At 43.4% G+C, this 57,671-nt stretch carries 55 protein-coding genes and 1 riboswitch (2 of these 56 cut by a window edge); of the genes, 20 read left to right on the top strand and 35 right to left on the bottom strand.

The window, feature by feature from the left end; genetic code table 11:
- The 5 genes from thiE to thiC all read right to left on the bottom strand — a co-directional run.
- On the bottom strand, positions 1–1,271 hold the 5' portion of the coding sequence (thiE, locus tag B3V56_RS13355; RefSeq protein WP_289282273.1) for a thiamine phosphate synthase. It extends 181 nt beyond the left edge of the window; 1,271 of the gene's 1,452 nt are visible here — the first part of the coding sequence; the start codon lies at positions 1,269–1,271; its stop codon lies beyond the left edge, outside the window.
- Between the two features lie 87 nt (positions 1,272–1,358).
- A complete protein-coding gene (locus B3V56_RS13350; RefSeq protein WP_286304434.1) occupies positions 1,359–2,156 on the bottom strand; it encodes a thiazole synthase in 798 nt (265 codons plus the stop codon).
- A gap of 1 nt (position 2,157) precedes the next feature.
- A complete protein-coding gene (gene thiS / locus B3V56_RS13345) occupies positions 2,158–2,373 on the bottom strand; it encodes a sulfur carrier protein ThiS (protein WP_286304433.1) in 216 nt (71 codons plus the stop codon).
- Positions 2,363–3,442, bottom strand: a complete 1,080-nt coding sequence (locus tag B3V56_RS13340; RefSeq protein WP_289282272.1) for an FAD-dependent oxidoreductase — start codon at positions 3,440–3,442, stop codon at positions 2,363–2,365. Before B3V56_RS13340 ends, thiS begins: the two co-directional genes overlap by 11 nt.
- A complete protein-coding gene (gene thiC / locus B3V56_RS13335) occupies positions 3,442–5,253 on the bottom strand; it encodes a phosphomethylpyrimidine synthase ThiC (protein ID WP_289284406.1) in 1,812 nt (603 codons plus the stop codon). The genes B3V56_RS13340 and thiC overlap by 1 nt, the downstream gene beginning before the upstream one ends.
- A 101-nt stretch (positions 5,254–5,354) precedes the next feature.
- Positions 5,355–5,460: riboswitch (TPP riboswitch) on the bottom strand.
- 93 nt (positions 5,461–5,553) lie between these two features.
- Between thiC and B3V56_RS13330 the strand changes: the two genes are divergently transcribed.
- Positions 5,554–6,108: a Smr/MutS family protein gene (locus tag B3V56_RS13330; RefSeq protein ID WP_289283323.1), complete on the top strand. Its 555-nt coding sequence runs from the start codon at positions 5,554–5,556 to the stop codon at positions 6,106–6,108.
- Positions 6,109–6,145: 37 nt separating this feature from the next.
- Entirely contained in the window at positions 6,146–6,745 is a 600-nt protein-coding gene (locus B3V56_RS13325; RefSeq protein WP_289283324.1) for a hypothetical protein, read from the top strand.
- Between the two features lie 11 nt (positions 6,746–6,756).
- Here the strand turns inward: B3V56_RS13325 and B3V56_RS13320 are convergent, their stop codons facing one another.
- The gene (locus tag B3V56_RS13320) at positions 6,757–7,887 is read right to left on the bottom strand and encodes an SPOR domain-containing protein (RefSeq protein WP_289283325.1); all 1,131 of its coding nucleotides are present in this window, start codon (positions 7,885–7,887) and stop codon (positions 6,757–6,759) included.
- Between the two features lie 110 nt (positions 7,888–7,997).
- Between B3V56_RS13320 and B3V56_RS13315 the strand changes: the two genes are divergently transcribed.
- Positions 7,998–8,441: a YiiD C-terminal domain-containing protein gene (locus B3V56_RS13315; protein WP_289283326.1), complete on the top strand. Its 444-nt coding sequence runs from the start codon at positions 7,998–8,000 to the stop codon at positions 8,439–8,441.
- A gap of 73 nt (positions 8,442–8,514) precedes the next feature.
- Entirely contained in the window at positions 8,515–9,300 is a 786-nt protein-coding gene (murI, locus tag B3V56_RS13310; RefSeq protein ID WP_289283327.1) for a glutamate racemase, read from the top strand.
- Between the two features lie 10 nt (positions 9,301–9,310).
- On the opposite strand, the gene B3V56_RS13305 is transcribed toward murI, so the two are convergent.
- On the bottom strand, positions 9,311–9,787 hold the full coding sequence (locus B3V56_RS13305; RefSeq protein WP_289283328.1) for a hypothetical protein: 477 nt from the start codon (positions 9,785–9,787) through the stop codon (positions 9,311–9,313).
- A gap of 119 nt (positions 9,788–9,906) precedes the next feature.
- Positions 9,907–10,989: an AI-2E family transporter gene (locus B3V56_RS13300; protein ID WP_289283329.1), complete on the bottom strand. Its 1,083-nt coding sequence runs from the start codon at positions 10,987–10,989 to the stop codon at positions 9,907–9,909.
- 124 nt (positions 10,990–11,113) lie between these two features.
- On the opposite strand from B3V56_RS13300, the gene B3V56_RS13295 reads away from it, so the two are divergent.
- Complete coding sequence (locus B3V56_RS13295) at positions 11,114–11,818, top strand: DUF4336 domain-containing protein (RefSeq protein WP_289284405.1); 705 nt, start codon at positions 11,114–11,116, stop codon at positions 11,816–11,818.
- Positions 11,819–11,823: 5 nt separating this feature from the next.
- Positions 11,824–12,444 carry a LysE family translocator gene (locus B3V56_RS13290; protein WP_289284404.1) on the top strand — a complete coding sequence of 207 codons (621 nt, stop codon included), beginning with the start codon at positions 11,824–11,826 and terminating at the stop codon, positions 12,442–12,444.
- On the opposite strand, the gene B3V56_RS13285 is transcribed toward B3V56_RS13290, so the two are convergent.
- Positions 12,435–12,791, bottom strand: coding sequence for a FlxA-like family protein (locus B3V56_RS13285; RefSeq protein ID WP_289282916.1), 357 nt, complete (start codon positions 12,789–12,791; stop codon positions 12,435–12,437). The genes B3V56_RS13290 and B3V56_RS13285 overlap by 10 nt on opposite strands.
- A gap of 462 nt (positions 12,792–13,253) precedes the next feature.
- Here B3V56_RS13285 and B3V56_RS13280 point away from each other — a divergent pair, with 462 nt between their 5' ends.
- From B3V56_RS13280 to B3V56_RS13265, 4 genes are all read left to right on the top strand, one after another.
- Positions 13,254–15,428 (top strand): glutamine synthetase III, encoded by a 2,175-nt coding sequence (locus tag B3V56_RS13280; protein ID WP_289284403.1) that lies wholly within the window; start codon positions 13,254–13,256, stop codon positions 15,426–15,428.
- A gap of 89 nt (positions 15,429–15,517) precedes the next feature.
- Complete coding sequence (locus B3V56_RS13275) at positions 15,518–15,865, top strand: 5-carboxymethyl-2-hydroxymuconate Delta-isomerase (RefSeq protein WP_289282914.1); 348 nt, start codon at positions 15,518–15,520, stop codon at positions 15,863–15,865.
- Positions 15,866–16,029: 164 nt separating this feature from the next.
- A complete protein-coding gene (locus B3V56_RS13270; protein WP_286304418.1) occupies positions 16,030–16,248 on the top strand; it encodes a VF530 family protein in 219 nt (72 codons plus the stop codon).
- Between the two features lie 4 nt (positions 16,249–16,252).
- Positions 16,253–16,585, top strand: a complete 333-nt coding sequence (locus B3V56_RS13265) for a DMT family transporter (protein ID WP_289244737.1) — start codon at positions 16,253–16,255, stop codon at positions 16,583–16,585.
- Between the two features lie 5 nt (positions 16,586–16,590).
- On the opposite strand, the gene B3V56_RS13260 is transcribed toward B3V56_RS13265, so the two are convergent.
- Positions 16,591–16,830, bottom strand: coding sequence for an SDR family oxidoreductase (locus B3V56_RS13260; RefSeq protein WP_289282913.1), 240 nt, complete (start codon positions 16,828–16,830; stop codon positions 16,591–16,593).
- An 11-nt stretch (positions 16,831–16,841) separates the two neighbouring features.
- Between B3V56_RS13260 and B3V56_RS13255 the strand changes: the two genes are divergently transcribed.
- From B3V56_RS13255 to bla, 4 genes are all read left to right on the top strand, one after another.
- On the top strand, positions 16,842–17,141 hold the full coding sequence (locus tag B3V56_RS13255) for a LysR substrate-binding domain-containing protein (protein WP_349676210.1): 300 nt from the start codon (positions 16,842–16,844) through the stop codon (positions 17,139–17,141).
- Positions 17,142–17,335: 194 nt separating this feature from the next.
- Positions 17,336–18,970, top strand: coding sequence for a GGDEF domain-containing protein (locus tag B3V56_RS13250; RefSeq protein ID WP_289284402.1), 1,635 nt, complete (start codon positions 17,336–17,338; stop codon positions 18,968–18,970).
- Positions 18,967–19,677 (top strand): putative bifunctional diguanylate cyclase/phosphodiesterase, encoded by a 711-nt coding sequence (locus B3V56_RS13245; RefSeq protein ID WP_289282910.1) that lies wholly within the window; start codon positions 18,967–18,969, stop codon positions 19,675–19,677. The genes B3V56_RS13250 and B3V56_RS13245 overlap by 4 nt, the downstream gene beginning before the upstream one ends.
- A 190-nt stretch (positions 19,678–19,867) precedes the next feature.
- On the top strand, positions 19,868–20,749 hold the full coding sequence (bla, locus tag B3V56_RS13240) for a class A beta-lactamase (RefSeq protein ID WP_289284401.1): 882 nt from the start codon (positions 19,868–19,870) through the stop codon (positions 20,747–20,749).
- Positions 20,750–20,768: 19 nt separating this feature from the next.
- Here bla and B3V56_RS13235 read toward each other — a convergent pair whose 3' ends face one another.
- The 3 genes from B3V56_RS13235 to B3V56_RS13225 form a co-directional block, all read right to left on the bottom strand.
- Positions 20,769–21,851, bottom strand: a complete 1,083-nt coding sequence (locus tag B3V56_RS13235) for a mechanosensitive ion channel family protein (RefSeq protein WP_289282908.1) — start codon at positions 21,849–21,851, stop codon at positions 20,769–20,771.
- Positions 21,852–21,947: 96 nt separating this feature from the next.
- A complete protein-coding gene (locus B3V56_RS13230) occupies positions 21,948–22,373 on the bottom strand; it encodes a plastocyanin/azurin family copper-binding protein (RefSeq protein ID WP_289282907.1) in 426 nt (141 codons plus the stop codon).
- Positions 22,374–22,481: 108 nt separating this feature from the next.
- Positions 22,482–24,647, bottom strand: a complete 2,166-nt coding sequence (locus B3V56_RS13225) for a sensor domain-containing diguanylate cyclase (RefSeq protein WP_289282906.1) — start codon at positions 24,645–24,647, stop codon at positions 22,482–22,484.
- Between the two features lie 314 nt (positions 24,648–24,961).
- On the opposite strand from B3V56_RS13225, the gene B3V56_RS13220 reads away from it, so the two are divergent.
- Positions 24,962–26,974: a methyl-accepting chemotaxis protein gene (locus B3V56_RS13220; protein WP_289284400.1), complete on the top strand. Its 2,013-nt coding sequence runs from the start codon at positions 24,962–24,964 to the stop codon at positions 26,972–26,974.
- Between the two features lie 56 nt (positions 26,975–27,030).
- On the opposite strand, the gene purL is transcribed toward B3V56_RS13220, so the two are convergent.
- Positions 27,031–30,915: a phosphoribosylformylglycinamidine synthase gene (gene purL, locus B3V56_RS13215; RefSeq protein ID WP_289284399.1), complete on the bottom strand. Its 3,885-nt coding sequence runs from the start codon at positions 30,913–30,915 to the stop codon at positions 27,031–27,033.
- A gap of 86 nt (positions 30,916–31,001) precedes the next feature.
- On the opposite strand from purL, the gene B3V56_RS13210 reads away from it, so the two are divergent.
- From B3V56_RS13210 to B3V56_RS13195, 4 genes are all read left to right on the top strand, one after another.
- On the top strand, positions 31,002–31,427 hold the full coding sequence (locus B3V56_RS13210) for an RDD family protein (protein ID WP_289282903.1): 426 nt from the start codon (positions 31,002–31,004) through the stop codon (positions 31,425–31,427).
- Positions 31,428–31,515: 88 nt separating this feature from the next.
- A complete protein-coding gene (locus tag B3V56_RS13205) occupies positions 31,516–31,944 on the top strand; it encodes a hypothetical protein (RefSeq protein ID WP_286304406.1) in 429 nt (142 codons plus the stop codon).
- Complete coding sequence (locus B3V56_RS13200) at positions 31,941–33,185, top strand: hypothetical protein (protein ID WP_289282902.1); 1,245 nt, start codon at positions 31,941–31,943, stop codon at positions 33,183–33,185. Before B3V56_RS13205 ends, B3V56_RS13200 begins: the two co-directional genes overlap by 4 nt.
- An 8-nt stretch (positions 33,186–33,193) precedes the next feature.
- A complete protein-coding gene (locus tag B3V56_RS13195; RefSeq protein ID WP_289284398.1) occupies positions 33,194–36,022 on the top strand; it encodes a bifunctional diguanylate cyclase/phosphodiesterase in 2,829 nt (942 codons plus the stop codon).
- Here B3V56_RS13195 and B3V56_RS13190 read toward each other — a convergent pair.
- The 21 genes from B3V56_RS13190 to B3V56_RS13090 form a co-directional block, all read right to left on the bottom strand.
- Positions 36,019–36,243: a DUF2835 domain-containing protein gene (locus B3V56_RS13190; protein WP_289282899.1), complete on the bottom strand. Its 225-nt coding sequence runs from the start codon at positions 36,241–36,243 to the stop codon at positions 36,019–36,021. The genes B3V56_RS13195 and B3V56_RS13190 overlap by 4 nt on opposite strands.
- Before the next feature lie 11 nt (positions 36,244–36,254).
- Positions 36,255–36,668, bottom strand: coding sequence for an HIT domain-containing protein (locus B3V56_RS13185; protein WP_289282898.1), 414 nt, complete (start codon positions 36,666–36,668; stop codon positions 36,255–36,257).
- Entirely contained in the window at positions 36,668–39,328 is a 2,661-nt protein-coding gene (gene pepN, locus B3V56_RS13180) for an aminopeptidase N (protein WP_289284450.1), read from the bottom strand. Before pepN ends, B3V56_RS13185 begins: the two co-directional genes overlap by 1 nt.
- A 9-nt stretch (positions 39,329–39,337) precedes the next feature.
- Positions 39,338–39,673, bottom strand: a complete 336-nt coding sequence (locus B3V56_RS13175) for a YqfO family protein (RefSeq protein WP_289284397.1) — start codon at positions 39,671–39,673, stop codon at positions 39,338–39,340.
- Positions 39,674–39,676: 3 nt separating this feature from the next.
- Positions 39,677–40,726: a WD40 repeat domain-containing protein gene (locus tag B3V56_RS13170; protein WP_289284396.1), complete on the bottom strand. Its 1,050-nt coding sequence runs from the start codon at positions 40,724–40,726 to the stop codon at positions 39,677–39,679.
- Positions 40,727–40,731: 5 nt separating this feature from the next.
- Positions 40,732–41,295 carry a dCTP deaminase gene (gene dcd / locus B3V56_RS13165; protein ID WP_286306127.1) on the bottom strand — a complete coding sequence of 188 codons (564 nt, stop codon included), beginning with the start codon at positions 41,293–41,295 and terminating at the stop codon, positions 40,732–40,734.
- 86 nt (positions 41,296–41,381) lie between these two features.
- Positions 41,382–42,464: an iron-sulfur cluster carrier protein ApbC gene (gene apbC / locus B3V56_RS13160; protein ID WP_289284395.1), complete on the bottom strand. Its 1,083-nt coding sequence runs from the start codon at positions 42,462–42,464 to the stop codon at positions 41,382–41,384.
- 137 nt (positions 42,465–42,601) lie between these two features.
- Positions 42,602–43,483, bottom strand: a complete 882-nt coding sequence (locus B3V56_RS13155) for a carbon-nitrogen hydrolase family protein (RefSeq protein WP_289282894.1) — start codon at positions 43,481–43,483, stop codon at positions 42,602–42,604.
- Between the two features lie 65 nt (positions 43,484–43,548).
- Positions 43,549–44,136 (bottom strand): GNAT family N-acetyltransferase, encoded by a 588-nt coding sequence (locus tag B3V56_RS13150; RefSeq protein ID WP_286304396.1) that lies wholly within the window; start codon positions 44,134–44,136, stop codon positions 43,549–43,551.
- Positions 44,137–44,146: 10 nt separating this feature from the next.
- Entirely contained in the window at positions 44,147–44,554 is a 408-nt protein-coding gene (locus B3V56_RS13145; protein WP_286304395.1) for a ketosteroid isomerase-related protein, read from the bottom strand.
- A gap of 151 nt (positions 44,555–44,705) precedes the next feature.
- Positions 44,706–45,572, bottom strand: a complete 867-nt coding sequence (gene speB, locus B3V56_RS13140) for an agmatinase (RefSeq protein ID WP_289284394.1) — start codon at positions 45,570–45,572, stop codon at positions 44,706–44,708.
- 10 nt (positions 45,573–45,582) lie between these two features.
- Entirely contained in the window at positions 45,583–46,749 is a 1,167-nt protein-coding gene (gene nspC / locus B3V56_RS13135; RefSeq protein ID WP_289284393.1) for a carboxynorspermidine decarboxylase, read from the bottom strand.
- Positions 46,750–46,754: 5 nt separating this feature from the next.
- Positions 46,755–47,954, bottom strand: a complete 1,200-nt coding sequence (locus B3V56_RS13130) for a saccharopine dehydrogenase family protein (protein ID WP_289282891.1) — start codon at positions 47,952–47,954, stop codon at positions 46,755–46,757.
- A gap of 26 nt (positions 47,955–47,980) precedes the next feature.
- Entirely contained in the window at positions 47,981–49,927 is a 1,947-nt protein-coding gene (speA, locus tag B3V56_RS13125; RefSeq protein WP_289282890.1) for a biosynthetic arginine decarboxylase, read from the bottom strand.
- 117 nt (positions 49,928–50,044) lie between these two features.
- On the bottom strand, positions 50,045–51,097 hold the full coding sequence (locus tag B3V56_RS13120; protein WP_289244714.1) for a succinylglutamate desuccinylase/aspartoacylase family protein: 1,053 nt from the start codon (positions 51,095–51,097) through the stop codon (positions 50,045–50,047).
- Positions 51,098–51,101: 4 nt separating this feature from the next.
- A complete protein-coding gene (gene rimK / locus B3V56_RS13115; RefSeq protein ID WP_286304388.1) occupies positions 51,102–52,007 on the bottom strand; it encodes a 30S ribosomal protein S6--L-glutamate ligase in 906 nt (301 codons plus the stop codon).
- Positions 52,007–52,519, bottom strand: coding sequence for an ATP-dependent zinc protease (locus B3V56_RS13110; RefSeq protein ID WP_286304387.1), 513 nt, complete (start codon positions 52,517–52,519; stop codon positions 52,007–52,009). The genes rimK and B3V56_RS13110 overlap by 1 nt, the downstream gene beginning before the upstream one ends.
- Before the next feature lie 54 nt (positions 52,520–52,573).
- Positions 52,574–53,302, bottom strand: a complete 729-nt coding sequence (locus B3V56_RS13105) for a succinate dehydrogenase/fumarate reductase iron-sulfur subunit (protein ID WP_289282124.1) — start codon at positions 53,300–53,302, stop codon at positions 52,574–52,576.
- On the bottom strand, positions 53,299–55,239 hold the full coding sequence (locus B3V56_RS13100) for a fumarate reductase/succinate dehydrogenase flavoprotein subunit (RefSeq protein ID WP_289284392.1): 1,941 nt from the start codon (positions 55,237–55,239) through the stop codon (positions 53,299–53,301). The genes B3V56_RS13105 and B3V56_RS13100 overlap by 4 nt, the downstream gene beginning before the upstream one ends.
- Positions 55,239–55,823 (bottom strand): succinate dehydrogenase, encoded by a 585-nt coding sequence (locus tag B3V56_RS13095; protein WP_289282122.1) that lies wholly within the window; start codon positions 55,821–55,823, stop codon positions 55,239–55,241. Before B3V56_RS13095 ends, B3V56_RS13100 begins: the two co-directional genes overlap by 1 nt.
- Before the next feature lie 2 nt (positions 55,824–55,825).
- A complete protein-coding gene (locus tag B3V56_RS13090; protein ID WP_286304383.1) occupies positions 55,826–56,329 on the bottom strand; it encodes a hypothetical protein in 504 nt (167 codons plus the stop codon).
- Between the two features lie 176 nt (positions 56,330–56,505).
- Between B3V56_RS13090 and metG the strand changes: the two genes are divergently transcribed.
- Positions 56,506–57,671 carry the 5' portion of a methionine--tRNA ligase gene (gene metG / locus B3V56_RS13085; RefSeq protein WP_289282121.1) on the top strand. Its footprint extends 862 nt past the window's final position, so the window shows 1,166 of its 2,028 coding nt (coding positions 1–1,166); the start codon lies at positions 56,506–56,508; its stop codon lies off the right edge, out of view.

The following is a 57,671-nucleotide window of genomic DNA, read 5'->3' as shown; positions in this document are numbered from 1 at the left end:
AGACGCTCAATACCCTGTGGCGAGAATGGCATTTGTTTGCTGGTCGTTTCATAGATGGGACCTAAAGCAATATAACTTGGATTCACCGCCAGCGCTCTGGCAAGCTCCCAATATGAATGGGTAGAGACACCTAATCTCAAACCAGCCTCTGATATCTGCTTTATATTCGCATCATGCAGGTCTTCCTGACCAAGGTGAACACCATAAGCGCCAGCTTCAATCGCCATTTCCCAATGATCGTTGACGAAAAAATGTACAGGTTTGTTTGCTACCGTACTCATGGCTGAGTGCAGATGCTGCTGTATTAAGTCTTGATCAGCCTCTTTCACTCTTAACTGTATCGTTTTGATACCTTCATCAACCAGCTTTTTAACCCAATCAGCACTCTCCACGACCGGATAAATACCAAGTTCAGGACAAGTTGGAAATTCCAATGTTTGACCAATCAACTCAGGCTGATAACACAATTTGGGAAAATCAACTAACGCGATATCTTGCTGGCTATGATGAATAAGCTGATATGGCCCCGCCTTGTGTGAAAGCCTTATGCCACGTGTGACATAGGCTTTAGCTAATACCATAGCATCTCGTATATCTTGTCCTGATGCCAAATGTGAAGCCAGTGATGATGCTAAAACGCATCCTGTTCCTCTTACCTGAACAGTTGTTTTTTCGTTATAGAGATAAAAATCAGCTAATGTAGAAGAAACGAAATCTATGGCCAAAGCATTGTCGCTATGCCCACCTTTAACTAAACAGACACCAACACCTTGTTGACGCAGTAGTTGTGCCCCCGTCTCCACAGTGATATCAGGCTTTGTGAGCGCATAGAGCTCAGGTAAGTTGGGGGTCACCACCGTCACCAGAGGCAAAATCTCTTTATAGATGTAATTTTTGACATCCTCCGGTACAGTCATGCCACCACTGGTACTCCCAAGTACGGGATCAAAAATAACCGGACCGTTAAATTTATTCAGAATATCTTTGACACATTCTGCCATCGCAATATGTGGAATCAGACCTATCTTTATCGCTTTAATATCAAAGTCTGCCTGACAATTTTCAAACTGTGCCTTCACTTTAGCAGGACTGACTAGGCCAAACTCTGTTAATCCTTCTGCACTTTGCTCTGTTAAGCCAGTAATTAAAGAGAGTGGATGACAACCATGATTCTGAACCGTCATGATATCTGCCGACATGCCAGCACAACCTTGGGGATCCAATCCTCCAATCAGTAAAACAGCCGGTTTTTGATTCTGTGTGGCGTCCACGTATTACCTCATGTCAATAATTCTTTAGAGCGCGCTTTGAAATAAGCACGCTGTATTGCTGGCATCACCTTATTTGCCGGCCGATACTTAGGCATGTTGTTGCCAAATGGGCTGATCTAAGGTGGGTGTGCTAGGTTTGGCATTGTCGCGTTTAGGCATAACACCGGCTTCATAAGCCAAACGACCGGCATTGATGGCATCAGCAAAGGCATGAGCCATTGTCTCTGGCTCAAGCGCTTCTGCAATCGCTGTATTTAACAGAATGCCATCGTAGCCTAGCTCCAGAGCTTGAACCGCGTCAGAAGGTTTACCAATGCCCGCATCAACTAATAAAGTCATTTCTGGCAAACGTTCACGTAATGTCTTTAAGGCATAAGGATTGAGTAATCCCTGACCGGTACCAATGGGTGCTCCCCAAGGCATTAATACTTCACACCCCAACTCTGCCAGTTTCTGACATAACACCAGATCATCTGTGCAGTATGGAAACACCTTAAATCCATCTTCGATTAATATTTTAGTGGCTTCAACCAAAGCAAATGGATCCGGTTGCAAATTATAGCTATCGCCCAACACTTCAAGCTTAACCCAGTCGGTATCAAATAACTCTCTGGCCATATGTGCCGTATTAACCGCTTCTTTGACGCTATAACAACCAGCTGTATTAGGCAAAAGATGGCAGTTGAGCTGCTCAATCATTTGCCAGAACTGATCCCCACTTTGTTTATCAGCAGAGGTTTGTCGTCGTAATGACACTGTAATGACTTCCGCCTGAGATGCTTTAATGGCATCGATCATCACCTTAGGTGAGGGATATAACGCCGTGCCAATAAATAATCGGCTACTGAGTGTTTGTCCATAGACTTGCCAATCAGATGCTTTCATCTCAACCTCCACTTATTGGAGACACAATATCAATACGATCTCCATCATGAATCACTACATCCTGCCAACGAGATTTAGGTAGCAGTTCATCATTAATAACAATCACAAAACGGCCCTGCACTTGTTGACCTTCAACAAACTGTGCCACGGTGTGTTCTGCATCAATATCCAGTAACTCACCATTGAATTGAATCTGTACGATTACATTAGATGTCATACAACGCTCCAAATTGTATTTGCCCACTCTGCCCTGCTAACAAATGACATAAATCATCAATAACGGCCGGCGCAAACAAATAGCCATGTCGATAAAAACCATTGATAACGTAACCCCAGTCGGTTCGTCTTATCGTGGGAAGATTATCGGGAAGGCCAGGTCGACAATGTGCAGCCATTTCCAGAATGCGTGCTTCAGCAAAGCCTTTATGCAAGCTGTACAAGGCCGACATTAACTCCAAACCACTTCTGACGGTTAGCTGAGAGCGATCATCACTTTCTATCACAGTGGCACCCAGTACATACTCGTTATTTGGACGTGGCGCCAAGTAAAACGGATAACGTGGATGCATCAATCGTATCGCGTGTTTGAAGTTCACTTCAGGCGCTGATACACGAATCACTTCGCCTCGCACACTACGTAATTCGGCTAAATTTGCTTTACCGCCATTGCCGCGACAGTCCAACACCACATCAAAGCTTTCTGCTGAACACTGCAGATAACGTTGTGTGAGCTTTTCGATCTCGGTCGAATTCAACTCACCGATCTCATCTGTTATCACCCAATTAGCATGCAACTCAAGGAACGAAGTCAATTGCTGATAAAGCTGGCGATTATCAATGCATGATTCTTTTTCAAACCACATGGCTTGATCGAAGCGTTCAGCTAATTCTGGCTCGCGTAAACTCAGTGCCGCTTTATCCAGCTGAACATAATCACTGTCTGCCAGCACATGTTTGGCCCGTCTATCAAACCGTTCCATTTCGGCTTTATCACCCTGATGTGCTACGACTAAAGTGCCTTCATTCTGATAAAACACCGGGGCTTCTAACTCGCTGAGCCATTTAGGCCATAGCTGATAAGAACGCATACCAATCGTTTTCACTAAGGGTTCAGCTGTCACCGCTTCAGTTAATGGTGCAACCATCGAAGCGGCGACAAAACCAGCACTATCGCTACCGGTTTTGTCGTCTTTCGATAACAATGTCACTTGATAGCCTGCCCGAATCAGACGCCAAGCTGTCAGGCGTCCGATCAGGCCACTACCGATGATGAGATAATGGCTCATCAAACCTGGCGATAAATTTTGCTGCCGCCTTCCTTGAATTCCTGAGATTTCTCAGCAAAGGCCGCTTTCACATCATGTGAAATTTTCATTGAACAAAACTTCGGACCACACATTGAACAAAAGTGAGCCACTTTTGCTTTAGGTTGTGGCAAAGTCTCATCGTGATATTCACGTGCTGTATCCGGGTCCAAACCAAGATTAAATTGATCTTCCCAACGGAATTCAAAACGGGCTTTTGATATCGCGTCATCACGGATTTGTGCACCCGGGTGACCTTTACCTAAATCCGCTGCATGGGCTGCAATTTTGTAGGTAATGATGCCGGTTTTGACGTCATCTTTATTTGGCAGACCGAGATGCTCTTTTGGCGTGACATAACACAACATCGCCGTGCCAAACCAGCCAATCATCGCTGCGCCGATACCAGAAGTAATATGGTCATAACCTGGTGCGATATCGGTCACCAATGGACCCAAGGTGTAGAACGGTGCTTCATGACACCACTCCAATTGCAGATCCATATTTTCTTTGATCTTATGCATAGGTACATGGCCTGGACCTTCGATCATGACTTGCACATCATGTTTCCAGGCAATTGTGGTTAATTCACCTAAGGTTTTTAATTCCGCCAGCTGGGCTTCATCATTCGCATCAGCTTGAGAACCAGGACGTAAACCATCCCCTAATGAAAATGACACGTCATAGGCTTTCATGATTTCGCAGATATCTTCGAAATGCGTGTAGAGGAAGCTCTCCTCATGATGCGCCAGACACCATGCTGCCATAATCGAACCACCGCGTGAAACGATGCCGGTTGTGCGATTCACGGTCAGTGGGATATGTGCCAAACGCACACCCGCATGAATCGTGAAATAATCGACGCCCTGCTCAGCTTGTTCAATCAAAGTATCTCTGAACACTTCCCAAGTCAGATCTTCAGCCACACCATTAACCTTTTCCAGTGCTTGGTAAATTGGCACAGTTCCTACTGGCACAGGTGAGTTACGAATGATCCACTCACGGGTTTGATGGATATGTTTACCTGTCGATAAATCCATAATGGTGTCACCACCCCAGCGGGTGCTCCATACCATTTTTTCGACTTCTTCCTCAATTGAGGAGGTAGTCGCTGAGTTACCAATATTGGCATTTATTTTTACCAGGAAGTTACGGCCGATGATCATCGGTTCGGTTTCCGGATGATTAATATTGGCTGGGATAATGGCGCGACCTTCTGCCACTTCTTTACGCACAAACTCTGCCGTAATGTAGTGTTCCATATTCTCAGGTAACTCACCACGCTGGGCTAACGCTTCACGGCCCATACTCTCACGAATGGCAATGTATTCCATTTCTGGTGTGATAATACCTTGGCGTGCGTAGTGCATTTGACTGACGTTTTTACCGGCTTTCGCTTTGCGTGGTAAGCGACGGTGATCGAATAATGGAATATCAAAGTCCTGAGCATCTTGCTCACGTGTGTAGGCTGAACTGAACTCGGCTAATTGTTCAGTATCATCACGCTCATCAATCCACGTTTGGCGAATGAGTGGCAATCCTTTTTCAATATCAATGCTTGCTTTGGGATCGGTGTATAAACCTGATGTGTCATATACGACAACAGGCTCGTTGGGAATAGCCGCCAATTCAGGATTGGCATTTGGTGTATCAGTCAAATGAATCTGACGAAATGGCACGAGCAAGTCGTCACGACTACCTTTGATGTAAAACTTCTCACTCCCCGCTAAAGGCTCAGTCGTAATGCCGCTACGGTCTTTAATGTTAATAACTTTATTGGATTGTGTAGACACGTCTCTTCCCCTAAATGAAAACCACGACGGGGAAGATGAGATCGTTGCGCGAAAGCGAACAAGAAAACAGACACCAATCGAAAATGGATCTCGAGTGCAAAACAGGTGTCCTGCTTGTTTCCTACGGAGGTTCTAGCCTCTTCAGGTTCAACGGGTTTCATCTCAGCCTTTCCGGATTATTCCGGTCGGGCACCCCGACAAGTGCTTCGCATGGTAAATCAAAAAGGATTTTTTACACAAGCCTCATCTGGCACAATGGTCTACTATTTTTTCTCCAAACACGCAGGCAGCATCAGGTTCATGGCCAATAAAAAAGACGACTCTGAAGAAGATGAATTTGCATTATTCCGAGAGGAAATGCGCGATGCCACCCGTATACGCCAAAACCGTCTGATTCATAACAAACCGAAACCGGCTGCTAAAGCCATTCGCCAAAAAATCATGGATGATGAATATCAGGGAGAAACCTTCTCAGATATGTTTTCTCCAGAGACGGTTGGTAATGAAGAATATCTTGAATACCGTGGTCCAGGAATTCAGCACAAACTGTTCGGCAAGTTACGTAATGGCAAAGTCCACATTGAAGCCGAATTAGACTTACACGGTATGACCATTGCGAAAGCGGAACCATCACTATCCGAGTTTCTGGAGTTTTGTCAGCAACAACAAATCCGCTGTGTACGCATCATCCACGGAAAAGGTTGGGGTTCGCGTGATAATAAACCCGTCTTAAAAAGCAAACTGAACCATTGGCTACGCCAAAGCGAGATTGTGCTTGCGTTCTGTAGTGCGACTGTCGACGATGGCGGCACGGGCGCGTTGTATGTTCTTCTGAAAAGGTTGTTTCAAGAATAAGTAAGCTAATAAGCCATACACAACAAAGGCATGAAAAATGGATTCATTGAGTACAGGCATCGGAAAAGTAGCACTTAGAACGGCTCTAGACAAAGTAATAAAAACTTATAGAAACAATAAGTTTGATAAATTAATTAAACGATTAGAGACAGGTGAAATAAATTTAACTGATCATGAACTCCAATCAGACGATTTTATTGCTTGTTTCATTAAAACCATTGATGCTATTGATAAAGCTATTTCAAAAGAAAAGGTAGCTATTTTAGAGAACTTGTTTATTAATGGCATCGAAACTCAAGTAATTCGAAATACACCCACGTTGTATGAAGAGACTCTTACTATCATTTCTGACTTATCTATTCGCGAAATAGAAATCCTATTCATTCTAAGTGAAGAGCTAAGCATCGAAGAAGCTCAAGAAGAATCAACCATTGTTCTTGAGCGTAATCAAAAAGCAAAAAAACGTATATGCCAACGCTATAATATTTCTGCTGTTTATACAGCGGCTTTGCTGCATCGACTAGAAAGAACAGGCTTGATTGTTGATGGCAATTTTATTGATGGTCCTGAGTATTTTATGTCTCCTCTCTACCAAGAAATCAAAAAATTAATCCACTATAAAATCTGGCAAAGTTAAATAAATCATCTTTATTTATCTGACTGACTGGAAACAACAAAACAAGGCTGCTTGTTCTGCTTAAGAAACTGGCATAGTTTTTTTGCCTCAGGCTTAGCTGCAAAATTACCCAGTTGTAGACGATAAAAATCTGGCTTAACAGTATCTTCAACGGGTTCGGTAATGGTGGTTTGGTATGTTTGCCCTCTCAAAGCAGCTTTGTTTGTTAGTTGGGCCAAGGCGATATTAACCTGTTCTCTAGACTTAAATGCCCCTACCTGCACACGATAAACAGTCACTGCTTGCGGTTTGTCATCAGACACCTTTTGTTCGGCTTTAACTTTATGAGTCTTTTCGGGCTTTTCGGTTGTGAGCGTCGTTAATTTGTCAGGCGCTGTTTGAACAGTAGATCGTGCCATTACTTCTGCCGTTGGCTGAACGACCTTAATGTCAGATTTTTCTGTGATTTCAGGTAATCCCGGTGGCGCATCGTTAATCGAATGATTGTCACGGTTAGTTAACATCAAAGCATTGGCTTTTTCGATCTGGCTAGCACTTAACTCATCTTTCAGTTGTGCCTGTTTCACAATAGCCTGAGGATGATTTTGTTGACTGGCCAGACTGAACCAGGAATAGGCAGCAACGTTATCCTGCCTGACACCATCGCCACTGAGTAGCATTTCACCCAGTTGGTATTGCGCATGAGCATCGCCTTTTCTGGCGGCTTTTTCAAACCATTGAAAGGCTTGTTCTTTTTGCTGTTTTATGACTGTTTTTGAGGTTTGTTTGTCTCTGAATGCCGCCGTCAACATATCTGCTTTGGCTAGCTCTTCAACCGTTAATCGGTTTCGTATTGCTAGTCGATCAATGGAGGCTTGTTTATGTTTCTTTTCACTGGCTAAGGTTAACCAGGAATAGGCAGCGGCATTGTCTTGTTTCACTCCCTGACCGTTTAATAACATAATGCCTAACATCCATTGCGCCTCAGCGATATTCTGCTCTGCCGCTTTATGCCATGCTTGATAAGCAGTATGAAAATCTCTGTTTTTATATGCCGCAATGCCATCCTGAACGTCGTCTGCAAAAGCAACGCCAGTATAAAACGCAAGTAGCAACAATACGCCAGAAATTGACCATCGTGTTCTTTGCAGAGATGTTTTCATTGTGATGTGAACCTTCTCAACGGGCTGCTGAATATGAGGGATAGCGTAAAGACTTTTTCAACTAGTGAGAAGACGTTATTATTCTGACAATCCATCCGAGCAGTGAAACGATGACACCTGAACAACTACAGCAGTACCTGTATCAACACATTCCTTTATCAGCAGCCATGCAGGTTTCTGTCACAACCTTGGCAGATGACCATGTCACACTCCAAGCCCCCCTGACGCCCAATGTTAACTACCATGAAACCGTATTCGGTGGCAGTGCCTCAACATTAGCCATCTTATCTGCATGGTCACTATTAAATACACGACTCCATAACGCCGGTCTGGACTGCACAGTAGTCATTCAACGAAACTCGATGGAATATGAAAAGCCAATAACGGGCGAGTTTACTGCGACTGCGTACATACCCCTCACTGAAAACTGGGAAAAGTTTTTACGTACTTTTGCACGAATGGGAAAAGCACGAATTACTGTGGTATCGACACTAAGACTTGAGACTGACCGTGTGGGTTTGTTTCAGGGTGAATTTGTGGCTCTGCAACGCTAACCATTAACACCATTTACGAATAGATCCAGTACAATCGTCGATTTTTTATTCTCTATAATAAACAGAACTCATCATGGCTGACGCAAGACCGATTGGTATATTTGACTCTGGTATCGGCGGCTTGCCTATTGCCAAACAGATTAGAGAACGCATGCCTAACGAGCATCTCATCTATTTGGCTGATACGCTGCATGCACCCTACGGTGAAAAAAGCGAAGCCTACATCCTCGAGCGTTCCGTCACGATTACCGAAGAGTTACTCAGTCGGCAAGTCAAGGCCATTGTAGTCGCTTGTAATACGGCGACACTGGTCAGTATTAAAACACTACGGGAACGTTATTCATTGCCGTTTATCGGCGTGGAGCCAGGGTTACGCCCAGCTGCAATGAATACAAAAACGGGCGTCATCGGTGTGTTAGCCACGGCAAAAACACTCACCAGTCAGTCATTCCATGATTTAGCTAAGCGCGTCGCAATGGGTGCTCGGATTGAAATTCAACCCTGCCCTGATCTGGTGATTTTAGTAGAAACATTAGCGTTAAGTTACCAGGACACATACAACACCATTCAACGTTATATACAGCCATTACTGGATAAAGGTGCCGATACACTCATCCTTGGTTGTACGCATTTCACTCATCTCAAAGCCGTTATACAACAGGTTGCCGGACGGAATATCACCATCATCAGCACGGAAGAGGCTGTCGCCCGTGAGGTCGATAGACGATTAACCATGGAGAATCTTCACGCTGAAGCATCTGATCTGGGCACGGTACTGATGTTAAGTAATAGCCATAAAACAGGTTTTGAAAAACAAGTGACAACGTTGTGGGGGCAAGCGGATATACAACTTTTTTAAAGGCTACAATTCATTCTGCAGATAATGTTAAGTCAGTGAAGACGTGATCAGCTGCTTGTCTCATAAACCCATCTTCTCTAAAGTTATCTACAAAACAAGCATTTAGCGTAACATCCTCATAAAGCCAATAGATATAGCCACTTTGTTCTACTCGACGACGCCAATTATATCGACACTGCACCCATCCCTCTTCCAATGCTGAAATCAGCCTGGGTGCAGACTGTGCTGTTTTATATGCCAATGTCCGCTCAGTCAGAGAAAAATGAAAGCGGTCAATATAAAAATCCTCAGTGTCTAAATGAAACTGAATACGCTTATGCTGCTCAGGCTCACCATGCATATCCAGCACAATGCGTTCATCCGCTAGTGTATTTGCTGAAGCAAGACACACCAAGGCTCTGTCAGGCTGATGCAAACGCTGTCGTTTATCAGCTTCACTGCGCTGACTTTTATCCCATTGTGTCAAGAAAGTTTGTACGATAAGCATATGATGATTACGCTTTAGATAAATCCATCTCAGTCAAATGCCCTTTTGTAGCCAACGCTGATGTTTTTGCTGCAATTACTGACAATTTTTCACCATCAACAAGCCCGGTTTGACAAGCGTTAGGGGCTTTTCTGTATTGGTGTGTCATGTAAGCTTCTTGGCCAGGCGGTTATCAGGGCTTTTAATAATGTTGCCAGTGGAATGGCAAAGAAAACACCCCACACACCCCATATTCCCCCAAAAAACAAAACGGCAAGAATGATAGAAACAGGATGCAAATTGACAGCTTCTGAAAATAAAACCGGCACTAACACATTGCCATCAAGCGCCTGAATAATACCGTAAGCAATCAATATGTAAGCAAACTGTTCGGTGAGCCCGAATTGAAAACCCGCTACCGCTGCAACAGGTAATGTAGCGACAGCAGCACCAATAAATGGAATTAACACAGAGAAGCCCACCAAGACAGCCAACAGTGCGGTGTATTGCAAGCCAAAGAATGAGAATGTCGCATAACTCACCGTACCAACAATCGCAATCTCGACCACTTTGCCACGCACATAATTAGCAATTTGATCATCCATTTCACTCCAGATGCGGTTCATCAGCCCACGTTTTTCCGGCATGAATGACAGTACAAATCCAACCAGTTTTTGCCGATCTTTCAGCATAAAGAAAACCAGAATAGGCACTAATACCAGATAGATAATCAAACCAATCACATTACCCAGCGAAGCAATAGACAAAGACACCGCCCTTTGCCCATAAACCGTGAATTGTTTTGCGGTACTGGAAATCCAGCTTTGAATTTCATCAGGTTTGATTAAATTAGGATAATGATAGTGAAGGTTGACAAGCCAGTCCTCACCATTGGACAACATTTTAGGCGTTTCCTGCACCAGGTTAACCAACTGATTCCACAACAATGGCATTAATAAAAAACCCAAAGCCAACATCAAACCGATAAACCCGAGGAAGACTATGGCTACCGCCACCATATTGGGTACACGCCTGTGGGTCAGCATATTCACGACCCCCTGTAACAGGAAAGCAATCACCAACGCCGTAAAAAATGGCGCCAACATCCCGCCCAACCAGATAACCACAGCAAAGCCCAGCACTAAAACAATGAGCAGAATAACGGCTTCTTCATCAGAGAAATAACGTTCTGTCCATTTGCGTAAAATTGATCGCAGTGTCATTGGTCGCTTTATCCTCAGCTATAATTGATTCGCAATAGCGATATTCTGTCACATCAGAACTTAACACGTTGAGAAGAAATCAGCGATGACATAGATATCGTTCATCTTGAACCATGGAGTAATTATGCACAGCCTGGGGAAGAATATAAGCTACATTGATGGTGATAGCGTCCGCTTTTATACCCTCCCATACACCACGCGAATGGTCGTCATTCGCTTAGCAGATGGTTCGCTATGGTTGCATAGTCCTATTCAATTCACGTCTGATTTAGCTAAACAAATAGATGCACTGGGTGAAGTACGTTATTTGGTTGCACCCAATAAATTACATCATTTATTTTTAAAAGACTGGCAACAGCATTATCCATCAGCCTTAGTATTTGGCACAGAACAAGTCTGCCAGAAACGCCCGGATATTCACTTCAATGGTGTACTTACTGCTGATTGGGTTCCACCATGGCGTGATGACATATCACAGCTCTTATTTACAGGCTCAAAGGTGATGCAGGAGTGTGTGTTTTTTCATCACAGCAGCAGAACACTCATTGTGACCGATTTAATTGAGAACTTTCCGGCACACTCTTTCACTCCTTTCAAGCGCTTGCTCGCTAAAACCGCCGGTGTTTTAGCCCCTAACGGCAAGATGCCGATTGACTGGCGATTAACGTTTAAGAAGCTAATTGCCCGCCAGCATCTGCAGCAAATTATTGACTGGCAGCCAGAAAAAATTGTCATGGCCCATGGTGAAGTGATTGAGGAGCAAGCAGTGACATTTTTAAAATCCTCATTTAGCTGGTTAAATCTGACTTCCAGTACTAAGTCATCATGACGCTGATGAGTGATAATTTGATGATGTTTATAGTGACATCGATAGTACTGGCTCTTGCACCTGGGCCGGATAATCTTTATGTCATCTCACAATCAGCATTATACGGCGCCAGAACTGGGCTCATCATCACGCTGGGCTTATGCAGCGGTTTGATTATTCACATTGCGGCGGTAGTGTTTGGTCTGGCTACCTGGTTAACCACTTCCCCCATGACATTTGTATGGTTAAAAATCATTGGGGCTGGCTATTTGCTCTATCTAGCATGGTGTGCATTGAGGACACCAGTAATTACAGCTTTAACTGATACAAAGAGATTAGACACTTCACTCAGCTTGCTTAGAATCGGATTGTTAATGAATGTCAGCAATCCTAAAGTAGCGCTTTTTTTTCTGGCATTTTTACCACAATTTATTGATACATCAGACGTATCTGTATCGTGGCAAATTGTCTATTTAGGACTGATATTTATGCTGACTGCATTGATGATATTCAGCGTTATGGCATTGACTGCAGCCAGTATGGGGCGGTGGTTAATTGTTTCCAGTCGAGCTCAGCGCATCTTGCAGTCACTCACCGCCCTTATCTTTACCTTATTAGCGGCTCGACTACTGTTTTATCAGCTATAACTGTCTATCGTAGTGCCAACTTTGGTGTCCGATGTAGCTTCTGACGAATTGACCGTGGTGTTGGATGGCGTAGCAATGGCTTGATCTTTTTCTGCTGCTTTTTCCTGTTGTTTTTTCAAGGCTTCCAGCTGTTGAATTTGAAGCTGAAGTAATTGAATTTGTTTTTGTATGGCTTCCGCTTGCTTTTCGGAATCTTCACCAGGATTTTTCAACAATGCTTTGAGTTCATTAAACAAGTCCACCATTTTTTTCTTTAAAGCCGCTATACGCGCGTCCAGAGACGAGTCTGATGAGGCAGCGTGTTTAGTCGTCCCATTGCTTCGAACAGATGACAAATCAATATTCATATATGACTCCCTACCAAGCCTCATTAGCGTCCATTATGTTTTGCATCGACAACAGCATGTATTTCTTTAACATTTGTTTGAAAAAAATGAAAACATCTCTTTCTGCCATACACGATTTATGTGACAAAAATAGGTCTTCATAACTGAAATTATTTGCTCTATATTGATAGCTGTCACACATTAAATAGTTCAATAAAGACTCATATCGACCACGCTTGAAAACCTTTCCGCTGAATGTCGTGCCGTTCATATCACTGATGATTTTTATATTGATAATCAATATGTTGATATGGTTATTTTCTATTTTAGTGTTACATAAACAAAGACGGTGGGATGCTCGCGTCGGGATACAACCGTGCTAACGACAGCACTATTACATGCGCAATCAATAAAGTTGATGCGCCAAAAAGCGACTGCGTTTATCACATTAACAATTAATCATCAGCGATTAAGGGATAGAAAATGAGTGGAAATGAATCTCGCCTGCAAGCGATTTCAAATATTACAAACCGTCAAAAAACAACTGTTCACAAATCTGAACCGATAGATAAAATCTGGGCGACGGATGTTTTCAATCTGGCAAAAATGGAGGAAGCATTAAATAAGTCTGCCTTCAAAGCCTTTAAACAGACTGTTCAAACCGGTGCGCCATTAGATCCAGCCGTTGCCGATGTGGTGGCTGCAGCCATGAAAAACTGGGCCTTGTCTAAAGGCGTGAAGTTTTTCTCTCATATTTTCTACCCGATGACCAATATCACCGCAGAAAAACACGACGGTTTTATTGTGACCAATGCTGAAGGCAATGCGATTACAGAATTTTCTGGCAGCTTATTGATTAAGGGTGAGCCTGATGGTTCGTCTTTCCCTAACGGTAGCTTACGCATGACCAATGCGGCTCGTGGCTATACAGCTTGGGATCCGACCAGCCCTGCGTTCATTATGCACACAGAAAACGGCTCTACGTTGATGATCCCAAGTGTTTTCATGTCATGGACCGGTGAAGCACTTGATAAGAAAATCCCATTACTACGGTCCATCTCAGCCATGGATCGTGCGGCCAGAAAAGTGCTGGCTTTAATGGGTGAAACCGAGATTGCGCCGCTTAACTCAAGCTGTGGCGCTGAGCAAGAATATTTCCTGGTCGATAGTAATTTTGCTCTAGCACGTCCTGACCTGCTTTTAGCTGGTCGAACATTATTTGGCGCTGCACCAGCTAAAGGCCAACAGTTTGATGACCATTACTTCGGTGCTATCCCGGAACGTGTCCAGGTCTTTATGCAAGACTTCGAAGACCAGTTATACCGCTTAGGTATTCCTGCTAAAACCCACCATAACGAAGTCGCTCCCGGTCAATTTGAGATAGCCCCTTATTTTGAGTCAGCCAATATTGCTGCAGACCATCAACAATTAATGATGACCTTGATGAAAGCCACAGCAAAAAAACATGGCTTCATGTGTCTGCTACATGAAAAACCTTTTGCTGGTGTTAATGGCTCAGGTAAACACGTTAACTGGTCGGTCAGCAATGCCACACAAGGTAATTTATTAGATCCAGGTAAAACACCGCATGATAATCTGAATTTCTTATTATTCTGTGGCGCAGTTATTCGTGGTGTACACAAATACGGCCCCTTGCTTCGTGCAGTGATTGCTTCTGCCTCAAACGATCATCGTTTGGGTGCGAATGAAGCGCCTCCAGCGATTTTATCGGTTTATCTTGGTGACCAGTTAGAAAAAGTATTCCAGGATATTAAAGCGGGTGATATTGCGACCTCGAAAAAAGGTGGCGAGATGGATCTGGGCCTGTCACAAATTCTAAAATTTGAACGTGATCCAGGTGATCGTAACCGTACATCCCCTTTTGCTTTCACTGGTAATCGCTTTGAGTTCCGTGCTGTGGGTTCATCCCAATCGGTATCTGGCCCCTTAGTGGCCATGAATACAATGCTGGCTGGCTCGCTTGACTGGATTGCTGAGAAATTAAAAGCTGAATTAGATAGCGGCAAAGATCAAACCACCGCAGTACTGGCCGTTCTGAAAGAGTTAATGGAACAACACGGTAATGTTGTTTTCGGTGGCGATGGCTATTCTGAAGAATGGCACAAAGCGGCGGTAGACGTGCGTGGTCTGAAAAACTTACCGACTTCTGCTGATGCTCTGCCTTACCTTCGTGATGAGGCTATCCGTGAGTTATTCTCTCGCACTGGTGTATTCACACCTGTCGAACTGGAAAGCCGCTTTGAGGTATACGCCGAGCAATATATTCTTTCTATTGAAGTGGAAGCCAAGCTCGTAGTTGAGATGGCAAAAACGTTGATTTACCCATCCGCATCGCAGTATCTGACAGAACTGTCCGTCACCCATACCAGTATGGCAGACATGGGAATAGAGATGAATAATTCCGTGGTGAGTCTGATTGCTCAGGAAACCAATGCTATGTTGGCCACGGTCAGCGAACTTGAAGCGGCTTTAAATAAGCATGACTTTGATTCAATTGAAGCACATATGAACTTCTGTGCAAATGATATCCGTCAGTTGATGGATAAAGTGCGTTTACATGTTGATACGCTTGAAGGTGAAGTGGCTGACGACTTATGGCCACTGCCTAAATATCGCGAGATGTTATTTATCAAATAACTGATGTCATTGCTATTAAGGCCGCTTTAAGCGGCCTTTTCTTTTAGTGGTGTCATATCGTTTCTACAGATACAGTCAGGAGAATTGCGGTGCCACATTGTATTATCGAATATTCAACGACTCTGGCTGAGCTCACTTCAGCTGAGACATTAGTGAATACTGTTCATCAAGCAGCGATAGATTCTCTTTTATTCAAACCTGAGCATATCAAAACACGCAGTATTGCTTACCAAACGTTTAGGCTCGGCGATCATCACACACACTTTTTGCACGTGACTGTCAGACTGCATCAAGGGCGCACCCTGGAGCAAAAGAAACGTTTAAATAATTTAATCGTTGAACGGCTTTGTACAACATTACCTTTATTCGATATCACTATCACCGCAGAAACGGTGGAGATGAACACAGCCACATACGCAAAAACAACATTAGCCTAACCCAGCGTTATGAATGACTTAGTTTCATCATGCCGGCAGCAAAAGATATTACAACGCGTTTATTGTTTGAATGTTAATCTTAAGTCATACAGTAGCCGTCATGATTAAGCTTTAAAGTAAACATGACTTCATACTTGAAATGACATCTAGAAAAAAGCCTATTTATGAATCAGCAACCTAACAACCCACTGCATGGCATCACCCTCGAAACCATTGTCACTGAACTGGTCGATCATTATGGCTGGGAAGGTTTCGCTCAGAGAATTAACCTGAACTGTTTTAAAAACGACCCTTCTATTAAGTCGTCATTAAAATTTCTGCGTCGAACAGATTGGGCAAGGAAAAAAGTCGAGCAGCTTTATATCACTACATTCAAAAGGTAAGTCAGTGCCACACTGGATATATCTCGCCATTGCCATCATCGCTGAGGTCATTGCGACCTCAGCGCTGAAAGCCAGCCACGAATTTACGCGACTTGTTCCGACACTTATCGTTGTTACGGGTTACCTGACTGCTTTTTATTTTCTGACATTGTCGTTAAGAGTGATTCCTGTCGGTATTGCTTATGCTATCTGGGCAGGCTTGGGCATTGTGCTCATCGCTATCATCTCATGGATAGTATATGGGCAAAAACTCGATTTACCTGCCCTTCTCGGAATGGGCTTAATCATCTCAGGCGTACTTGTCATTAACTTATTTTCTAATACCGGCGGACACTGAATTTTTTATAAAAACATGCCGCCAGACGCCTCGATTCGTTGACCCGTAACCCATGAACTGTCATCACTCACCAGCATGGCCAATGCCTTAGCAATATCATCGGGTAATCCCACTCTGCCTAATGCAGTTTGATTAGCAATGCTGCGGTTCAACTCAGTGTTATCACGAACAGCACCACCGCCAAAATCAGTTTCAACTGCACCTGGCGCCAGTGTATTAACCCGAAGCAGTAGATGATTTAGCAAGCCATTACCTCATCGATTATGCACAAAACCTGCAAATTCAGGCTGCTATATTTGAACATATTGATCAGCATCAACTTCATCTAGTCGAGATGAAAAGCAGGCTACAAGTCAATAATTCTGATGCCTACTTATACGCCTGTTTATCCGGACAGGGTATCGCGCAATTACCCGCCCTGACTGCCCAGCCTTATCTTGCAAGTGGTGAATTAGTCGAGATACTGCCTCAACATCCCGCCCCGGTCATTCCTTTATCCATTATTTATGCCTCTCGTCGTCACGTGCCTAAACGTCTGAGTTTATTTATGGCTTAGTTACAAGAGTTAACAAACAATGCTGTGAAGAGGAATTCGACCATGCTGAAGAGAAGTAGACGATCTGCGACAAAATAGACAGTAATTTTTTTCTGTGCTAAAACCATTTGAACATTGCGTGTTTTCAACTAGGCAATTGAAAACAGGTGAAAAATGCTCACGAGATGGTTCATGTAAAGAGAGGATTTTTGCGCTTGGATACGAACACAGCTTCATTACTCCCTAGCGAGCATGATGAAAAAATGGCTTTGAAAGTCGACATCATCAACATGCTCTATAGCAGCAATCTTAAATCGATTATTGTGGCGAGTCTCGTTGCCTTAACATTGGCTTATGTTGAGTATGACCAGGTCAACAAGACAATCTTAACCTCTTGGTGTCTAATCTTTAGCGCAGTTTATGGATTACGTTTATATTCCACCATTTATTTCAAACAACACAATACGAATAACTCAAACCCTGACACTTGGCTCAATATCTTTCGCTTATCCACTTTGGCTTGTGGCATGGTTTGGGGGCTGGCTGGTTATTACTTTCTTTCTGAAACCAACGAAGTCGCTCATAAAGCCTTTATCACACTCGTTATTGTCGGTGTCACAGGTGGTGCGATGGTGGTGTATTCCGTGGATGCCATCACCTCCAAACTATTTTCCGGCAGTATCTATTTGCTGTCATTACCTGGTTTTTTTAGCAATGAAATAGAATTATCACTGGCCATGGCGGTTTTACTCGCCGTATATATTGTTTATATCTCTATTGCATCATCAAATTTAGGTAAAAAACTGCGTGAAAATATCTTGCTACATCACGCAGCGATAAAACAACAAGCTGAAATTGAGAAGTTATCACAACATCAACGTATTCACTTAGACCACACACCGATGGGGGTGATTGAATGGGATTTGAGCCTCCAGGTTGTGTCATGGAATGCTGCAGCTGAGCAAATATTTGGTTATCAGCAGGATGAAGCAATTCATCAACATGCCCGTTTCCTGTTACCAATCGACATTCAGGAGCATGTCATCCAAAAAATGAAGCAATTTATTACTGAGGGTAGCTCCAGTCATTGTCAAAATGAAAATTTGACCAAGGAGGGTGACATTATTTTCTGCGAATGGACTTACACCGCTTTGCGTGACAATCATAACCATGTCGTTGGCTTGGCAACCTTGGTTCAAAATAAAACCGAGTTTAAAAAGAGTCAGGATGAAATCCAATATCTGGCTTACTATGACACGCTAACAGATTTGCCCAACCGACGTTTGCTGACCGATCGCGTCACACAGGCCATGCACACCAGTAGTCGCAACCAATCTCACTGTGCCGTGTTTTTTATTGATTTAGATAACTTCAAAAACATTAACGATCTTCATGGGCACTCAGTGGGTGACATGCTTCTCAAATCGGTATCCACTCGACTGAAAACCATTTTAAGGGATGAAGACACCATTGCCCGTTTTGGTGGAGATGAGTTTGTTATTTTGATCCAAAATATTGGTAACACCGCTAACAAAAGCAAAGAAATATCTGAAGTTATTTCCAACAAAATTATTAATGGTATCAGTGATATATATAATATTGGTAACGTGCAATATCGTACCTCATGCAGCATAGGCATTTGCACATTTCAGGGCGAAACCTTATCCGTTAATGAAGTATTTAAACGTGCTGATAACGCTATGTTTCAGGCCAAGTCAGATGGTCGTAGTTGTTTTCGATTTTTTGATGAAGCGCTTCAGCCCAGTATTGAATTCAAAGCCAGTCTGGAAAATGATCTAAGAGATGCCGTATTCAATCGCGACATTCTCCCCTATTTCCAACCCAGGTGAACCACCTGCATGAACCTATTGGTGCTGAAATTCTACTACGCTGGCAGCATCCTAAACATGGCATGATTTCACCGGCCGAATTCATTCCTCTTGCAGAAGACTCAGACATTATTAACCGCATAGGCACTGAAGTACTTCAACATGCTTGTAGACAATTAGCTGTCTGGCAACAAGACCCGGCTACGGCTAATTTAGTTTTATCGGTCAACATCAGCGCTCGCCAATTTATGCAAAAGAATTTTGTTGATACGGTCTTATCCAGCATTGAAACACATCAGTGCTCCGGCTCACGTTTGCGACTGGAAATCACTGAAAGCCTAATGCTAAAGAACATTAATGAACTTGCTATAAAAATAGACAAATTACGGTCTCATGGCATCACTTTATCTCTGGATGACTTTGGGACAGGCTATTCATCACTCTCCATATTGCGAAGTTTTCCACTGGATGAAATAAAGATCGATAAAAGTTTTGTGGATCATATGCTAAAAAATGCCAATGATGCTCATATCATTCGCACCGTTATCAATATGAGTAGTCACATGGGCATGACTGTCATCGCTGAGGGGGTCGAAACGGATGCTCAGGAAGCATTCCTAGCTAAACATGGTTGCCTGAATTATCAAGGTTATTTATTTGGCAACCCCATGCCGATGGAAGAGTTTAATAAATACATAAACCAACATATGAATGCGGTTAAAATCTAATTTTACGTCTGAAGGTCCTACAACACTGCTCTGTTTTCTCACTTGATAGTTGACGCTTAACCAGTTATCTAGGTTTCATCTGTGCTTAACACACCCAAAGCACAATACAATCGTTTCCCTATGTCAGCCCTATCCCTCTCTGAAATCGGTTAATATATGCCCCCTTGTTCACCAGAAACCGCCTATCACAATGAAATTCTTACTCAGCTTAGCCACCTTTTTTAGTCTTTTATTCACGGTAAATAGTGTCAGCTCTGCTGATAATGAAGGCATAAATTGGCAGACAACATTTGCCCAATTAGAAAAAGAATATGGCGGGAGACTGGGCATTGCCGCTTATGACCTACAACACCAATTTCAACTGCATTATCGTGCTAATGAACGTTTTGCATTGTGTAGCACCTTCAAAGTTTTACTGGTTGCTAATGTCTTACACCGAATTGATCAGCATCAAGAAAGTCTGTCTCGTCCGATTCATTACGATCGTGCTGACATACTGGATTATGCCCCGGTCACCAAAACACATCTTGATGAAGGCGTCATGTCGGTAGCAGCGTTAAGCCAGGCGACATTACAACTCAGTGACAACACTGCGGCCAATTTATTATTAAAAACAATAGGTGGCCCAGAGGCATTAACCGACTATTTGCGTTCGATAGGCGATAACACCACAAGACTCGACAGAATAGAACCTGCTCTTAACAGCAACTTGGCAGGCGACCTTAGAGATACAACAACACCTGCAGCGATGTTGGCGACGCTGAACACCCTGTTGCTTGGTGATCATTTATCCGACGTATCCAAACAACGGCTTATTCAATGGCTAATAGGCAATCAAACAGGTGATGACAAAATACGTGCGGGCGTCCCGTCCACCTGGCTAGTAGGTGATAAAACGGGCTCTGGTCCTAACGGAGCCTTTAATGATGTAGCGATTATCTGGCCAGAAACAGGTAAACCTTATTTACTGGTGATTTATTATTCTGAATCCACGCTGACGAAACAAAAAAAAGCTGAATTGCTTGCCAAGATAAGTGAGTCAGTTAGCAAAATCGTTTTCCCTGGTTTATAAATCGATAATAAATAAAACGTTATACAGACTTATCATCCACTGTTGATTGAGGATTCTCCTGCTGGTAATTGATTGCCCTGATAGGATAAGGAATCGTAATATTTTCTTCCTTAAAACGCTGATGTAAAGCCTTGATAAACTCAGATTTAATGAAGAAGCGATTGAAATATTCTTTCGCTCTTAACATGACCGTGAAATTAATACTCGAATTATCAAAAGTGTGAAAAATAACAAATGTCTGATAATCAGGCACACCCCACTTATGTGTTTTTAGGATATTGCGAGCCACTTCCAGCGTGACTCTTTCGACATGCTCTAAATCAGAATCATAATGCACACCGACTTCTACTGGTACTGAAAGCTGTTTTTCAGGGTAATAGTAGTTAATGATTTTTGACTGCGATAAAACACTATTTGGAATGATAATAAAGTTATTGGGTAACATCCTGATCCAGGTAGTGCGCCAGCCAATCTTCTCGACAAAGCCTTGCTCTCCCGAATCTAACTCGATAAAGTCACCAACACGTATTGGTTTGTCGATGACAAGCTGAACACCTGAAAAGAAGTTGGTTAATGTTGGCTGTAAAGCTAAAGCAACAGCCAGTGAAGTAATACCTAAAGAAGCAATGATAGGCGTGATGGCAATGCCCATCGTGCCAAGGATAATCAACAAGCCGAGTCCAAGGATGATGGCACGGGTAATACCTTGCACAATAGAGCTACTATTTTTTAAGGTAGCCGTCTTATCGGCATAATGACCTACCGTACCCGTCAAAAAACCATCTATGAACAATACCAGTGCGGCGACGATCAATAGTTGTGCAGTAGCATGAAAAAATTTAAATTCTGTTTCTATATCAAAATACTGAAGCGTGTGCTCTGCCAGTGTTATCGTTAATGCCAATAAGCACAATGTCAGAGGAAAGCTCATTACTTTCACCACTAACTTGTCATAGAAAAAGCTTGTTCTAGCAGTGATTTTGCTAACTCTAAGCAAAATGAACTTTTTAATAATCAGCATGAGAATGAATAAACTTATGAAAACCACAATAGCGACTGACCATTCTGGTAACGATGAAAAAATCTGATTCACTTTATCCATACTCATTCCTCAGAAGACACGCTTTTTTCATGCACATCTTATACCCATAAAAAAAGCCGGTAATGACCGGCTTTTTACAGTGGGTGCTCAATGAATTTACATTGATTCCGCTTCTTTAATGGCTTTTTTGACAATTCGTCCGATACCACCAGAAACATCTTGAGCCTTAATCGCATCTAAGTTGGTTGGGTTACCAACAATGACCGCACCGCCCATGCCTGCACCGATATGTGGAGTGCATTTGTAAATGTAGATACCTTCTTTATCAAACGTATGTGTGACATCTTGACTCATGTCAGATTTAAAGGCTTCAGTACCTTCAGGAATCAAGTTATCGATCATTTCTACATTGTGTGTGCTCATATTGGTCCAGCTCACACTATCTCCAGGGGCCACTTTAACAACGAGCGGCGTATATTTCAGACCTTGTGCGGTAACAGTATGGTCAGCAGCAAAAGCATTCATTGACAAGAATAAACCTGCAATAGCAGCGCCAGATAAAACTTTTTTCATCATTTTCATAACTTCTCCTCTCTATGTATATGATTATTTCAACAAGTGACATGTGAAAATCATGCGAATATTGGTCAGATTAAGTTTGATATAGTTCTGATATAGATGGAAATTTATTTATGGGTGTGTCGTTTCTACCCTGTTTCTTCCGCATTCTTTTGCTATATACAAGGCTTTATCTGCATCACTTAACAACTGTTCTGATTCACTTCTACTTGGGGTTAAATCAGCGATCCCGATGGAAATGGTGATGCTGTCTATGTGTTTGCCGTTAAACACCATCTGTTTGTCGGCAACAATACGCCTTAATAGCTCGGCTTTTTCTGTCGCATCATCTATTGTCGCGCCAGGCATAATCACAACAAATTCTTCACCACCATAACGACATGGTATATCCGTTTCACGGAAAAACTCATTCATCAATTGCGCTAATGTTTTCAGTACAAAATCACCGACTTCATGCCCGTATTCATCATTAAAATGTTTGAAATGATCGATATCACATATAAGGAGCGACAATGGGTTTTTCTGTCGGTTTGCCAGCTGAGTTTCTCTATGCAGTGCCAGATCAAAAAAACGTCGATTAGCAAGCCCTGTCAGCGCATCTTCAAATGAAAAACGATGCAGCTCTTCTTTTAACTTGATACTGCTAAGCGTCACACCTAAACGCAATTTAACCCGGTTGATGAAATCATTCAGATTGTCTTGTTTGATTAGTTTTTTTGAACTTAGATTATTTAAAACCAGATAAACAAATACGTTATAGCTGCCATCCAGCTCTTGCAGTTCTACTTGAGCCAATTGCCTCTCAAAAGATACGCCGTCAAGTGATGTTGTTACGCTCAATTCTACAGGCATAAAAACGTCCGGAAGCTTTTTAATGAGTAAATGTCTTGCCTCAGTGAGATTGTCAACGGTTTGTAACCGACTATTGAGTTCTTCTAATCTGGCTCCGAGCACATTCAGACGCTGCAGCTGTTCAGCACGTTCTTGTTCAGCTTCGGCATAAGCATGCAAGGAAGCTGTTCGTTCAGCCACCTTCACTTCTAGGTGTTCATTCAGTTCTTTTAACGCGCTTTGTACATGTGAATAATGACGTAAAGAAATAAGCATCAATACAAGCGCAAACAATAACGCGCCAACAGAAATATCCAAATGCATCCAGGGAAGAACACTATTAGCAATGCCCATATCCAATAAAAGAAATATGCCGTATACCGTAAAGGACAGCATGACTAGATGTTGATCGGAGGCCAACGAATATCGCTTACTGATGCCAAGGCCTATTATCAGAAGTATCGTGATGGCGAATATGGCATCAAAAATAGGGAATGTAACAGCAAGCTCTATTAGGCCCGCTAAAGATAGGCCTATCACTGAAATAAGATAAATGAGATGGACAACAGCGATGTTTATTAACCATTTGTGTCGCCAGTCATCAAACCATGATGACAACAATAAACTCGTAATAACGGGTAATGCGTAATAGGAGATCGCTAATAAATAAACACGTACTAGAGGGTAATTAAAAACAAATTGAACAGCTGGATTCTCAGCCAGCAACATTACAGCAGAGGTCAGTGAAAATAATGATAAATAGAGAAAATGTCGCTCCCCTCTATGCATCATCGAGAATGCCAAGGTAATAATAGCGACAAACAATGAGAATAAAGCGACTAGAACTTCAAAATACGCTTTTTCTAAAAGATAAAACAGTAGGTGTGTTTTCTCAAATAGTTTGACTTCACCCCACAAACCAATGTCTCGGTAGCTTGAAAAAACCCTGAAATAAATAGTTTTACCCGCATAATCATCTGGCAAATCAATCGAGTGCCAAGGCCAACCATAAAACGACTTGTGCTGTTTATTATTTAAGTCACCAAATTGATAAATCTTTTTATCTTCCAGGTAAACTTCAGCCATTAAGTCAATGCTGGTGACGTAAAGAACAGGATGCAAATAATCATGATCAGAATCCGGCAATGTTGCCTTAAACCAAACGGTATTATATTGCCCTCGATCAGGCGGCATACAAGGGAAATCAATATCTTTCCAATCACTACTATGTAGTTCAGGTGTGACAATCCACTCAGGCTCACCATTTACAAATTCGGAATCACCCCAGCGATATTGCCAGGCAGTAACCTGCTCGCTCTCATACTGCTGCATAGCAAAGACGGGAGGGAAGATAGTGAGCAACGACAAAAATACGACTAGCAAACCATAACTTGGCACAACCCTAGTCTGATACGGTGTAACTAAGTCCTTTATCAATCCAATCACTCACTGTCTAAAAAGAAAGAAACCCGAATTACTAGATATCCTTTCTAATCGTTGTAAATTTAGGTCAATCCAGGACCACAATATTCCATTCATCACTTTACGGCAATAATGTCGATTACTTAAGTGGTAATTTATCACTCCAGAATACGTCATCAAATGACAGCCACTATTAACACCTTGCAATAGACGGCTTAGCAATAACAACTTGATATGCTCACTGTGGAGAGGCGACAAAGTCACTCATCACATACTAAAGAAAACGAACTATATGCCAATAAAAATTTTAAATATCCACACAATTTAGGGTGACCCTAATGAATCTGGCGACCAAACTCATGAATTCGCTAAGCTACCCCAAAAAAATGTCACTGATAACAGTGCTTCTGCTTATTCCTATCACGGTGACATTTTTGCTACTGATTCACCAATTAAACAACATCGTTAATGAAAGCCATAAAGAACAATCAGGCTTGGAATACATAAAAACCATCACACCACTCTATCAACAATTGCCTCAACATCGTGGCTTGACGAATGCCTATCTGAATGGCTCAGCAGAGTTCGAAGAGAAAATTCTCAGTAAACGGAAAGAGATTGATCAGAGTATTCAACAAATCAATATCATCAATACTGAATATGGCGAGCACTTCGACACCAATCAACTATGGGACGAAATCAAACGTGACTGGACCAGTCTTATCAATACAGCAACAGAAACAGATCCCAATACCATTTTTACCGCGCATACTGAGTTAATTACAAAACTTAGACAACTCATGAATGCCGTGAATCACAATTCTGGACTCATACTCGATCCAGACCTCAACACCACATTCATTATTGAGACGATTGTCAGTTATATCCCAGTACTCGCTGAGAGTATCGGACAAACTCGCGGACTTGCTTCGGGCATTGCTGCCAATGAATCATTGACTACCAGTCAACGTATTAAACTGGCTTCATCATTTAGCAAGGTAAAACATGAAGCGGATACCACTCAACAAGCTATCGAACATATTATTACTCACAATCCGCAGTTGGCAGACGTTTTAAATAAGCTAGAGCTGGATAGAGAAAATGCACTCACAGAATTTCTCACTGTCATTGAAAAGGATATGCTCGAGAGTGAGAAAATTAACACCGAAGCAGCATTTATTTTCAGTCTGGGTACTGAAGCTATAGACACAAATTATGTGGTATATCATTATCTTGCTGACGCATTGGCTGAACTACTAGATAATCGTCTATCCATGCTACAGCTTGAAAAAAATGTGGTGATTGCCGTGATATTAATTGCCCTATCGCTGGCACTCTATTTATTCATTGGTTTTTATCGGTCTATCATCCAGGTAATCAACAATATTATTACCGCTACCAAGCGGATCGCCGAAGGTGATCTGACCGTCACAATCACCAGTCCAGCCAAAGATGAAACCGCTGATATCTTTATTGCACTTAACTCAATGACACAACATTTAAACGGCGTAGTGAATCAATTGAAACAAAACTCAACTGAATTAGCAGCCGCATCTGAAGAGTTATCTACTAATACTGTGCAATCTCAATCCAACTCACAAGAACAACAATCGCAATCTGAGCAAATAGCCACAGCGATGAATGAGATGTCAAGTACGATTAAAGAAATCGCCCGTAATGCTGAACTGTTAGCAGAAGAAGTACGTAATGCGAACAGTGAGTCAAAATCGGGACAAGACGTCATAAGTGAAACGGTAAAATCCATTAACTCTCTAACTGAAGACGTTGGAAATGCAGCGCGCACCATTGAAGAACTAAGTCAAAGTAGTGAGCAAATAGGTTCCGTGTTAACTGTTATTAAAGGGGTGGCTGAGCAGACCAATTTATTAGCCTTAAATGCGGCTATAGAAGCTGCACGAGCAGGAGATCATGGTCGCGGTTTTGCTGTTGTAGCTGATGAAGTTCGCTCACTGGCCAACCGTACTCAGGAATCGGCAGAACAAATTCAAGTCATGGTCGACAATTTACAACAGAAAACAAAAGAAGCTGTCGCCGTGATGGAAAAAGAAAAAGCCAATGCCGCTGGTATGGTTGGTTACACTGACTCAGCCACACAATCGATATTAAACATTGTTAATTCGATGACACAAATCGCTGATATGAGTACACATGTTGCCAGTGCTGCTGAAGAGCAAGGTTTGGTCTCAGAAGAAATCAATCGTAACATTACACGCGTATCAGACTTATCTGAAAATAACATGCATAGCAGCGAAGAAATTGCTACTGCTAGTCAAAACCTGGCGACACTCGCCACGCAGCTCAATATGATTGCACAACGTTTTAAAGTATAGCTCTCTTTACGTTAGCCATAAAAAAAGGACCTTTCGGTCCTTTTTTACATCCGGGTTTAGTTCACCCAGCATCGCGCATTTTGGAACAATCTTGCCCACGGACCATCTTTGCCCCAGTCATCCGGATGCCATGAATGCTGAACTGTGCGCGTTACACGCTCAGGGTGCGGCATCATGATCGTTACCCGACCATCGGTTGTCGTCAGTGCCGTCACGCCATTAATCGATCCATTTGGGTTCATTGGGTAAGCTTCCGTAGCTTGACCATAATGATCGACATAACGCATGGCCACTAGCGCCTGATCTTCAGACCCCGTCTCGGCATAGTCAACACGCCCTTCACCGTGAGCCACAACGATAGGCATCACAGAACCGGCCATCCCTTTCAATAACACTGAAGGTGACTCTACAATCTCTACCAGTGAGAAACGTGCTTCAAACTGTTCAGACAGGTTACGAGAGAATCGAGGCCAATGCTCACTGCCAGGTATCAACTCTTTTAACTGCGACAACATCTGACAGCCATTACAGACACCCAACGCAAACGTATCTTCACGATGGAAAAATGCTGAGAACTGTTGACGGGCAGTCTCATTATGCAAAATGGTGCTGGCCCAACCGCGTCCTGCACCTAAAACATCACCATATGAGAACCCACCACACGCAACCAAGCCAACAAAATCATTCAGATCAATACGCCCTTCCAGCACATCACTCATGTGCACATCAATAGCATTAAAGCCTGCATGATCAAATGACGCTGCCATTTCAACCTGACCATTTACCCCTTGCTCACGCAGAATGGCAACCTTGGGACGATGACCACTCACGATCAGAGAGCTGGCAATATTTTCTGCCGGATTAAATGATGGTTTGGCAAATAAACCAGGATCTTTTTCATCCAATAACGCATCAAACTCTTGTTTTGCACAATCAGGATTATCACGCATTGACTGCATCTGGTAACTGGTCTCAGCCCAGAAACGTTGCAACGTTACACGAGACTCATCAATAACCAGTTCCTGCTCAACATGGATGCGTATTTGCTGCTGCTCAGTCACTTTACCAATGGCAAATGACATGGAGGTCAAATTATAGTCTTTAAGAATATTCATGACATGATTCAAATCAGCATGAGGCACTTGGATAACCGCGCCTAATTCTTCATTGAACAATACCGGCAAGGCTTCACCAAGACCATTCAAGTGAATATCCAGACCACAATGACCGGAAAAAGCCATCTCAGCTAAGGTAACAGCGAGGCCGCCATCACTTCTGTCATGATAGGCCAGCAATAAATCTTCATTCTTCAGTCGTTGGATAGCGTTAAAGAAGTTTTTTAAATGTGTCGCATCTTCGATATCTGGAGCTGTGTTACCCACTTGTTTGAATACTTGAGCTAAAGCGGAAGCACCCAAACGGTTGTGATTTTGCCCCAGATCGATATAAATCAAATCAGTATCACCACGATCAGTACGTAATTGCGGCGTGGTCGTTGCGCTGGCATCAGTGACAGGCGCAAAGGCGCTGATAATCAGAGATAAAGGTGAAGTCACCGCTTTGGTTTCGCCCTTATCTTCCCATACCGTTTTCATGGACAAAGAGTCCTTACCGACGGGAATAGCGATACCTAACTCAGGACAGAGATCCATACCAATCGCTTTGACGGTATCGTATAACAGTGCATCTTCACCAGGGTGACCACATGCTGCCATCCAGTTAGCTGATAATTTAATGTCACCCAACTTTTCAATTTTGGCAGCGGCAATATTGGTAATCGCTTCCCCCACTGCCATTCGACCTGAAGCAGGTGCGTTGATCAGTGCAATCGGTGCACGCTCTCCCATCGACATCGCTTCGCCTAACACATCATGGTGATCGGCTAAAGTGACAGCACAATCCGCTACCGGCACTTGCCATGGACCTACCATCTGATCACGTGCGACCAAACCTGTTACACTTCTATCACCGATGGTAATTAGGAAGTTCTTACTGGCTACCGTTGGCAATGTAAGTACACGTTCCAGAGCCATTCTGGGTGAAACACCGGCAAAATCAAGATCTGGATGCTCATGTTGTGTATGTTTCACGTCACGCAGCATTTTAGGTGGTTTACCTAATAATAATGACAGTGGCATGTCGATCGGTGATGTTTCATTATCGGCATCACCGAGTAATAAATGTTCTTCTTCAGTGGTTTCCCCCACAACAGCCCACGGGCAACGCTCACGTTCACAAATGGCTTTGAATTCATCAATACGGTCAGGATGTACACCCAACACATAACGCTCTTGAGACTCATTACACCAGATTTCCATGGGTGACATACTGGGTTCATCATTAGGAATCACACGCAGTTCAAAACGACCACCACGACCACTGTCATCGACCAGTTCAGGGAAAGCATTGGAGAGTCCACCGGCACCGACATCGTGAATGGCAATAATCGGGTTTTGATCACCTAAGGCCACACAGCGGTCAATCACTTCCTGACAGCGGCGTTCCATTTCAGGATTACCACGTTGAACTGAGGCAAAATCCAGTCCCTCATCACTGGCACCGGAATTGACTGAAGAAGCAGCACTTCCTCCCAGACCAATTAACATTGCCGGACCGCCCAGTACAATCAATTGCACACCTGGATCCATGATGCCTTTTTCAACGTGTTGTGGACGGATAGAGCCCATGCCGCCAGCCACCATAATAGGTTTGTGATAGCCCCGCACTTCAAAGCCATTATCTGTTGGTACTTGAACTTCAAAAGTACGGAAATAACCGCATAAATTCGGACGACCAAATTCATTATTGAAGGCCGCACCACCGAGAGGGCCATCGATCATAATCTCACGAGCAGAGGCCATACGCGCCGGTTTGCCATAAGGTGTTTCCCAAGGTTGTTCAAACCCTGGGATTTCCAGATTCGACACAGAAAACCCCGTTAAACCCGCTTTTGGTTTTGAACCACGTCCAGTTGCACCTTCGTCACGAATTTCGCCACCAGCCCCCGTTGAAGCACCAGGAAAGGGAGAAATCGCTGTTGGATGGTTATGGGTTTCCACCTTCATCAGGATATGCTGGATTTCACCTTCATAGTGATATTGCCCTGTCGCCATATCCACCTGGAATCGATGACTTCTCGGACCTTCAATCACTGATGAGTTATCACTATAAGCTTTGACGACCCCATCAGGGTTGAGGTCATGCGTATTACGAATCATGTTAAACAGCGTGTGAGACTGCGTTTCACCATCAATAATCCAGTCGGCACGGAAAATTTTATGACGGCAATGCTCCGAGTTAGCCTGAGCAAACATCATTAACTCAATGTCATTTGGGTTACGCTCAAGCAAACTGAAATTCTCAAAAAGATAATCAATTTCGTCTTCAGCCAGTGCCAGCCCCATTTGCTGATTGGCCGTGACTAAGGCTTCACGTCCACCGATGAGGATATCCACACTCACCAGTTCACGTGATTTACCATGCATGAATAAACGGTCTGTCTCATCCACTGTTTCAAACACAGTTTCAATCATGCGGTCATGTAATAAACTACGAACAATGGATTTCTGATGCTGAGTCAGTGTTTCGTTGGCTTCAATAAAAAAAGCTACGCCACGCTCAACACGTTCGATGTCTTTTACACCACTATTGACCGCGATATCGGTGGCTTTGCTTGACCAGGGTGAAATCGTTCCCGGTCTGGGTGTGACTAAGAAAAAGGTTTCGTTTTCTTTGGCGTCACTATCACGCATTTCTGCTTCAAGTAGTGTTTCGATAACCTGGTGTTCTGCTGCTGGCAAAACACACTCACCTTCTATTTCAACAAAATAACGAAACTCTGTTCTAACAGCTGTAACAGCAGGCACTTCGGCCTGAATGCTGTTTAGTAATTTCTCCAGACGGAAAGCAGAAAAAGCCGGACGGCCAATCAATTGCAGCATGCGGATCCCAATTCAAGATAAACTAAAGCGATAATGATACTTTATGTAAGGTTTAACGCCCAAATAAAATCCATTGGAAATTGATAATGAGTGTAGTTATTCACAAGCGACCTGGTCCAATTCGCCAGATAATGGCGATGATTTATGACTTTTTACTTTTACTGTCCGCCTTATTATTTGCTGCCATTATTCCGGTTGCGCTAAATAGCGGAGAAGCCATTACACCAGGCAATGTGTTTTTTCTACTTTATTTACTGTCAGTGTGTTTTTTATTTTACGGCTGGTTCTGGACCCATGGTGGACAAACGCTGGGGATGAGAGCATGGAAAATAAAGCTGATTAGCTCAACCTCGCCGACTATCTCATGGAAACAGGCGGCTGTGCGATTTATCTTTGGGCTTATTTCCTGGCTTTGTCTCGGTTTAGGATTCTGGTGGCAGTGGCTCAGTAAAAACAAACAAACTTGGTACAACCAGGCAGCAAAAACCCAGCTTGTTTTTGTCAAAGAATAACTTATTCAACATAAAGAAAGTTTTAACGTGGCTTTTTTTTGAATTCATGCCTAGAATTGAGCTTAACACGGCTTAAGGAACAAGGCTGATGACATGGATAAGCATCAGAGTCCTCATCACTTTATTGCTCCTGGTATCGCAAGATTTACCAGCTCAAACTCTCATTGCCAACGAACAGGTTGAGATAAAGCAATTAAGCAAAACCACTGCTCGCTCTATCTTTGCTATGCGAGTTCATGAGTGGCCAAATGGCACGCCAATCACCGTCTATGTTCTTCAAGATCAAGACCCTACGCATAATCAGTTTTGTAAGTCTGTATTGGGTATGTTTCCATACCAGCTAAGACGGATCTGGGACAGACAGGTCTTCTCTGGCACAGGTACTGCCCCTATCGTCGTTAACTCGGAGCAAGAAATGCTTGATGCTGTCGCCAACACCAAAGGGGCGATTGGGTACATCAGTAAAGATGATGCTGATACACACAAACGTATTCAAATTATTAAGGTGGATTTATGAGAGCGAGTTTGCTTTCCATCTTACTTGTTATTCCAACAATGGCATTGGCCGAAGACAAAGCATGGTATGAACGCATCGCCCTGCATGGTTTTGCATCTCAAGCTTACATACATACTACTGACAATCATTTTTATGGGCCAAGTGATGATGGCAGTTTCGAATTTACTGAAGTCGGCATTAATGGTAGTTTCAGAATCAGCCCTAAGCTCAGGCTTTCTGCACAACTATTATCCAGACAAGCCGGCAGATTTGATAACGGATCACCAAGACTCGATTATGGCTTAGTGGATGTTTCTCTCTATGCCGATGCGCGTTACGCTACGGGTATGTACATTGGCAGAATCAAAAACGAAATCGGCTTATATAACGAAACTCGTGACGTCGCCCACACCAGAAGCGCTATCTTTCTTCCTCAGGTGATTTACTTTGATAAAGTCAGAAATACCATTATGGCCGCTGATGGTATACACCTTTACAACAATATTAACTTAGACAGTGGCACACTGTTTATGGAAGTGGGTACTGGTTATACCCTGGCCGATAAAAACGTTGAATATGCCTATCTGGGTGATGACTGGGCTGGCGCCATTCATAACGATAAGCTAGGGATATTCGGAAAAATTCTATACGAGCATAACGGTGGAGAGTGGATTTACTCCATAACTGGAACAAGAGTCACACTTGATTTTGATGCAGGTGCAAGTGACCGTGTGCCCTTCCCTTTTGGTCCAGGAATGAATTCGGGTGAAATTGATATCGATTACACCGTTTTATCTGCCCAATATAACGGTGAGAAATGGCAATTTACAGGCGAAGTGGCTTTTGAAAATGTTGATTATGTTGACATCGGTGGACCCGTCTCACAGATGAATATTAATTCGATCGGTTATTACTTACAGGCAAATTATAATTTCACACCGGCCTGGCAAGCATTCATCCGTTATGAAGAATTCCAGTTAAACAAACACGACTGGAATGGAAAAGAAGCCGCCAGACAAAATCGCATCAATAGCCAGCAGCTCGCCTCATTGGGGATTAATCAAGCCCCCGTGCCGGCTCATGAATATTATTCTAAAAGCTGGGTGTTAGGGGGACGCTGGCATGTCACACATAATGTAATGCTTCGTGCCGAATATCACATCGTCGAGGGTGTGGCCACATTATCACCGCGTGAAAACACCGTTACTGACACCAGCAAAAGATGGGATATGTTCGCTATGTCCCTGTCTTATCGGTTTTAGTTCTGACGATGAGTATTCACACCCCATTTTTAAGTATCCGCTGGAAAGCGGGCTTATTTTTTAGTTTTATTCTGTTAATTTTTCTATTGATCTTTCATGTCATTATTTACTGGAACGTCCAACAAAAATTTGTTTTGTTCCGTTCTCAATTACAAGAGCAATATCATCAACAACTACTCGGACAAATCACGACCACACGAGATCAACTACAACGTCTTGCTGAATTACTCATCTCACCGGACGCCACACAGCAAGGTTCAGCACTTAAACAAAATGAGATATTAGATCGTATTCATCGCTACCGCAGCGATCTAGAGTTGAATTGGGATGTATCCCAAGTGCAGTTGTTTGATAGTAGTGGTCGGAACCTAGGTGGCTGGGGCCCGCCCACTCCAAAAGTCATTAAAGATAATATTACGCTGACCGCAGAAACTGAACTCGCCCAGAGTCAGCTAAATTGTGAAGTTAGTTGTAAGCAATATCAACTGTTACCTATTTTGGCTGATAGTGAGACAAACTATGTATTGGTGCTTGGCTATAATCTGACACAATCATTATTAGATTTTCAGGCACAAACTGGCGCCGACATTGCCATCATTTCCGATCAATCCAACACACAAGAGTTACGTCAAACCGACTCATCACTCTGGGACCGTCATCTCAATGTGCTCACGTCATTTAATAACAATATCGCTTATTTGAGATTCTTAGCAAAACACTACCGTTTTCAAGACATTGACCACGATAAGCTGATATTACGTGATTCAAATTTACCCGTTGAATTTCAATTTATTAAGCTAAGACAAGTCGATAATGTGGTGCTGGTTATCATAGATAACATTGCCAAACAGCAACAAGAGCTTAACAGCCTCACATACAGAACAATTATCTGGTCACTCATTGGCTTGATTGTGATTGGTGGCAGTCTGTTTTTATTATTATCAGCACCACTCAAACGTTTATCCAAAGTCTCTAAAGCGCTGCCCTTATTAGCCGAAAAAAAATACCTGCAAGTCAGAAACACTCTGAATCATGCCTCCCCGAAGCGTTATCTTGACGAGCTGAATATCCTTGAACAATCGGCTGTAGTCTTATCGGAACAACTAGAAGGTCTTGAGAATTCGGTCAGCAAACAAACAGATTCACTTAACAAACGGACACAAGAACTCATACAAGAAAGAGATTTTGTTAGTAATCTGATAGAGACCGCCCAATTAATTATTATCACACTGGATAAAAACTACTGCATTTCCAGCTTTAATGAGCTTGCCACAAATATCACAGGCTATGAGGCCAATAACGTTATCAGTCAACCATTCGAGCAATTTTTTCATCCTTCTGACTGGCAAAATATTCATCAATCATTACAACGACTATCTCATTATGATGAAAATATTGTTCATATGGAGTCAGATATTCTTTCAGCTGATGGTCAAATTCATACCATCTCATGGATACATTCGAGTTTCCAAATACCCACCAATAATGCTGTGATTCTCTCTGTCGGTATCGATATAACAGAAAAAAAACAAAATGAAACCGAATTACGCTGGCTCGCCAGCCATGATCCATTAACCGAACTCTATAACCGAAAGAAACTGAAGAGCCAGTTTGAACACATTCTAAAACAGGCTATTTTCAATGATCAGCAAGGTATTTTACTGGTGCTGGATTTAGATCATTTTAAAGATATCAATGACAGTTGCGGTCATAACGTCGGTGACCAGTTACTGAAAAACGTAGCAAAAGCACTGACAGAAATCAGTCGTGACAATGATGTATTAGCCCGATTAGGTGGTGATGAATTTGCCATTATTCTTCCAGAAACCGACTTAAATGTAGCCATTAATGTCTGTGAAAAAATTAGTGATCGATTACATGCTTTGCATTTTGAATTTGAGCAGGTTCGCTACAGCATTTCTTCCAGCATTGGTATCGTGCCCTTCCCACTGAATGAATTCAGTGTAGATCGTCTTCTAAGTAGCGCTGATTTGGCGATGTATCAGGCCAAGTCACTTGGTAAGGATACCTGGCATCTCTTTACTTTTGACGACATGCTTGGCAAACAGCTGCAAGAACGTATGCGTTGGAAACAGAAAATAGAAGATGCTCTGTCAGAGGATCGCTTTGTCCTGTATTTCCAACCCATCATGCAGATTCAAAAACAGACCGTGAGTCACTATGAAGTACTGCTACGTATGCAGGATGAGGATGGTCAAATACATAGCCCAGCAATGTTTATAGAAGTGGCTGAACAGTCGGGCTTGATCCATCGGATTGATCATTATGTTTTAGAGAAAGGCATTGCCAAACTTGCTGAACTCGAGCAACAAGAGCAAACCATCACCTTATCATTGAATTTATCTGCACACGCCATGCTAGATGCTGAGCTCATCCCGCTACTCAAACGTCTTTTAAAACATTATCGTGCCAGTCCGGAACATCTACTGTTTGAGTTAACAGAAACAGCTGCCGTCGCCGATATTAATCAGGCACGTCAATTAATGCGAGAAATGCGTGATTTAGGCTGTCGCTTCTCGATTGATGACTTTGGTTCAGGCTTTGCTTCGTTTCGTTATTTACGAGAATTACCTGTCGATGTGGTGAAAATCGATGGCATGTTTATCACCCATATCACAGATAATAATGACGATAAATTATTTGTGGAAGCCTTAGTTTCTGTTGCGAAAGGCATGGGCAAGAGCACAGTAGCAGAATTTGTTGAAAGTGCTGAGATTCTCGCCGTTTTAGCTGAACTAGGTGTGGACTATGCCCAAGGGTATTATATTGGAAAGCCGCAAGCTAGATTGCTTGATGGTCCGCTTAAATTAGACTAATCAGATAAACGCGTTATGCCGATCAGTTTGTTATTGTTATCAAATTCGATAGAAAACAGGCCATTGACACCGGAGCTATCAATAAAGCGACGAATATGTTCCGCCGGAAAACTGACCCTTTGCCCTGTTTCAGCCGTCACAATGACCGTTCTCGCCATGCCTTGATAATAACGAAGCGCTTGTTCAGGAGAAAGAGTCATTCGAAAGCGTAATCGTTTCATGCGTCGTCTTTCTAAATCAAATAATCACCTAAAGCGTGGGTCAACTGTGACATCATCGCTTTTTTTGCTATTTCCGAGTAAGGCTCTGCTTGGCCTACTCCCCATACAGGTTTTGGCCAGGTCGCATCTGTTTTAAATCGGGCAATATGGTGAATGTGTAATTGCTCAACCATATTACCTAATGCAGCAATATTCATCTTATCGGCTGAAAATAAAGTTGACATAGCATGGCTAAGAAAACTGGACTCGTTGAGTAATCGTTGCTGTTCAGACTCTGTCAGCTGATAAATCTCGGTTTTATTTTCACGCTTAGGCACCAGAATAATCCATGGATAGCGGACATCATTCATTAATAAAACATCACACAATTCAAATTCACCAATATGAATAGTGTCTTGTTTAAGTTGTGGATGAAGCGCGAACATTATTTTTCAGCCAGGTATTTGGTGACAATTTCATACACATCTGCTGACAATTCTTTTTCAGCAGCAATATGTTCCAGCGATGCTTTCATGAGTTGTTGTCGTTCAGCATCATAACGACGCCATGAGTTAAGTGCTCCTAACATTCTTGCTGCGACCTGTGGATTGAGCTTATCAAGTTTCAGTATTTGCTCTGCCAGGAAACGATAACCCGAACCATCTTTAGCATGAAAATGTATGGGGTTATTACGGCAAAACTGACCAATTAAAGCACGCACATTATTAGGATTTTTGATACTGAAAGCTTCATGTGTCATCAAGGCCTTAACGCGCAGCAAGGTATCAGGAAGCTTAGATACCGCCTGCACTGATAACCATTTATCAACGACTTGACGATCATGTTTCCATTGCTCATAGAACGCACGTAATGCATGTTCACGTTCTGGCCCGGCTTGATCGACCATCAAACGTAAACCGGCTAATAACTCGGTCATATTGTCAGTCACTTTCATCTGACGCAGACAGCGCTGAATCTGAAGGGGATCATGACTTGCCACCAGATAGGACAAACACAAGTTTTTCAAACTACGTGCCGCCATATCATCGGCATTGAACTGATATTTTTTGGTCTGACTCAGGCTTTCATACCGCTCGTTAAATAAGCGTTTCAAAGAAATCGCTATCTGCTGTTTTGCAAATTCACGAGCCTGATGAATCGCATCGACATCAGCAACTTGCATCTGGGCAGCCAGGTAGTTTTCACTTGGTAATGTCAGCATTTTTGCGATAAGCGCTGGATCAAGTTGCTTATCCTGCAAAATAGCTTCCAGTTGTGACAGCAACAATGGTGACATAGCGAGTTTATTTTGCTTCTGAATGTCATCAACAATGTCTAGCAACACATTAATCATCAGTTGCTGGCCAGCATCCCAACGATTAAAACTGTCAGTGTCATGGGCCATTAAAAAGGCCAGTTGGGTATTACTAAGATCATATTTCAGTTTCACCGGTGCTGAAAACCCACGTAAAACTGAAGCAACAGGCTCTTCGCTCACATGAATAAACTCAAACTGTTGCTGAGAATCGGTCAAAGATAAAACACGCGTGTCATCGTCATAGACAGTGCTCTCTCCCTGCAATTGCATAGGCATATTTTTCCCTTGACTATCTAATAAACCGATAGCAACAGGAATATGAAAATCTGCCTTGTTATCCTGACCAGGCGTAGCAGGACAAAATTGACTGAGAGTCAGTGTAAAACGTTGATTGATGGGATCATAGTGCGTTTTAACAGAAAGCTCGGGAGTGCCAGCCTGCTCATACCAACGTTTGAACTGACTCAAATCAACGTTATTGGTATCCTCAATCGCTTTAACGAAATCATCCGTGGTAACAGCCTGCCCATCATGTCTGTCAAAATAGAGATCCGTGCCTTTTCTAAAGCCTTCCTCGCCAACCAACGTCTTGATCATGCGCACGACTTCTGCACCTTTCTCGTATATGGTGACTGTGTAGAAATTACTGATCTCAATATACGAGTCTGGTCGCACAGGATGCGCCATCGGGCCAGCATCTTCTGCAAATTGCATACTGCGTAAACCATTTACATCATCAATACGTTGAACAGCGGCTGAATTGAGATCAGCACTAAAGCTCTGATCACGCATGACGGTGAAGCCCTCTTTTAGGCTGAGCTGGAACCAATCCCGACAAGTCACACGGTTGCCAGACCAGTTATGGAAGTATTCATGAGCGACGATACTTTGAATCGTATAAAAATCATCATCTGTGGCTGTTTCAGGCGTGGCCAGAACACAGGCGGCATTGAAAATATTTAACCCTTTATTTTCCATTGCCCCCATATTGAAGTCATTTACGGCAACAATCATAAAGACATCCAGATCGTATTCACGACCATAGACTTCTTCGTCCCACTTCATAGACTGTTTTAAGGACACCAGAGCATGATCACATTTATGTTTGTTTTCAGGATCCACATAAATACGAAGGCTGACTTCACGTCCACTCATGGTGGTGAACTGATCCTGCTGGCAATATAAATCACCCGCCACTAAGGCAAATAAATAGCTGGGTTTTGGGTGTGGATCATGCCAGCGTACCCAATGACGGCCATCATTGAACTGGCCTTGTTCTTCCAGGTTGCCGTTTGAGAGCATGACCGGCCATGCTTTCGCATCAGCCACAATCGTTACAGTGAAGATAGACATCACATCAGGACGATCAGGGTAATAGGTGATACGTCTAAACCCTTGTGCTTCGCATTGCGTACATAAAAGTCGGCCTGAATGATAAAGCCCTTCCAGAGCAGTATTCTGATCGGGATGAATCTCCGTAATGACTTCAAGTTCGAACTTGTCTGGCACTTCGGAAATAACTAGAGACTTATCACTAAGCTGATAATCCGTCTCTTCGAGTTCTTTTCCATTTAATTTGATGCTGACTAAGTCCAGTGACTCACCATCTAATACACATTCTCCTCCAGATGATTCGGGATTTAACCGCATTTTTAATGTACTGATAACACGTGTTTTTGATTTATCCAGATCAAAATGAAGCAAGGCTTCATCCACCAGGTAACGAGGCACCTGATAGTTAGCCAGTAAAGTCATTTTGGGTGATTGTTCTGTGCTCGCAAGATCCATCATATTTCTCTATTTAAAGTCATCCAGTGTCAATACAGACCAGACTTCATACGCAGGGGTTTCATAAGGGTGTGAAGAAAGTAACGCGTTTAAGACAGGCTTTATTTGTTGGGTGGGACAAACCGTTTCTACCCGGTACTCAGCTACATATTCCACCTGGCCCTGCTGCCCAATATAAGGCTGACTGCCATCTAATGGGCGAAATTGCCCTGTTCCTTGTGACTCCCAACAACAACTGTCATAACCATCATAACGTCCGGCACCGGCAGCAAAAATGGCCTGTTTTACGGCTTCTTTATGTGATTCAGGAACAAAAAAAACCAATTTTAATAAGCTATCAGCCATACCTTATCTAATACGCCATTTTTGGCCTAAACCATTACCTAATTCACTGTAGATGTAACGGCCATCACGACTAAACGCTAACGCTTGTATAACTACACCGGGTTTTAAAGCGTCTTTGCGTGGTGTTAACCAACAGCCCAGAGCCTGTCCATTTTGTGCACGCCAGACACACATTTCACGGTTGGGGTGGCCAGTCACGACATATTTACCATCAGAAGAATAGGCAATCGCGCTGGTTGTGGTTTTAAATACAGGAAAGTCACCCCAGATACCGTCTACGTCTACAGGTGATGTCGTGAGTACCGCGACTTGTTTACCACTTTTGACATTCCAGATACGTGTTTGTGCATTACCTGCTGAACTAATCACAAACCCACCCATGGGATCAAAAGAAACCAAACTAACACCATTATTATGTTGCCATATCCGAAGTTGTTGTCCGGTTTCCAGGTTCCACATTCTTGCTGTATGGTCATCTCCGCCCGTCAAGCCATATTTACCATTAGGTGAAATATCAACTGTGTTAATAAGCTGATCGATAGGTGAATTAACGGCTTTACCATCATGTTTCAGAATTTGGACGACGCGATTACCTATCACATCAAAATACACCGCTGTTCTGTCTTGCAACGCTAATAGAAGATGGTCACCTTTAGGCGATAAAGCAATATCTTTTATCGTGACTGGAAACTCAAGACGAATCATCGGTTCACCGTTTTCCATATTCCATAAAACGATAACTTTTGATTCTACCGTGGCCGCCACTTTACTATCGTCAGAAAAAGCCACATCTGTTGTCGTACCGGCATCATTTGGTGTGTTTTGCCAGGTATATTTCACCTTATTCGTCTGAAGGTCCCAGAGTTTTGCTGGCAAATCAATATCGCCGACCAGCACGTAACGACCATCAGGTGAAAAGCTGGAAGCATAGCTGCCATTTTCGCTGTGTTTCCAGGATTCTGTCGGTGTTCTTTCTTCTGTACATGCTGACAATGAAAGCAATACCAATGCAGCACTGAGCGTTCGGATTACATGGCGGGAGAATACAGACATCGGCATCAGGAACGAGGAAGAGTTACACCAGACTGGCCTTGATATTTACCACCACGATCAGCGTAAGATGTCTCACACACTTCATCAGACTCGAAGAACAACATTTGTGCCACACCTTCATTCGCGTAGATTTTTGCCGGTAAGGGAGTGGTGTTGGAAAACTCTAATGTCACCTGACCTTCCCATTCAGGTTCCAATGGGGTGACATTCACAATAATGCCACAGCGAGCATAAGTGGATTTGCCAAGACACACTGTCAGAACATTTCGTGGAATTCTGAAGGTTTCTACTGTTCTGGCCAGTGCAAATGAATTCGGTGGAATGATACACACATCAGACGTCACATCCACAAAACTGCTTTCATCGAAATTCTTCGGGTCAACAACGGCTGAATTAATATTGGTGAATATTTTAAATTCATTTGAGCAGCGAACATCGTAACCATAACTTGACGTGCCATAAGAGATAATGCGGTTATCATCACGATATCGAACTTGTCCCGGCTCGAAAGGTGAAATCATGCCCTGCTCCGCCATACGACGAATCCATTTATCTGACTTAATCATAATTGCTCGGTCATACCTTTTTATAATTGTTCAATCACAAGCCTATTAAAACACATCTTGAATAAGCTTTATTATGTGTTGACTAAACATTAGTCATTTTTAATCACAATGTTCGGGAACGCTGCAGAATAATCTTTACTTTGCATGGCTAATCTGGCGCCAACTCGGCGAGCAATGCGGCGATAAGCCATTGAAATATCAGCGTCAGGATCAGTGACAACACTAGGTTTACCAGAGTCAGCATCCTCACGAATTTTTATATCCAGAGGTAAACTACCCAGCAAATTAAGATTGTACTGCTCGGCCATGCGCTTGCCACCGCCTTCACCAAAAATATGCTCTTCATGACCGCATTTGCTACAAATATGTGTACTCATATTTTCGACAATGCCTAGAACAGGTACTTTTACCTTTTCAAACATCTTGTAGGCTTTACGCGCATCAAGCAATGATATGTCTTGTGGCGTGGTGACAATGACAGCACCACTCACTGGCACTTTTTGTGACAAGGTTAATTGAATATCACCTGTGCCCGGTGGCAAGTCAATAATCAGGTAATCTAGATCTTTCCAGTTAGTTTCACCGAGCAACTGTTGTAGGGCTTGTGTCACCATCGGTCCACGCCAAATCATCGGTTCCTCTTCATCAATAAGGAACCCAATCGACATAGTTTGAATGCCATAACTGTCTACTGGGTTCATGCTCTTGCCATCAGGCGATTCTGGTCGACGATTGGCACCGAGCATGCGTGGTTGGCTTGGTCCGTAGATATCAGCATCAAGCACCCCCACGGTTGCGCCTTCTGCTGCAAGCGCCAACGCCAGATTGGCTGAGGTTGTGGATTTACCCACACCACCTTTGCCCGATCCAACAGCAATGATGTTTTTGATATTATCCAGTGCCTGCACACCCTGCTGAACTTTGTGCTTAATGATTTCACTTGAGACAACAACATTGACATTGTCAGCCCCGGCTTGCTGTAGATCTGATGTTAATGATTGATTAAGCTCATCGATGTAGCCTTTGACCGGATAACGCAGAACCACAGAGACGATTTGTTTTCCAGACTCCTCTGCGACCATAATCCCTGGATTGGTCTCCCCCAGTTTTATCTCGGTTGATGGGTCCTGAAAGTCATTAATAATCTGCTTAATCTGTGCATTATCTAACATGGCTCACTCCGGTCTATTCAGTGCGTAATCGACACAGACTCGCACTTTTTCTGTTTTTTTGTATCAGACGCTAAATGCGTATGGTCTGACTAAACTGATAACTAAAAAAAACGCCATCTGTAAGACGGCGTTCGTTATCAATCTAATTTGGGGCCTCGCAACGTATTTTGCAAGGGCCAATCGCGATAATTAAATACTTGTCCCTGCTGGCGTACACGAGCTATCTCATTCACATCCAAATCTGCATACACCCATTGTGCTGTATCAGCTGAACCTTCAGCCAAAATACCATTATCAGGAAAACCGTAATCAACCGGGGTGTAAATGCTGGCACGACCTGTGTTCACATCAACTGCTTCTGACCATAAGGCTTCACCAAATGTCGGCGACTGCAGGACGTAACACTGGTTTTCCAACGCCCTAGCCTGACAACCAATTCTGACACGATAAAAGCCGGCTTGTGTATCAGTACAACTTGGTACTAAGACCACATCAGCACCCGCCTGCACTTGTTCATGGGCAATCAATGGAAACTCGCTGTCATAACAAATATTAATAGCAAGACGACCAATATCGGTATCAATCACCTTAATATCCTGACCAGCATGAATCAGCCACTGTTCGTTCTCGAAGCGAGTCATGATGAGTTTATCCTGATAATCAATCAGTCCCTCAACACCGTATAGATTAGCTCGATTTCTAAAGCTACCATCCGACTGTATTACGGGGAAAGAGCTCGCCAGAATCATGACATCAAATTGCTTCGCCAGCTGGGCGTATAAAGCCTCGTAGTCGGCATATATATCTTGCATGGAATGCAACTGCTTGCCCAAGTCTTTATAAACCGACTCCCCAAAAAGTGAAGCGAGTTCCATGCTGCCATATTCAGGGAAGACCAGTAGTTTGGCACCATTTTTAGCTGCGTGACTTACCCATTGGGTCAACTTATCTTCAAACTCAAACCACTGTGCGAAAAAGCCAATATCATATTGGGCTACCGCTGCTTTCACTTTGCTCATTTATTTTTCCACGGGCATTGCACAAAAAGAGTCACGCAAGTCAGCACTCTCTTCGCACAAAAAGATTAGATTTTTTTCATCCAGAATGTCATTGGCTTTGGTGACTCAAGCGCTTCATCCACTTCTTTCCAACTGAATGTGGTATTCAATTCTGGATGTTTTTCATAGCCGCGTTTACGCCAAAAATTATCAAGAGGCTGATAGTCAGCGGGTCTCAATGGATGATCCTCAGGGCGTTGAACCCCACAAAAACAGCTGTAATCGAAACCACCTATCTCATGAGCATGGGCTTCACGCTCATCGAAAAATGCCACACCTGCACCTTGCCCGCGGTATTGAGACAATAAAACGGATTCACCGCAGTAAAAGATCTTGTCAATATCATAACCAGCGGCGATAAAAGGGGCTTTGACTTCGTCGGTTTCATATTTCAGCGGAATACCGGTAGAGGCACCCACTACATGGTCACCATCAAAAGCCAGCACAATCACGCTATCAGGCGCTTCAATATAAGTTTGAAGATATTTTTCTTCGTATGTCAGATCCCCATCATAAAGATAAGGAAAGTCACGAAAAACACGAATCCGGAGCTCAGCAAGCTCCGGAATGTATTGATTGAGCTTATCGCCAGACAGTCTTTCCAGTCTTAACATCGCACACCTCTTAGCCTGCGACTTGGGCGATCCAGTCTTCTAAGTTGTAGTAATTAGTAATACGAGCGACTTTACCGTCACGCACCACGAAAAATGCGCCTGCGGGTAAACGGTATGTTTGACCAGCGGCTTCTGGCAGACCTTCATCAGTTGACATATATTCACCTAATACTGTGAACTCAACCGCTGCACGATCGCCAGCATCATTGGTGGTGATAGAAATATCAACGATGTTTTCTTTGTAGTGCGCATTCATACGATCCATAAACTTCTTGAATGCTTCTTTACCAATTTCACGACCACTTTGGTTTACATCATGAATCACGTCGTCTGTCAGCATATTAAGAAATGCATCCATATCACCGCGGTTAAATGCATTGTAGTAGTCTTCCAACAGTTTTACTGTAGCTTGATTCATGATGAAAAATCCCAAAGAGTAGAAAAAGGCCGAATTTTATCTGTTTCATGGAATGAGGAAAAGACTTAATTTCTTCATTACCTCATATCCTTAGCCTACAAACAGGCCATTTGATTTATTTGTTTTTTGAATCGCGCTCTAGCTCCGTTGATTAATAACGGTTTCGTTGTACGATGCCCATTAATTTATACGTGAGTAAAGACGCTGAAAAATCATAAGCATGGAACCCTTCAATGGGCGCAAATTCCATGATGTCAAAACCGATAATTTCACGCTGTTTGGCTACCGACTCGAATAAATTGAGTGTCTGATACCAGTCCAGTCCACCTGGCACTGGCGTTCCTGTTGAAGGAAAAACAGAAGGATCCATGCCATCAATATCCAGTGTGAAAAACACTTTTTGTGGAAAATCCTCTGGCAACTCGATTGACTGAATGCGGTTGGGTACTAACTCATCCGCATCCTGATATAACACACCGAATTCGTCACGAAATGCCATTTCTTCTTCACAATAAGCACGTATACCGAGTTGGTAAAGAGGAATACCCATATCGACAGCACGTTTCATGACAGAAGCATGACTAAGAAAATCACCTTCATACGCCTGACGCAAATCAGCATGTGCATCAATCTGCACAATGCCAAAATCATCGATACCGGCATCACGCAAGCCTTTAATCACACCATAAGTCACCGTATGCTCACCACCAAGTACAACCGGCATGGCGCCAGCTTTAATGATATCGGCTGTCGCTTTAGCAATATTATCAATAACTTGCTGAGGGGCGACACTGCAATCCACTGGTTCACAGGTATAAATACCTTCATCGCAGGGTTTGCTTTTGCCATCCCATTCTTCCAGTTGCCAGGAAGCTTGCAAGATAGCGTTGGGGCCCAGGGCAGTACCTCCGCCATATGACACGCTCTTTTCATAGGGCACGGGTAATACATGAAACATGGCGTTGTGTGGTTCTGGCTGTTCAATTTCTGAACCGAGAAAAATTGGATACTCTTCCATTTGAATCAACTCAAGATAATCTGTGTTTAAAATCGTCGTAACCGAATTCTTTAACTATGCGTAAAGCATCGGTTTCTGAGTTCCACAACGCAATGGCTGGTAATTTGGTGCCATTAAACGTTGTGGTTTTGACCATGGTGTAATGTGCCATATCTTCAAAAATCAGCCGTTGTCCGACTTCCAATGGTTCTTTGAAGCTGTAATCATCAATCACATCCCCAGCCAGACAAGTTAAACCGCCTAGACGATAGGTATATTCAAACTCATCCGCTTCACCCGCACCATGAATATCGGGACGATATGGCATTTCCAGCGTATCCGGCATATGACAAGTGGCGGACGTATCAAGAATCGCCTGGTTCAGTTTATTCCAGGTGATATCCAGCACTTCACAGCTCAAAATACCAGTACCGATCGCCATGGCTTCACCTGGCTCAAGATAGACCTGCACATCGTGACGAGATTGGAATGCCTGGATTAATTCGACCAACCCATTAATATCATAGCCATCAGCGGTAATATGATGACCACCGCCAAAGTTGACCCATTTCATTTGTGGCAAGATATGACCAAACTTTGATTCAACTGCTGCCACTGTTCGCTCAAGTGGCTCAAAGCCTTGTTCACACAAGGTATGAAAATGTAGCCCGCTAATGCCTGCTAATGCACTTTCATCAAGCTGAGACAGCGTGATGCCCAAGCGTGAACCTGGTGAACAAGGGTCATAAATTGGCACAGCCCCTTCAGAATGTTCAGGATTGATTCGTAAACCAAACTCCAGATCAGGTCGTTGCTGTTGGACCGCTAGACACTGCTCTCTAAACCGTAACCACTGGCTGCAAGAGTTAAACACGATGTGATTAGCGAATGTAAGCAGTTCATCAATATCCGCTTGACTAAAAGCAGCAGCAAACACATGTACTTCGCCACCGTACTCTTCATATCCCAAACGAGCTTCATGCAAGCCACTGGCGCAAGTGCCATTGAGATAATTTTGTGTTAAGTCACCTAGCGACCACATAGAAAAGGCTTTTAGGGCACCAAGTACTTTTGCACCACTCGCGACAGCCACACCATGCAGAATGCGTAGATTACGTTCTACGGCAACTTCATCAACCACAAAACACGGTGATGGCAAACGAGATAAATCCAGTTTGCCAAAATCAGTAAACTGCATCGAAATTAGTCGTCCAGATTAAAGTTATCAAGCTCAATCACACTCCACGGCAAACCATATTTATTCATGTCTTCCATAAATGGATCAGGATCGAACTGTTCAATATTCCACACGCCAGGCTGTTTCCACTTACCTTCTAACATCATTTTGGCACCAATCATGGCTGGTACACCTGTGGTGTAAGAAATAGCTTGAGACTGGACTTCCTGATAACAATCCTGATGATCTTTGATGTTATACAGGTAAACAATTTTTTCTTTGCCGTCTTTAATGCCTTTCACCACGCAACCAATACAGGTTTTACCTTTGGTTCTTGGGCCTAAAGTTGAAGGGTCAGGGAGTAAAGCTTTCAAAAACTGAATCGGTACAATTTTCTGGCCGTTATAGTCAATAGGCTCAATACCGGTCATACCGACATTACCCAATACTTCCAGATGCTTCAGATAGCTGTCACCAAAACTCATCCAGAACTGAGCGCGTTTCAGAGTCGGGAAATTTTTAGTTAATGATTCCAGTTCTTCATGATACATACGGTAAATATTGTAGGTACCGACTTCTTCTGGGCAGGTAAATGTCGCTTTTTTTGACATCGCAGGCGTTTCAACAAACTCGCCATTTTCCCAGTGACGACACTCAGCAGTCACTTCGCGGATATTAATTTCCGGATTAAAGTTGGTAGCAAATGGATAACCGTGATCACCACCATTGACATCGATAATGTCTAACTCGTGGATTTCATCAAAGTAATGCTTGGCAATATAGGCCGTGAACACATTGGTCGCACCGGGATCAAAACCACTACCCAGCAATGCTGTTAAGCCCGCTTCTTTAAATTTATCCTGATAAGCCCATTGCCATTTGTATTCAAACTTGGCTGTATCCAGTGGTTCATAGTTAGCCGTATCCAGATAATCCACCCCGGCTGCCAGACAGGCATCCATAATGGTCAAATCCTGATACGGCAAGGCCACATTAATCACTAAATCGGGTTTCTCTTGTTCCAATAACGTGGTCAATTCAGCGACATTATCCGCATCAACCTTCGCTGTTTTGATAGGTCGGTCTAACTGGGCTGCGATCGCTTTGCATTTTTCTTCTGTTCGGCTTGCCAATACAATTTCAGAGAATACTTCTGGTAACTGTGCACATTTATGTGTGACTACGCCACCGACACCGCCGGCACCAATAATCAGGACTTTAGACATTGCTGAATTCCTTTAACTCGTCTCAATTAACGTTCAAAAAAAGTATAGCCATGCATACTTTCTTTAAAAGCATGCAACATTTTTTGGCGCATAGGCACCGAAATACGTCCGTCTCGCACAGCTTCTTCAGCGATACGCCGGAATTGTTCTAACATGTGTTTAGGGTCGTACTCAACATAACTCAGTACATCGGCAATACTGTCGCCGTGGAACTCGCGGCGGAAATCAAAGCCGCCTTCTTCGTTGATATGCACACTGACGACATTGGTATCGCCAAACAGATTGTGCAAATCGCCTAGCGTTTCCTGATAAGCACCAACAAGGAAAACACTTAAGTAATATTCTTCACCGTCTTTAAGCTCATGCAATGGCAAGGTTTTCTTCACGCCCGTTGGTGAAATAAAGTTATCAATCTTACCGTCACAATCACAGGTCATGTCTGCCAACACGGCGTCTCTGACGGGGGCTTCATTTAAGCGATGTATGGGCATAATCGGGAATAACTGATCGATGGCCCAGATATCCGGCAAGGACTGGAACAAACTGAAGTTACCATAATAAATATCAGATAAAAGTTCTGGTAAGGCTTCCAGCTCCTGAGACACACGTCTTGCCTGTGGCAGCAAATTCGAAATCTTTTCAAGAATGGCCAATGCCAGATTTTCAGCCAAAGCACGTTCACGAATGGTCCCTTGACCATGATGAAATAACTCACGCATTTCATCACGGTAATACAAAGAGTCGTTATAGCACTCTTGTAAATTTTCCGGACTCACATAGTCAAGCACACTGAATAAGTTAATGATGTGATCGTGACTGTCTTCTGGCGCTTCAGCTGGGAGCGGTTCCGCTTTGTGCTCTCGCACTTCCAATACATTAAAAAGCAGCATCGATGAGTACGCCACCAACGCACGACCAGACTCAGAAATAATGACCGGATGCGGAATATCGAGTGGGTCCAGGCTTTCCTGTAAAGCTTCAACGATGTTGTAGCAATATTCATCCAGACCATAGTTCATGCTGTGTGTGCTGTTACTTCTGGCCCCTTCATAGTCAACAGCCAGACCACCGCCCATATCGATGTAGCCCATTGGGGCACCTTCTTCGATTAGGCCCGCGTAAAACCGACATGCTTCCATAACACCGGTACGGATATTACGAATGTTAGGGATTTGAGAACCGAGATGGCTGTGCAATAACTGCAAGCAATGCAGCATATTCGCTTGCTTGAGTTTATCAACCACACCTAATAAAGCACTGGTGGATAAACCAAAGATAGATCGATCACCACTGTCTTCATTCCAGTGACCTTCCACCATAGAAGCCAAACGAATGCGAACCCCAATCAGAGGGTCAATCCCCAGAGCACGACTACGCTCAAGGATAATATCCAGCTCCATCGCCGTTTCCAAAACAAAGAAACACTTGATCCCCATTTGACGGGCATACAAACCAAGCTCAATGAACTCTTCGTCTTTATAACCATTACAGACAATCAGACTGTCGTGATCACGTAGCTGTGACAAGGCGATAATTAATTCAGCCTTACTGCCGGCCTCCAGACCATGATGATAACGGCTACCGTAATCCGCAATCTCTTCAATGACGTGACATTGCTGATTCACCTTGATTGGAAATACGCCACGGTAATGATTTTTATAATCTGCTTCTTCTATTGCACGTGAAAAGGCTTCATTAAGCTGAGTAATACGCTGATCGAGCAGATTTTCAATGCGTAAAACGGCCGGCATATCCAGCCCACGTTCACGCATGCCATTGACGATATCGATGATGGGCACTTGTATGGTTTTCTCACCAAACTGCACGCTGACAACCGCATTGCCATCTTCAGACACATCAAAATAGTCACTTCCCCAGTCCCTGACTCCATATAAACGAGCACTATGTTCAGCACTCCATTCAGTACTTAAATCCAGCTCGTTATCGATAGTAGGAAAAGGCGTTTTCTGCATTGACGATTATTCCCGTCTTGGTTAGTTAAAGGGCGCGATTTTCACTAGTTTGCAATGAAAAAGCAAAGAATTATTTCAATTATTACATTGGCGAGATGACATCAAAGTGACACCTGCTCAAATTATCGGTAATTCATCAGGCACTGCGGTATCTGTTGCTGGATCCAAATCCGTATGAAAAGCCAGCACACTATCAGCCACTTCGTCCGGTTTGTTAAACCTTGCGATATGAAACAAGGCCTCTCCCTCATTCACTAGTGGAATATTGGTACGGCCGATGACGATACCTGAACTGCTCGCCAGCACCTCTGTTTCAGAATCCCCTTTACCATAGGGAGCAGCCACCATGCCTAGTAAATCTCCTTTGTTCACACTGGCGCCCATGGGCACCAGCATTCTGAAGATGCCACTTTCCGGCGCTCTGACCCAAACACTGCTTCGAGCGACAAATGGCTCGTGTTGACGTTTTTTGTGTCGAGTCGTTGCCAACATACCAATGTGACGCATCACAGCCAAGACGCCTTTCACACCAGCCCTGATTGCCATTTCATTAAATCGTAAAGCTTCACCAGCTTCATACACAATTACTGGCACATCATATGAAGCGGCCGCATAACGTAGTGACCCCTGAATCAGACTCGAGTTCACTACCACAGGCGCATCAAAAGCATGAGCCATCATTTCTACGTCAGGATTGGATAAGTCAGCTCGTATCTGAGGTAAATTATCGCGATGAATGGCAGCGGTATGGAGATCGATACCATGCGTACACTGACTGACGACTTCTTTCATAAATGAGTCAGCTAATCGGGCAGCCAGCGAGCCTTCATCTGAACCAGGAAAACAGCGATTCAGATCGCGTCTGTCTGGTAAGTAACGGGATTGATTGAGAAAGCCATACACATTAACCACGGGAATCGCGATGATGGTGCCTTTCAGACCTTTTAAACTCTTACTTTTCACCAACCTGCGAATAATTTCAACGCCATTGATTTCGTCACCATGCACGGCGGCTGATACAAACAGAATCGGGCCTTTGCGACGCCCACGTATGACGTGCACAGGCATGCTCAACGCAGTCTGCATATAAAGGTCAGGCAAAGGCACATCGATAATCTTACTTTGCCCTAATCTGACTTCCTCGCCAGCCAGAACTAAAACGTCAGACATGCGCTTAGCCTCGACCCCGGGTTTTTGTTTTACCAGAACGGGCATTTCTCTCGATAAAATCGATGATCATGCTGGCAATATCTTTACCGGTTGCGTTCTCAATACCTTCCAGTCCCGGTGATGAATTCACTTCCATCACAACCGGACCGTGATTTGAACGCAGTAAATCGACACCACAGACATTCAAGCCCATAGTTTTCGCAGCACGCACAGCCGTGGCTCGCTCTAAGGGTGAAATACGGATCAAGTTAGCACTACCACCACGATGCAGATTAGAACGAAATTCGCCTTCTTTTCCCTGACGTTTCATTGATGCAACGACTTTATCACCGACCACAAAACAGCGAATATCGGCACCGCCAGCTTCTTTGATAAATTCCTGCACCAGGATATTGGCTTTCATGCCCATGAAGGCTTCAATAACACTTTCCGCGGCTTTTTCAGTTTCGGCCAGTACCACACCAATACCTTGTGTCCCCTCCAGCAACTTAATCACCAACGGCGCGCCACCGACCATTTTTATTAAGTCGTCTACATCATCCGGACGATGCGCAAAGCCTGTCACAGGCAAACCAATGCCTTTTCTGGATAATAATTGAAGCGCGCGCAATTTATCTCGTGAGCGGCTGATAGCCACTGACTCATTAAGCGGATAAACATTCATCATTTCAAATTGACGAAGCACCGCTGTGCCATAAAAAGTGACGGATGCACCAATTCGTGGAATGACAGCATCATAACCTGTCAGAATTTCCCCTTTGTAATGCACTTCAGGTTTTAGCGAGGTAATGTTCATGTAGCATCGAAGTACGTCCAATACATGTACTTCATGACCTCGCGCCTCTGCTGCCTCAACCAGTCTACGCGTTGAATATAACTTGGGGTTACGAGAAAGAACGGCGATTTTCATCAGCTTTCTCCATCAAAAAATTCTTTAACAGGCTGTTCATCATGCTCCTGAACACTTTGGCCAGTCATAAATGACATGGCAGGATTGACAATAAGATTGCCGGCGGTCATAGCGGTTCGACCCAACAGCATTCTAAACAGCATATTATCGCGGTTTGTCAGAGTGACTTCTATAGGCCATTGTTGATTGCCCAGAGATACCTCAGTCTGAATCACATAACGTTTTTCAGTATGCCCTCCAGAATCCGTCACATTGCGCTGATCAATGACTATCGCTTCACACCATTTAATAGTGTCAGTATCACCTTGATTAGGATGAACGCCAAATCGCACCCACAGTTGCTGCTCTTGCTCAAATTCTTCTACTGAGAAGGCGTGGATGGCAGACGTTCTGGCCCCCGTGTCCACTTTCGCTTTAATTCGATTCAAACCAAGTTGAGGTAAACTAAGCCACTCTCGCCAACCTACAATGATAGGGTCGTTGGCGATAGGTTCGTTTTTATCTTCTGTCATCAGATATCAGCCGTTTGTTTTGCTAGGATTAATGATAGCACTGGGCAGAATGCGTCAACGATTCTGATAAAGCAGACGGTTCATTGTGGTAATAGCGCTGACCTTGATCTCTTTAGGGCAAACACGCTCACATTCTCGATAGTTACTACAACTACCAAAACCTTCTTCTTCCATTGCGTGCAATAATTTTGCGGGACGTTGTTTGTCCATTTGTCCTTGAGGCAAAACCGACAAATGTGCAATTTTTGCTGCTACAAATAATGTAGCTGAGGCATTTGGACAGACTGCGACACAAGCACCACAGCCAATGCAGGTAGCTGCATCAAATGCCTCATCGGCAACGTGCTTCTCTATCGGTAAAGTATTCGCTTCACAGGCCGAACCTGTCCGGATAGGAATATAACCGCCAGCCTGAATAATACGATCAAAGGCACTTCTATCGACGATGAGATCTTTGATAATGGGGAAAGCAGTGGCTCGCCAGGGCTCAATCCACAGTTCTTTTTCATCTTTGTAATCCCGCATGTATTGCTGACAGGTTGTTGTTGCCTGTTGTTTACCATGCGATGTGCCATTGATAACAAGATTGCAGGATCCACAAATCCCTTCCCTGCAATCAAAGTCGAATGCCACCGGATCTTCACCTTGTAGTGTCAGCTTATCATTTAGTGCATCCATCATTTCCAGAAACGAGGAGTCTTCACTCGCCTCAATTTCATACGATTTGAAATCACCCTTTTTATCGGGTCCGGATTGTCGCCAGATATTCAGTTTAAAAATCATTGGTAATTTCTTATGCTGGGTCGAACAAAATCAAAATGCAGATATTCACGATAAAGCGTTGGGTGACTGACATCACCACTATACTGCCATGCCGCCACGTAGGAATAATCCATATCGTTTCGTTTGGCCTCACCCTCCTCTGTAAGGTGTTCTTCACGTGCATGGCAGCCACAAGATTCTTCCCTGTCCAGCGCATCAATACACATCAATTCCGTCAATTCAAAAAAGTCGGCCACACGACCTGCACGCTCTAACGTTTGGTTTAATCCCTCTTCCGAGCCTGATATTTTAACTTTTTGCCAGAATTGCTGACGCAGAGCTTGTATGTCTTTAATCGCTTCTTCAAGTGAAGACTTGGTTCGCGCCATGCCACAGGCATGCCAGAGAATCTGACCAAGTTGCCGATGAAATTCATCAGGCGTGATTGATGGTTCCGGCGCATTCATCAAACGGTTGATACGAGTTTTGGCTGACGCCATCGCTTCATCAATCTGACTGGAATACTGCTCTGCCTTGATGGGTTTCTGTTTCGCTAAAAAATCCGCTACCGTGGTCGGCAAAATAAAATAACCATCCGCCAGCCCCTGCATCAGTGCACTTGCGCCCAACCTGTTCGCACCGTGATCTGAGAAATTCGCTTCGCCACCGGCAAACAAGCCATTAATCGTTGTCATTAAGTTATAGTCCACCCACAACCCCCCCATGGTGTAATGCACAGCGGGATAGATTCGCATAGGGGTTTCATAAGGGTTCTCAGCAGTTATACGCTGATACATTTCAAACAGGTTGCCGTACTTTTCTTCGACGGCAGCTAATCCCTGCTTTTTGATAGCCTGAGCAAAATCAAGATAGACGCCCAGTTTTTTCCCTTCAATTTCAAAGCCGACCCCACGGCCTTCATCGCAGATTAACTTCACTGCTCGAGAGGCAATATCCCGTGGCACCAAATTACCAAACGACGGATACATTCGTTCGAGAAAGTAATCGCGATCCTCTTCAGGAATATCTTCTGGCCGTTTATCACAATCCGCTTTGTTTTTTGGTGCCCACACACGACCATCATTGCGTAGCGATTCACTCATCAATGTCAGTTTGGACTGTAACTCACCATGTTGTGGAATACAGGTAGGATGAATCTGGGTAAAGCAAGGATTAGCGAACAAAGCGCCTTTTTTGTGGGCTCGCCAAATCGCAGAGGTGTTACAACCTTTGGCATTAGTAGATAAATAAAAAGCATTACTGTAGCCACCGGTACAGAGCACCACACAATCAGCAAGATGACTTTCCAATTCACCTGTCACTAAATCACGGGTCACAATACCGATAGCCCTGTCACCATCCATTATGAGCTCTTGCATTTCACAGCGTGAACGGTGAGTAATCGTTCCTTCTGCAATCTGTCTACTCATCGCCTGATAAGCACCGAGTAAGAGCTGCTGACCCGTTTGTCCTCTGGCATAGAATGTTCGCGAGACCTGAGCGCCACCAAAGGAACGATTGGCTAAATACCCCGAATATTCACGTGCAAACGGCACGCCTTGAGCCACGGCTTGATCAATGATCGCCGTGCTCAATTCGGCTAGACGAAAAACATTGGATTCTCTGGCTCTGAAGTCGCCGCCTTTAATGGTGTCGTAGAACAGACGCCAGACACTGTCGCCATCATTCTGATAATTTTTGGCCGCATTAATACCACCCTGAGCAGCAATACTATGAGCACGACGCGGGCTATCCTGAAAACAAAAGGTTTTTACATTAAAACCCATTTCGCCTAATGAGGCAGAAGCAGAAGCCCCAGCCAATCCCGTTCCAACCACGATGACTGTATATTTTTTGCGGTTGGCCGGACTGACAACGCGAGAGTTATATTTATGTTGCTTCCATCTGTCCTGTAATGGCCCTTTGGGTGCATGACTATCTAATTCAAACTCATTCATCACACTAACCACACATAAACAGGAATAGAAACAAAACCCAGTGCCAACACAGCCACTGCCGAATGAATAGCAATATGGTGCATTTTGGATGAAATCCCTAAGGTTTGAAGAACATTAATCAATGAATGCTGTAAATGCATCGTTAATATAAACACGCCCATCAGATAAAACAGTGTGATGAATGGAGAGCTGAACCAGTCGAGCAAAGACGCTCTGACATCAAATGGATTCACATACAAAGACTGCAGAATATGAACGATAATAAATAGGAATAAGAGGATAATGCTTAAGGTCACCAGGGAAGCGGGTATATGAAACTTATCGTGTTTTTTATAACTAACCTGTCTGGCATGACTGTTTTTACGGCGTATATTGACTGCTGCCCGAACATGAACCCACAAACAAATCAATACGATGGCTAACACTGGCCAACGTATCCAGGCTGAATTATAAATCTGATAAAACTGGTTAAAGCTATCACCAAAAAAGAAACTGAGATTGGACAACATATGAAACAGGAGATAAACGCTTAATACCGTTCCTGCAATGGTCATGGTGCGTTTTTGTATCTGTAATAACGTCATGCTCAGCTTTCCATATCCAGTCTGGCATCCTTGCTGTCAGGTCGCGGTTTCAGGTTTTCTTTTTCAATGGTTCGGATACAGCTATTCCAACGTAGTGTAGCCTCATCATTATGTTCGGGACGTATTTTTTCCGCCTTCTGATAAAACTGTAGCGCTTCGATAAAATAATCATAAGCAAACACTCTGGCCATACTTTGAGTCAGCATAAACCTGGCGCGGCGCTCATGAAGGAGCCCCGTGTAATAAAACTGTTGATAGCGACTTTGTAACTTTTCAATGGCTTCTTCAATCGACTTTACTTGCGTCTTTTTACCGGCATGATGTAGCTGGTCACTTAAGGCCAGTATGTAGAGCACGATGGCTTTTTGGTTATCAGGCTCGATATGCAAAATATCCAGACAAATACTTTCGGCAATCTCAGGCTCAGCAAGTGAACGATATTGGCGTGCTTTTTCCAGTGCCAGCTCAACCGAATCAGCATGAATATTATGTAGATGAAGATCCATTAATTACCCCGAAATGGCAGACGTAACACAAGCAGTGTTAACTCCAATCTAATGCAAAGACTGATGCATTTCAATATTACGATGAAACAGCGAGAGAAAGCGGATGTTTACATGGTGTAAACACCCTAATTCTGGTATCTTTTATGGCTTTTATCACGGTTAATTTCGGTTCACTCATGCAAAGAAAAATTCTGGTCACCAGCGCTCTTCCCTACGCCAATGGTTCAATTCATCTGGGCCACATGGTGGAATACATCCAAACTGACGTCTGGGTTCGTTTCCAGAAAATGCGTGGCAATCAATGTTATTACGTCTGCGCAGATGATGCGCATGGCACACCGATTATGCTGCGTGCACAAAATGAAGGTATTTCGCCTGAACAGCTGATTAGCGATGTCAGTAAAGAGCACCAGGCTGACTTTTCTGAGTTCAATATTGGTTTTGATAACTTTCATAGTACCCACAGTGACGAAAACCGAGCCTTAGCCAGTCAGATTTATTTAGCTAACCGAGATGCGGGTCATATTGAAGCCAGAACCATTAGCCAAGCCTACGATCCAGAAAAAGAAATGTTCTTACCCGATCGGTTTATTCGAGGCGAATGCCCAAAATGTGGTGCAGCGGATCAATATGGTGATAACTGTGAAGTCTGTGGTGCCACTTATGAACCCACTGAACTCAAAAATCCGGTGTCTGCTGTATCAGGTGCCACCCCTATTACCAAAGAATCAGAACACTATTTTTTCAAACTCGGTAACTTTGAAAAAACACTAAAAGAATGGACTAATAGCGACCATCTACAGCCTGAAGTCACACGTAAACTCAGCGAATGGTTTGATAGTGGTTTGCAAGACTGGGACATTTCACGTGATGCCCCCTACTTCGGTTTTGAAATTCCAGATACGGATAATAAATTCTTTTACGTATGGATGGATGCACCGATTGGTTATTTAGCCAGTTTCAAAAACTTCTGTGATCGTACAGGTGTGGATTTTGATGAGTTTATGAAGCCCGGCAACAACACTGAGATGGTGCACTTCATTGGTAAAGATATTATCTATTTCCACGCCCTATTCTGGCCTGCCATGTTAGAAGGCGCGGGTTTCCGTCAGCCGGATAATATCTATGCGCATGGGTTCCTGACTGTCGATGGCAAAAAAATGTCGAAATCTCGGGGTACCTTCATTAAAGCACGTACCTATTTGAATCATCTGGATCCAGAATATTTACGTTATTATTTTGCAGCCAAACTCGGTAGTGGCATTGATGATATCGATTTAAGTCTGGAAGACTTCCAAACCCGAATTAATGCTGACTTAGTCGGTAAAGTCGTCAATATTGC

Source organism: Methylophaga sp. UBA2513 (assembly GCF_002341285.1).
Lineage (GTDB): Bacteria > Pseudomonadota > Gammaproteobacteria > Nitrosococcales > Methylophagaceae > Methylophaga > Methylophaga marina.
Note: the sequence above shows the minus strand (reverse complement) of the source record. Positions and strands in the feature narration are given on the sequence as shown.

Excerpts from the sequence above, each read along its gene's own strand:
- B3V56_RS13190 (WP_289282899.1), bottom strand. The coding sequence starts at position 36,243 with ATGAAACGATTACGCTTTCGAATGACTCTTTCTCCTGAACAAGCGCTT.
- speB (WP_289284394.1), bottom strand. The coding sequence starts at position 45,572 with ATGGAAGAGTATCCAATTTTTCTCGGTTCAGAAATTGAACAGCCAGAA.
- B3V56_RS13325 (WP_289283324.1), top strand. The coding sequence starts at position 6,146 with ATGGATTCATTGAGTACAGGCATCGGAAAAGTAGCACTTAGAACGGCT.
- murI (WP_289283327.1), top strand. The coding sequence starts at position 8,515 with ATGGCTGACGCAAGACCGATTGGTATATTTGACTCTGGTATCGGCGGC.
- B3V56_RS13145 (WP_286304395.1), bottom strand. The coding sequence starts at position 44,554 with ATGAATCAAGCTACAGTAAAACTGTTGGAAGACTACTACAATGCATTT.
- B3V56_RS13200 (WP_289282902.1), top strand. The coding sequence starts at position 31,941 with ATGAGAGCGAGTTTGCTTTCCATCTTACTTGTTATTCCAACAATGGCA.
- B3V56_RS13300 (WP_289283329.1), bottom strand. The coding sequence starts at position 10,989 with ATGACACTGCGATCAATTTTACGCAAATGGACAGAACGTTATTTCTCT.
- purL (WP_289284399.1), bottom strand. The coding sequence starts at position 30,915 with ATGCTGCAATTGATTGGCCGTCCGGCTTTTTCTGCTTTCCGTCTGGAG.
- B3V56_RS13320 (WP_289283325.1), bottom strand. The coding sequence starts at position 7,887 with ATGAAAACATCTCTGCAAAGAACACGATGGTCAATTTCTGGCGTATTG.
- B3V56_RS13195 (WP_289284398.1), top strand. The coding sequence starts at position 33,194 with ATGAGTATTCACACCCCATTTTTAAGTATCCGCTGGAAAGCGGGCTTA.
- B3V56_RS13305 (WP_289283328.1), bottom strand. The coding sequence starts at position 9,787 with ATGCTTATCGTACAAACTTTCTTGACACAATGGGATAAAAGTCAGCGC.
- B3V56_RS13095 (WP_289282122.1), bottom strand. The coding sequence starts at position 55,823 with ATGACGTTATTACAGATACAAAAACGCACCATGACCATTGCAGGAACG.
- B3V56_RS13340 (WP_289282272.1), bottom strand. The coding sequence starts at position 3,442 with ATGAGCCATTATCTCATCATCGGTAGTGGCCTGATCGGACGCCTGACA.
- B3V56_RS13100 (WP_289284392.1), bottom strand. The coding sequence starts at position 55,239 with ATGAATGAGTTTGAATTAGATAGTCATGCACCCAAAGGGCCATTACAG.
- B3V56_RS13315 (WP_289283326.1), top strand. The coding sequence starts at position 7,998 with ATGACACCTGAACAACTACAGCAGTACCTGTATCAACACATTCCTTTA.
- B3V56_RS13175 (WP_289284397.1), bottom strand. The coding sequence starts at position 39,673 with ATGGCTGATAGCTTATTAAAATTGGTTTTTTTTGTTCCTGAATCACAT.
- B3V56_RS13120 (WP_289244714.1), bottom strand. The coding sequence starts at position 51,097 with ATGTCTGACGTTTTAGTTCTGGCTGGCGAGGAAGTCAGATTAGGGCAA.
- B3V56_RS13285 (WP_289282916.1), bottom strand. The coding sequence starts at position 12,791 with ATGAATATTGATTTGTCATCTGTTCGAAGCAATGGGACGACTAAACAC.
- B3V56_RS13155 (WP_289282894.1), bottom strand. The coding sequence starts at position 43,483 with ATGAGCAAAGTGAAAGCAGCGGTAGCCCAATATGATATTGGCTTTTTC.
- B3V56_RS13210 (WP_289282903.1), top strand. The coding sequence starts at position 31,002 with ATGAGTGTAGTTATTCACAAGCGACCTGGTCCAATTCGCCAGATAATG.
- B3V56_RS13110 (WP_286304387.1), bottom strand. The coding sequence starts at position 52,519 with ATGACAGAAGATAAAAACGAACCTATCGCCAACGACCCTATCATTGTA.
- nspC (WP_289284393.1), bottom strand. The coding sequence starts at position 46,749 with ATGCAGTTTACTGATTTTGGCAAACTGGATTTATCTCGTTTGCCATCA.
- B3V56_RS13185 (WP_289282898.1), bottom strand. The coding sequence starts at position 36,668 with ATGTTCGCGCTTCATCCACAACTTAAACAAGACACTATTCATATTGGT.
- B3V56_RS13270 (WP_286304418.1), top strand. The coding sequence starts at position 16,030 with ATGAATCAGCAACCTAACAACCCACTGCATGGCATCACCCTCGAAACC.
- B3V56_RS13350 (WP_286304434.1), bottom strand. The coding sequence starts at position 2,156 with ATGAAAGCATCTGATTGGCAAGTCTATGGACAAACACTCAGTAGCCGA.
- B3V56_RS13205 (WP_286304406.1), top strand. The coding sequence starts at position 31,516 with ATGACATGGATAAGCATCAGAGTCCTCATCACTTTATTGCTCCTGGTA.
- B3V56_RS13235 (WP_289282908.1), bottom strand. The coding sequence starts at position 21,851 with ATGGATAAAGTGAATCAGATTTTTTCATCGTTACCAGAATGGTCAGTC.
- B3V56_RS13105 (WP_289282124.1), bottom strand. The coding sequence starts at position 53,302 with ATGATTTTTAAACTGAATATCTGGCGACAATCCGGACCCGATAAAAAG.
- B3V56_RS13170 (WP_289284396.1), bottom strand. The coding sequence starts at position 40,726 with ATGTCTGTATTCTCCCGCCATGTAATCCGAACGCTCAGTGCTGCATTG.
- thiS (WP_286304433.1), bottom strand. The coding sequence starts at position 2,373 with ATGACATCTAATGTAATCGTACAGATTCAATTCAATGGTGAGTTACTG.
- apbC (WP_289284395.1), bottom strand. The coding sequence starts at position 42,464 with ATGTTAGATAATGCACAGATTAAGCAGATTATTAATGACTTTCAGGAC.
- bla (WP_289284401.1), top strand. The coding sequence starts at position 19,868 with ATGAAATTCTTACTCAGCTTAGCCACCTTTTTTAGTCTTTTATTCACG.
- B3V56_RS13090 (WP_286304383.1), bottom strand. The coding sequence starts at position 56,329 with ATGGATCTTCATCTACATAATATTCATGCTGATTCGGTTGAGCTGGCA.
- B3V56_RS13280 (WP_289284403.1), top strand. The coding sequence starts at position 13,254 with ATGAGTGGAAATGAATCTCGCCTGCAAGCGATTTCAAATATTACAAAC.
- B3V56_RS13295 (WP_289284405.1), top strand. The coding sequence starts at position 11,114 with ATGCACAGCCTGGGGAAGAATATAAGCTACATTGATGGTGATAGCGTC.
- B3V56_RS13220 (WP_289284400.1), top strand. The coding sequence starts at position 24,962 with ATGAATCTGGCGACCAAACTCATGAATTCGCTAAGCTACCCCAAAAAA.
- B3V56_RS13230 (WP_289282907.1), bottom strand. The coding sequence starts at position 22,373 with ATGAAAATGATGAAAAAAGTTTTATCTGGCGCTGCTATTGCAGGTTTA.
- pepN (WP_289284450.1), bottom strand. The coding sequence starts at position 39,328 with ATGGATCTTGCGAGCACAGAACAATCACCCAAAATGACTTTACTGGCT.
- B3V56_RS13330 (WP_289283323.1), top strand. The coding sequence starts at position 5,554 with ATGGCCAATAAAAAAGACGACTCTGAAGAAGATGAATTTGCATTATTC.
- rimK (WP_286304388.1), bottom strand. The coding sequence starts at position 52,007 with ATGAAAATCGCCGTTCTTTCTCGTAACCCCAAGTTATATTCAACGCGT.
- B3V56_RS13150 (WP_286304396.1), bottom strand. The coding sequence starts at position 44,136 with ATGTTAAGACTGGAAAGACTGTCTGGCGATAAGCTCAATCAATACATT.
- speA (WP_289282890.1), bottom strand. The coding sequence starts at position 49,927 with ATGCAGAAAACGCCTTTTCCTACTATCGATAACGAGCTGGATTTAAGT.
- B3V56_RS13130 (WP_289282891.1), bottom strand. The coding sequence starts at position 47,954 with ATGTCTAAAGTCCTGATTATTGGTGCCGGCGGTGTCGGTGGCGTAGTC.
- B3V56_RS13290 (WP_289284404.1), top strand. The coding sequence starts at position 11,824 with ATGAGTGATAATTTGATGATGTTTATAGTGACATCGATAGTACTGGCT.